Annotated in this window: 46 protein-coding genes (2 of these 46 cut by a window edge); 17 read left to right on the forward strand and 29 right to left on the reverse strand. The window is 71.3% G+C overall.

What is annotated here, in order from left to right; genetic code table 11:
• On the forward strand, positions 1-547 hold the 3' portion of the coding sequence (locus ACWD10_RS16010) for a sulfite exporter TauE/SafE family protein (protein WP_451091197.1). Its footprint begins 392 nt before the window's first position; 547 of the gene's 939 nt are visible here — the last part of the coding sequence; its start codon lies off the left edge, out of view; its stop codon occupies positions 545-547.
• A gap of 43 nt (positions 548-590) precedes the next feature.
• Here ACWD10_RS16010 and ACWD10_RS16015 read toward each other — a convergent pair whose 3' ends face one another.
• Positions 591-1898, reverse strand: coding sequence for an aspartate aminotransferase family protein (locus ACWD10_RS16015; RefSeq protein WP_451091199.1), 1308 nt, complete (start codon positions 1896-1898; stop codon positions 591-593).
• Positions 1899-2067: 169 nt separating this feature from the next.
• Here ACWD10_RS16015 and ACWD10_RS16020 point away from each other — a divergent pair, with 169 nt between their 5' ends.
• Entirely contained in the window at positions 2068-3018 is a 951-nt protein-coding gene (locus ACWD10_RS16020) for a GntR family transcriptional regulator (protein WP_451091201.1), read from the forward strand.
• Between the two features lie 105 nt (positions 3019-3123).
• Here the strand turns inward: ACWD10_RS16020 and ACWD10_RS16025 are convergent, their stop codons facing one another.
• Positions 3124-3579, reverse strand: a complete 456-nt coding sequence (locus tag ACWD10_RS16025; RefSeq protein WP_451091203.1) for a PPOX class F420-dependent oxidoreductase — start codon at positions 3577-3579, stop codon at positions 3124-3126.
• Positions 3580-3816: 237 nt separating this feature from the next.
• On the opposite strand from ACWD10_RS16025, the gene ACWD10_RS16030 reads away from it, so the two are divergent.
• Positions 3817-4224, forward strand: coding sequence for a MerR family transcriptional regulator (locus ACWD10_RS16030; protein ID WP_451091205.1), 408 nt, complete (start codon positions 3817-3819; stop codon positions 4222-4224).
• A 29-nt stretch (positions 4225-4253) separates the two neighbouring features.
• Here ACWD10_RS16030 and ACWD10_RS16035 read toward each other — a convergent pair whose 3' ends face one another.
• Positions 4254-5645 carry a sugar porter family MFS transporter gene (locus ACWD10_RS16035; protein WP_451091207.1) on the reverse strand — a complete coding sequence of 464 codons (1392 nt, stop codon included), beginning with the start codon at positions 5643-5645 and terminating at the stop codon, positions 4254-4256.
• 380 nt (positions 5646-6025) lie between these two features.
• On the opposite strand from ACWD10_RS16035, the gene ACWD10_RS16040 reads away from it, so the two are divergent.
• Positions 6026-7033, forward strand: coding sequence for a LacI family DNA-binding transcriptional regulator (locus ACWD10_RS16040; protein ID WP_451091209.1), 1008 nt, complete (start codon positions 6026-6028; stop codon positions 7031-7033).
• A gap of 222 nt (positions 7034-7255) precedes the next feature.
• Positions 7256-8827: a glycoside hydrolase family 32 protein gene (locus ACWD10_RS16045; protein WP_451091211.1), complete on the forward strand. Its 1572-nt coding sequence runs from the start codon at positions 7256-7258 to the stop codon at positions 8825-8827.
• Between the two features lie 50 nt (positions 8828-8877).
• On the opposite strand, the gene ACWD10_RS16050 is transcribed toward ACWD10_RS16045, so the two are convergent.
• The 10 genes from ACWD10_RS16050 to iolC form a co-directional block, all read right to left on the reverse strand.
• Positions 8878-9498: an L-threonylcarbamoyladenylate synthase gene (locus tag ACWD10_RS16050; RefSeq protein WP_451091213.1), complete on the reverse strand. Its 621-nt coding sequence runs from the start codon at positions 9496-9498 to the stop codon at positions 8878-8880.
• A gap of 122 nt (positions 9499-9620) precedes the next feature.
• A complete protein-coding gene (locus ACWD10_RS16055; RefSeq protein WP_451091419.1) occupies positions 9621-10466 on the reverse strand; it encodes a sugar phosphate isomerase/epimerase family protein in 846 nt (281 codons plus the stop codon).
• Between the two features lie 35 nt (positions 10467-10501).
• Positions 10502-11575, reverse strand: a complete 1074-nt coding sequence (locus ACWD10_RS16060) for a Gfo/Idh/MocA family protein (RefSeq protein ID WP_451091215.1) — start codon at positions 11573-11575, stop codon at positions 10502-10504.
• A gap of 63 nt (positions 11576-11638) precedes the next feature.
• Positions 11639-13105, reverse strand: a complete 1467-nt coding sequence (locus ACWD10_RS16065; RefSeq protein WP_451091217.1) for a sugar porter family MFS transporter — start codon at positions 13103-13105, stop codon at positions 11639-11641.
• On the reverse strand, positions 13102-14070 hold the full coding sequence (locus ACWD10_RS16070; RefSeq protein WP_451091219.1) for a TIM barrel protein: 969 nt from the start codon (positions 14068-14070) through the stop codon (positions 13102-13104). The genes ACWD10_RS16065 and ACWD10_RS16070 overlap by 4 nt, the downstream gene beginning before the upstream one ends.
• Positions 14071-14154: 84 nt before the next feature.
• Positions 14155-15669 carry a CoA-acylating methylmalonate-semialdehyde dehydrogenase gene (locus ACWD10_RS16075; protein WP_451091221.1) on the reverse strand — a complete coding sequence of 505 codons (1515 nt, stop codon included), beginning with the start codon at positions 15667-15669 and terminating at the stop codon, positions 14155-14157.
• A gap of 12 nt (positions 15670-15681) precedes the next feature.
• Positions 15682-17568: a 3D-(3,5/4)-trihydroxycyclohexane-1,2-dione acylhydrolase (decyclizing) gene (gene iolD / locus ACWD10_RS16080; RefSeq protein ID WP_451091223.1), complete on the reverse strand. Its 1887-nt coding sequence runs from the start codon at positions 17566-17568 to the stop codon at positions 15682-15684.
• Positions 17565-18404 (reverse strand): 5-deoxy-glucuronate isomerase, encoded by an 840-nt coding sequence (iolB, locus tag ACWD10_RS16085; RefSeq protein WP_451091225.1) that lies wholly within the window; start codon positions 18402-18404, stop codon positions 17565-17567. The genes iolD and iolB overlap by 4 nt, the downstream gene beginning before the upstream one ends.
• Positions 18401-19276, reverse strand: coding sequence for a Cgl0159 family (beta/alpha)8-fold protein (locus ACWD10_RS16090; RefSeq protein ID WP_451091227.1), 876 nt, complete (start codon positions 19274-19276; stop codon positions 18401-18403). Before ACWD10_RS16090 ends, iolB begins: the two co-directional genes overlap by 4 nt.
• Positions 19266-20252 (reverse strand): 5-dehydro-2-deoxygluconokinase, encoded by a 987-nt coding sequence (gene iolC / locus ACWD10_RS16095; RefSeq protein ID WP_451091229.1) that lies wholly within the window; start codon positions 20250-20252, stop codon positions 19266-19268. The genes ACWD10_RS16090 and iolC overlap by 11 nt, the downstream gene beginning before the upstream one ends.
• A gap of 267 nt (positions 20253-20519) precedes the next feature.
• On the opposite strand from iolC, the gene ACWD10_RS16100 reads away from it, so the two are divergent.
• Positions 20520-21506, forward strand: coding sequence for a LacI family DNA-binding transcriptional regulator (locus ACWD10_RS16100; RefSeq protein ID WP_451091421.1), 987 nt, complete (start codon positions 20520-20522; stop codon positions 21504-21506).
• On the opposite strand, the gene ACWD10_RS16105 is transcribed toward ACWD10_RS16100, so the two are convergent.
• Positions 21503-22141 (reverse strand): TetR/AcrR family transcriptional regulator, encoded by a 639-nt coding sequence (locus ACWD10_RS16105; protein WP_451091231.1) that lies wholly within the window; start codon positions 22139-22141, stop codon positions 21503-21505. The genes ACWD10_RS16100 and ACWD10_RS16105 overlap by 4 nt on opposite strands.
• A 102-nt stretch (positions 22142-22243) precedes the next feature.
• Between ACWD10_RS16105 and ACWD10_RS16110 the strand changes: the two genes are divergently transcribed.
• Both ACWD10_RS16110 and ACWD10_RS16115 read left to right on the forward strand, forming a co-directional pair.
• Entirely contained in the window at positions 22244-23086 is an 843-nt protein-coding gene (locus ACWD10_RS16110) for an NAD(P)H-binding protein (RefSeq protein ID WP_451091233.1), read from the forward strand.
• Positions 23087-23317: 231 nt separating this feature from the next.
• Positions 23318-24256, forward strand: a complete 939-nt coding sequence (locus tag ACWD10_RS16115; protein WP_451091235.1) for an NADP-dependent oxidoreductase — start codon at positions 23318-23320, stop codon at positions 24254-24256.
• Between the two features lie 171 nt (positions 24257-24427).
• Here the strand turns inward: ACWD10_RS16115 and ACWD10_RS16120 are convergent, their stop codons facing one another.
• Positions 24428-24781, reverse strand: coding sequence for a hypothetical protein (locus ACWD10_RS16120; protein ID WP_451091237.1), 354 nt, complete (start codon positions 24779-24781; stop codon positions 24428-24430).
• A 52-nt stretch (positions 24782-24833) separates the two neighbouring features.
• Positions 24834-26033, reverse strand: a complete 1200-nt coding sequence (gene argJ / locus ACWD10_RS16125) for a bifunctional glutamate N-acetyltransferase/amino-acid acetyltransferase ArgJ (protein ID WP_451091239.1) — start codon at positions 26031-26033, stop codon at positions 24834-24836.
• Between the two features lie 260 nt (positions 26034-26293).
• On the opposite strand from argJ, the gene ACWD10_RS16130 reads away from it, so the two are divergent.
• Positions 26294-27463, forward strand: a complete 1170-nt coding sequence (locus ACWD10_RS16130; RefSeq protein ID WP_451091241.1) for an acyltransferase family protein — start codon at positions 26294-26296, stop codon at positions 27461-27463.
• Between the two features lie 33 nt (positions 27464-27496).
• On the opposite strand, the gene ACWD10_RS16135 is transcribed toward ACWD10_RS16130, so the two are convergent.
• Together ACWD10_RS16135 and ACWD10_RS16140 are read right to left on the reverse strand one after the other, a co-directional pair.
• Positions 27497-30721: a glycoside hydrolase family 2 TIM barrel-domain containing protein gene (locus ACWD10_RS16135; RefSeq protein WP_451091243.1), complete on the reverse strand. Its 3225-nt coding sequence runs from the start codon at positions 30719-30721 to the stop codon at positions 27497-27499.
• Between the two features lie 76 nt (positions 30722-30797).
• Positions 30798-33329 (reverse strand): ATP-dependent Clp protease ATP-binding subunit, encoded by a 2532-nt coding sequence (locus tag ACWD10_RS16140; RefSeq protein WP_451091245.1) that lies wholly within the window; start codon positions 33327-33329, stop codon positions 30798-30800.
• Positions 33330-33639: 310 nt separating this feature from the next.
• Here ACWD10_RS16140 and ACWD10_RS16145 point away from each other — a divergent pair, with 310 nt between their 5' ends.
• Positions 33640-34683, forward strand: coding sequence for a DUF3533 domain-containing protein (locus tag ACWD10_RS16145; RefSeq protein WP_451091247.1), 1044 nt, complete (start codon positions 33640-33642; stop codon positions 34681-34683).
• A 22-nt stretch (positions 34684-34705) separates the two neighbouring features.
• Here ACWD10_RS16145 and ACWD10_RS16150 read toward each other — a convergent pair whose 3' ends face one another.
• Complete coding sequence (locus ACWD10_RS16150; protein ID WP_451091249.1) at positions 34706-35911, reverse strand: D-alanyl-D-alanine carboxypeptidase family protein; 1206 nt, start codon at positions 35909-35911, stop codon at positions 34706-34708.
• A gap of 299 nt (positions 35912-36210) precedes the next feature.
• On the opposite strand from ACWD10_RS16150, the gene ACWD10_RS16155 reads away from it, so the two are divergent.
• Positions 36211-37224, forward strand: a complete 1014-nt coding sequence (locus ACWD10_RS16155) for a slipin family protein (protein ID WP_451091251.1) — start codon at positions 36211-36213, stop codon at positions 37222-37224.
• A 681-nt stretch (positions 37225-37905) separates the two neighbouring features.
• Here ACWD10_RS16155 and ACWD10_RS16160 read toward each other — a convergent pair.
• Positions 37906-38571, reverse strand: coding sequence for a TetR/AcrR family transcriptional regulator (locus ACWD10_RS16160; protein WP_451091253.1), 666 nt, complete (start codon positions 38569-38571; stop codon positions 37906-37908).
• Between the two features lie 120 nt (positions 38572-38691).
• Between ACWD10_RS16160 and ACWD10_RS16165 the strand changes: the two genes are divergently transcribed.
• Entirely contained in the window at positions 38692-40149 is a 1458-nt protein-coding gene (locus ACWD10_RS16165; RefSeq protein ID WP_451091255.1) for a cytochrome P450, read from the forward strand.
• 123 nt (positions 40150-40272) lie between these two features.
• Positions 40273-42216: an NAD-binding protein gene (locus ACWD10_RS16170; RefSeq protein WP_451091422.1), complete on the forward strand. Its 1944-nt coding sequence runs from the start codon at positions 40273-40275 to the stop codon at positions 42214-42216.
• A gap of 66 nt (positions 42217-42282) precedes the next feature.
• Here the strand turns inward: ACWD10_RS16170 and ACWD10_RS16175 are convergent, their stop codons facing one another.
• From ACWD10_RS16175 to ACWD10_RS16185, 3 genes are all read right to left on the reverse strand, one after another.
• On the reverse strand, positions 42283-43668 hold the full coding sequence (locus ACWD10_RS16175; protein ID WP_451091257.1) for an outer membrane protein assembly factor BamB family protein: 1386 nt from the start codon (positions 43666-43668) through the stop codon (positions 42283-42285).
• 159 nt (positions 43669-43827) lie between these two features.
• A complete protein-coding gene (locus tag ACWD10_RS16180) occupies positions 43828-45996 on the reverse strand; it encodes a WD40/YVTN/BNR-like repeat-containing protein (RefSeq protein ID WP_451091259.1) in 2169 nt (722 codons plus the stop codon).
• Between the two features lie 204 nt (positions 45997-46200).
• Positions 46201-46752, reverse strand: coding sequence for a PadR family transcriptional regulator (locus ACWD10_RS16185; protein WP_451091261.1), 552 nt, complete (start codon positions 46750-46752; stop codon positions 46201-46203).
• Positions 46753-46853: 101 nt separating this feature from the next.
• Here ACWD10_RS16185 and ACWD10_RS16190 point away from each other — a divergent pair, with 101 nt between their 5' ends.
• Positions 46854-48482, forward strand: a complete 1629-nt coding sequence (locus ACWD10_RS16190; RefSeq protein WP_451091263.1) for a carboxylesterase/lipase family protein — start codon at positions 46854-46856, stop codon at positions 48480-48482.
• A gap of 103 nt (positions 48483-48585) precedes the next feature.
• On the opposite strand, the gene ACWD10_RS16195 is transcribed toward ACWD10_RS16190, so the two are convergent.
• The 3 genes from ACWD10_RS16195 to ACWD10_RS16205 form a co-directional block, all read right to left on the reverse strand.
• Complete coding sequence (locus tag ACWD10_RS16195) at positions 48586-49755, reverse strand: lactate 2-monooxygenase (RefSeq protein WP_451091265.1); 1170 nt, start codon at positions 49753-49755, stop codon at positions 48586-48588.
• Positions 49756-49905: 150 nt separating this feature from the next.
• Positions 49906-50622, reverse strand: a complete 717-nt coding sequence (locus ACWD10_RS16200) for an HAD family hydrolase (protein WP_451091267.1) — start codon at positions 50620-50622, stop codon at positions 49906-49908.
• Positions 50623-50731: 109 nt separating this feature from the next.
• Positions 50732-51214, reverse strand: coding sequence for an Lrp/AsnC family transcriptional regulator (locus ACWD10_RS16205; RefSeq protein WP_451091269.1), 483 nt, complete (start codon positions 51212-51214; stop codon positions 50732-50734).
• 229 nt (positions 51215-51443) lie between these two features.
• Here ACWD10_RS16205 and ACWD10_RS16210 point away from each other — a divergent pair, with 229 nt between their 5' ends.
• Both ACWD10_RS16210 and ACWD10_RS16215 read left to right on the forward strand, forming a co-directional pair.
• Complete coding sequence (locus ACWD10_RS16210; RefSeq protein WP_451091271.1) at positions 51444-52952, forward strand: FUSC family protein; 1509 nt, start codon at positions 51444-51446, stop codon at positions 52950-52952.
• Between the two features lie 200 nt (positions 52953-53152).
• Complete coding sequence (locus tag ACWD10_RS16215; RefSeq protein WP_451091273.1) at positions 53153-54229, forward strand: lactonase family protein; 1077 nt, start codon at positions 53153-53155, stop codon at positions 54227-54229.
• A gap of 124 nt (positions 54230-54353) precedes the next feature.
• Here the strand turns inward: ACWD10_RS16215 and ACWD10_RS16220 are convergent, their stop codons facing one another.
• Together ACWD10_RS16220 and ACWD10_RS16225 are read right to left on the reverse strand one after the other, a co-directional pair.
• On the reverse strand, positions 54354-55283 hold the full coding sequence (locus tag ACWD10_RS16220; protein WP_451091275.1) for a sirohydrochlorin chelatase: 930 nt from the start codon (positions 55281-55283) through the stop codon (positions 54354-54356).
• Positions 55284-55417: 134 nt separating this feature from the next.
• Positions 55418-56437: an N-acetylglucosamine kinase gene (locus ACWD10_RS16225; RefSeq protein ID WP_451091277.1), complete on the reverse strand. Its 1020-nt coding sequence runs from the start codon at positions 56435-56437 to the stop codon at positions 55418-55420.
• 188 nt (positions 56438-56625) lie between these two features.
• Between ACWD10_RS16225 and ACWD10_RS16230 the strand changes: the two genes are divergently transcribed.
• Entirely contained in the window at positions 56626-57303 is a 678-nt protein-coding gene (locus ACWD10_RS16230) for a uracil-DNA glycosylase (protein ID WP_451091279.1), read from the forward strand.
• A 68-nt stretch (positions 57304-57371) separates the two neighbouring features.
• Here ACWD10_RS16230 and ACWD10_RS16235 read toward each other — a convergent pair whose 3' ends face one another.
• Positions 57372-57671, reverse strand: partial view of a heavy metal translocating P-type ATPase gene (locus ACWD10_RS16235; RefSeq protein ID WP_451091281.1) — the 3' portion only. Its footprint extends 1890 nt past the window's final position; only the last 300 of its 2190 coding nucleotides appear in the window; the start codon falls outside the window, past its right edge; the stop codon is at positions 57372-57374.

Genomic DNA, 57671 nt, shown 5'->3' on the forward strand with positions numbered 1-57671 from the left:
GCTGCGCAAGCGGTTCCTGTCGCCGCTCGGCCTTGTCGCCGGGTTCCTCGACGCCACGGGTGGGGGTGGCTGGGGGCCGGTGGGCACCCCGGCGATCCTGGCCAGCGGGCGCCTGGAGCCGCGCAAGGTGATCGGCTCGATCGACACCAGCGAGTTCCTGGTCGCCGTCGCCGCGAGCCTCGGTTTCCTCTACGGGCTCGGCTCCGAGGGCGTCAACGCGGCCTGGGCGGTGGCCCTTCTGGTCGGCGGCCTGATCGCCGCGCCGATCGCGGCGTGGCTGGTGCGCCATGTGCCGCCGCGCATCCTCGGCTCGGCGGTCGGCGGTCTCATCGTCCTGACCAACGTACGGACACTGCTCCAGGGCGACTGGGTCGCCGCGGGCGACGGTGTCCAGTGGACGGTCTACGGCCTCATCTACGTGGTGTGGGCGGCCGCCATCGCGTACTCACTCCGCGAACACCGCCGTCAGGCGACCCTGGAAGCGGTGGAGTCGGTGGAGAACACCCCGGCACCGGCCCCGGCACCGGCCTCGGTGCCGGGCCCTTAGAACCTTGGAACCCCACAAGGTCGGGGTCGGGGTCGGCACAAGGTCAGGGGCGGCCCGCGAGGACCGCCTTGAGCGACGCCTCGAGCCTGTCCACACCGGCGTGCAGTTCGTCGTCACTCGTCGTGAGCGGCGGGGCGATCCGGAAGATGCCGCCCATGCCCGGCAGTTGGACGATGTTGAGGTGCAGGCCGCGTTCCAGACAGGCCGTCGTGACGGCTTGGCCGAGTGCGTCGGCGGGGGTCTTGCTCTCCTTGTCGGTCACGAGCTCGATGCCTTGGAGGAGGCCACGCCCGCGTACATCGCCGACGACTTCGTACGCATCGCGCAGGCCAAGCAGCCGCTCGGTGAGCTGTTCACCCAGCTTCGCGGCACGTGCGACGAGGTTGTCGCGCTCGACGACGTCGAGGACGGTCAGCGCGACCGTCGCCGCGAGAGGGTCCGAGACGTGGGTGGTGAAGAAGAGGAAGCCGCGGTCCCGGCAGACCTGCTCGATGGCGTCACTCGTCACCACGGCCGCGACCGGCAGACCGGCCCCGAGCGTCTTGGAGAGCGTGAGGATGTCGGGAGTGACCCCGTCGCGCTCGAAGGCGTACATGTGCCCCGTGCGCCCAAGGCCGGTCTGCGCCTCGTCGAGGATGAGGAGCATGCCGCGCTCGGCGCACAGCTCCTTCAGGCGGGCGAGGTAGCCGGGCGGCAGGTCGATGATGCCGCCGGACGACAGGATCGGCTCGACCAGGCATGCGGCGAGCGCCCCCGTCGACTGCTGATCGACCAGCGCGAACCCGTACGCGAGCTCAGCCTCCCAGTCGTACGAACCATCGGGCCGACGGAACGGCGAACGGTAGCCGTTGGGGGTCGGCAGGGTGAGGTTCCCCGGCAGGGTCGGGCCATACCCGCGGCGCCCGGCGGAGAAGGTGGCCGCCGCGGCCCCGGACGTCATGCCGTGCCAGGACCGGTCGAACGAGACGATCTCGTACTTGCCGGTGTACAGCTTCGCCATCTTGATGGCGGCTTCGTTCGACTCCGCTCCGGTCGTCAGGAGCAGCGTCTTGGTCAGGGTGTCGGGCAACGTCGCGGCGAGCCTCTTGGCCAGGTCGACGACCGGCCGGCTCAGCATCCCGCTGAACAGATGGTCCAGCGAGGCGACCGACCGGGAGACCGCGCGGACGACGTCCGGGTGCGAGTGCCCCAGGACCGCGCTCATCTGGCCCGACGTGAAGTCGAGGATGGCCGATCCGGCTGTGTCATAGACGTAGGCACCGGCAGCGCTCTCGATGACGCGCGGCGTGAAGGACGCTCCGTACCGGACCACATGACGGTCGACGTCATCCCAAAAGGTGTCCGCGCTCACGAGACCTCCTGAATCGTTGATCTATGGCAGCCAGGGTATCTATGGCATAAACGACTATGCCATTTAGGCGCGAGGAAGCGCCAGGACTCAGATCGAACCAGAGGCAGATGCGATTTATGACCTAGTGGACTAGGCTCAAGAGTGGGTCATAAAAGCGAAGCAGGGGGCCATGGTCGCCAACATCAGCGTCAGTCAGCACTCCGACGTCCCGATCTACCGGCAGATCGTCACGCAGCTGACGTTCATGATCGAAATGGGGCAGCTGTGCGATGGTGAGCGCCTGCCCGGCTCGCGCCTGCTCGCTGACAACTTGGGCATCAACCGCAACACCGTGGCGCACGCCTACAGCGAGTTGCGGGAGCAGGGCCTCGTCGAGGCGCGGGGACGCAACGGCATGGTCGTGGTCGGAGGCGAGCAGGCGCGTTCGGCCTCGGCGGCTCGGGACCGGGCCCGCGAGGTCCTCGAGTCGGCTGCGCGCGAGTGCATGGAGCTCGGGCTTACGGCGTCCGACATTCAGGAGCTCGTCATGAGCTTTGTGGCGGGCGCGGCGGACAACGTGCCCAAGGTGTCCTTCGTCGAGTGCAACGTGGACCGGGCCGAGCACTTCTCCGGTGAGCTGGAGAGGCACTTGGGCATCACCGTCAAGCCTCTGGTCCTCGGCGACTTCGACCCTGCCGACGAGCACCCCGATCTGGCCCTGACGACCTTCTTCCACCTCGCCGAAGTACGCGGCCTGCTGCGCCGCCCCACGACGGACGTCGTCGCGATCGTGGTCGCGCCGCACATCCAGACGCTGCTCCAGGTCGCCCAGGTGCCGAAGAACCGCACGGTGGGCCTGTGGTACTCGACCGACGACCAGGCCGCGAGCATCCGCGACTCCCTTACGCAGGCCGGAGTGACCAACATCGAGGTGCTCGCGGGCACGACCGACGACGATCTCCAGGGCGTCGACCTCGTGGTCGTTCCCAGCGAGATGCCCGACCTGAAGCAGCGACTCGAGGGCCGCATCCGCGTGATCGAGTTCGGGAACGTTCTGGACGCCGCCTCGATCCGTATGGTCAGCGACGTCGTACGGGATCTACGAGTGGCCAAGTCGCGTGGGGCGCTGGGCGCTGTCTAAATGCGTTCCCCCGGGTCAGGAGCAGTGTCCGAACCACTAACGACATGGCCCTTGGGGCCCCGGAGGCGATGCCTTCAGGACCCCAAGGGCCAGGGCGGCGCGGTCCTAGTTGATGTCAAGCGCCGTCCCGTACAGCCGATTTACCTTCAGCCGGATGACCACCCGGCGCTCGGCGACCAGCTGCTCCAGGAACGCGTCCTCGTCCTCCGGCTTCGCGGACTCCGGGATCATCGCGAGCAGTTCCCGCCCCACCGCGTCACCCGGAACAGCCGTGATCTCGGAGACCTCCGCCTCGCCCTCGGCAACGGCGAACGACCACACATCGCCGCCCGGCACATGCAGCGCCGCCCGCGGATCACGCCGCAGGTGCTTGAGCTTCACACGGTCGGCCGTGGTGGAGAACCGCACGATCCGGGCCTCGGGGTCCCAGCTGTAGAGCATGGTGGTCAGATGCGGATGGCCGCTGCGCTTATTGGTGGCGAGGGTGCCGAACTGCTGCTTCCCGAGCAGGTCGGAGAGCGCGTCGTCGGACAGCGGGCGGGGTGCGGGACCTTGAGTCATGACGGGGGCAACTTCCGTATGTGCTCCGGGTATTCCCACGTTCCCCACGTTCCCTTGCTCTCTCGTTGACGCAACCGGGTGGTGCGGGCCAGGTGAAACGGGGCCCAGTGGTCACGCGTGGAAGTGGGGTGCGGGGCGTGCAGACCGTACGCTGAGCTGCGGGCCGGGTGCGGTCCGGTGGACGGTGAAGCGGCAGCGTACGGATGTGGGCGGCCGGAGCGTACGGAAGTGAGTGGCATGAGTGAGCGGCAGATGCAGATCGGTGAAGTGGCCGAGCGGACCGGCCTTTCGCTGCGCACGATCCGCCACTACGAGGAAGTCGGCCTCGTCATCCCCTCGGCCCGCAGCAAGGGCGGCTTCCGGCTCTACACGGAGGGCGACGTCGAGCGGCTGATGGTCATTCGGCGGATGAAACCGCTCGACTTCTCCTTGGAGGAGATGCGGGATCTTCTGCAGATCACCGATCGCCTTGGTGACACCGATGATCCGCCCGCCGGTGAGGAGCTTCAGCAGCTGCGTCAGCGCCTCGACTCGTATCGCAAGGTCGCCGATGCCCGGTGCGAGACCCTCCGCAACCAGTTGATGGCCGCGGAGGACTTCGCTGCAACCTTGCGCCGTCGCCTGGACGCCGACATGCACCCGTGAGTGCCGAATGCACCCGTAGTGCCGAGGACTCACCCGCGTAGCGACGCCGAGATGTCCTCCAGGCTGCGGCCCTTGGTCTCCGGGAGCTTGCGGTGGAGGTACGCGACACCGAGGAGCCCGAAGACGCCGTAGATCCAGAACAGGCCCGTGGGCGTGAGGGCGTTGATGGTGGTGAGGACGGTGAGCGAGATGGCGAAGTCGAGGCCCCAGTGGGTGACGTTGCCGAACGAGCTCGCCTTGCCGCGGACCGCGGTGGGGAAGATCTCGCTGTTGATGAGCCAGATGGCCAGGCCGAGGCTGGGCGCGAAGGCCGCGATGTACAGACAGAGCCCGGCCACCAGGAGGCCGCCGGAGACCGGCCGTCCATCGTCCCCCATGAGGTAGAGGGCGCCCAGGAGGACCAGGGCCAGGACGACGACCGACGTGCCGCCGAGCAGCAGCGGGCGGCGGCCGACCCTGTCGACGAGCAGCAGCGCCACGAACGTCAGACACATGTTGACCAGGCCGATGCCGAGCGAGGACAGGATCGCGGCGGAGCTGCCGAATCCGGCCTGCTTCAGCATGGTGGGCGCGTAGTAGATCACCGCGTTCACGCCGACGAGCTGGTTCGTGGCCGCGACGACGACGCCGAGGAGGACGGCGGGGCGCATCGCGGGCCGGAGCAGGTCGCGGTAGCTGGTCCGGGTCTCGGCCGCGGACAGGGCCTCGATCTCGGCCAGCTCCGCGTCGGCGGCCTCGGGGGTACGGGTGCGCAGCAGGGCCGCCCGGGCCTCGTCCCGTCGGCCGCGGTCGAGCAGCCAGCGCGGGCTCTCCGCGAGCCGCCGGACACCGAAGAACATCGCGAGCGCCGGGACCAGGCCGAGGCCCAGCATCCAGCGCCAGCCTCCCGCGTCGTCGAAGAGATAGCCGACCAGGAACGAAACGAAGATCCCGACCGTGATCATGAGCTGGTTGAGGGAGACCAGACGGCCGCGGGAGTGCGCCGGGGCTATCTCGGCGATGTACGCGGGCACCGTGAGGGACGCCGTACCGATGGCCATCCCCAGCAGGATGCGGGCGACGATCAGGATCTCGACGCCCGGCGCCGCGGCGGACGCGACCGCACCCACGGCGAAGATGGCGGCCCCCACGAGCAGGGTGCGCCGCCGCCCCGCCGCGTCCGTGACGGCGCCCGCGCCCAGAACGCCGACGATGGCGCCGAGCAGCAGGGAGGCGACGGTGACCTGCTGCATCCCGTCGGAGAGACCGAACTCCGGGGTGATGAACAGCAGCGCCGAGGAAATGATCCCCGTGTCGTACCCGAACAGGAAGCCGCCAAGCGCGGCGACCGCGGAGGCACCGAGGAGCGAGCGGCGGGCGGCGGAACTCAGCGGCGGAGAACCTGGCGGCGTAGCGGCGCCGACGGCGGTGGCCTGAGGCATGGGACAACAACTCCTGGTCCTGAAGCGGGACGGGACGAGAGATACGGGACGTGTTTCGGCTCGACGGCTGTACGACAGTGGCCGGCCGCTGTGGTCCGTCGCCCCGCCCTGAGTCGGCTCGGCGGGGCGACGGACCCCAATTGCGGCTGCGGCCGCGATCGGTAAATGCGGCTTCAACGTGCGGCTCGAAGGCCGGTCACGAACGCCCATAGCGGCACACGTCATTGAGTGCCCCCGGGACGTCCGGTCGGGAAGCGACCGGCCCGGTGCAGCATGGTGGCCGGGGAAACCGTTCCGCGCAACCGTTTGCGCAATCGTTTTCCTGAGATGCCTCACGTACGATCCCCCGTAACGCATACGACCGAGCCGAGGAGCCGCCCATGGCGAAGATGGCCGATGTCGCCCGCCGGGCCGGCGTCTCCGTCTCGACCGTCTCGCACGTCATCAACGGCACCCGCTACGTCAAGGACGAGACCCGCGACCTGGTCCTGGAGGCCGTGCGTGCGACCGGCTACACGCACAACACCGTCGCCCGCTCCCTGAAGACCTCCAGCACCCTGACCCTGGGCCTGGCCGTCTCCGCCGTCGGGAACTTCCACTTCGCGGAGCTTGTGTCCGCCGTGGACGCCGCGACCCGGGCCTCCGGCTACACGCTGCTCATGGCCGACACCCACGACGACCCGGCCGAGGAGCTGCGCGTCGTCCGGATGCTGCACGAGCGGCGCGTGGACGGCCTGTTGCTCGCCACCGCCGCGGGGCCGCGCGGCGCCGCCCTGCGCTTCGTCAAGAACGCCGGGCTGCCGACCGTGCTGATCGACCGGTGTGCCTCGTCGGCCTTCGACCAGGTCGCGACCGCCAATGTCGAGGCCATGGCACGGCTCGTCGACCACCTCGCCGACCTCGGCCACCGCCGGATCGGCCTGGTCGCCGGGCGGCGCGGCCTGCGCACCAGCAGTGAGCGGCAGCGCGGCTGGCGGCGCGGCATGGAGCGTAAGGGCCTGGATCCGGCCGCGGATCTTGTCGTGGTCGGTGACTCGCAGGCGTATCCCGCCGAGCTCGCCACCGAGCGTCTGATGACCTCCCCGGACGCGCCCACCGCCCTGGTCTCCGGCAACAACCAGATGACCCTCGGCGTGCTGCGCGCCCTGGCCCGGCTCGGCCGCAAGGTGCCCTCGGACGTGGCGCTGTGCGCCTTCGACGACTTCGAGTGGGCCGACCTGATGCACCCCGCGCCGACCGCCATCGCCCAGCCCGTGGAGGAGACCGGGCGGCGCGCGGTGCAGCTGCTCATCGAGCGGATAGCGGACCCGGACGGGGAGCGCAGGACGGTGCTTCTGGAGCCGACCTTCGTGCACCGGGAGTCGTGCGGCTGCGCGCTCGGAACCTGACGCTTGGGCCTTGACTTCCGTACGGCGGATGGACTTTGGTTACCTCGCGGTGGATACGGCGCGCTCCTCGGCTGGCGTGCCGACGACCACCCCTTGCCTCAAGTCGTAGCCCCAAGTCCCCCTGCGCGTCCGGTCGATCGGGAACGGCCCGGTGCCGTGGGGGTCTCCTCAAGGATTCCTCGACAGGACTCCTCTACAGCACCCCTCGATGTGGAGAGAACTATGCCGTTCCCGAGCCGTCGCTCCGTCCTGACCTCCGCCCTCGGCCTCTCGGCCGCCGCCGCAGTCCCCGGGGCGACCCTCCTCGGCGGCACCGCGACCGCCGCCCCGGCCTCCGCCACCCAGGGCGCCCGCGCCGCCTCCGGCGCACGCCTCGAGACGTACCGCCCCCGGCTGCACTTCTCCCCGGCCAAGAACTGGACCAACGACCCCAACGGGCTCATCTTCCACGAGGGCCGCTGGCACCTGTTCTTCCAGTACAACCCCGAGGGCGACGTCTGGGGCAACATGTCCTGGGGCCACGCCGTCAGTTCCGACCTGCTGCACTGGGAGGAGCGCCCGGTCGCCATTCCGCACGACGCCCAGGAGATGATCTTCTCGGGGTCGACGGTGTACGACGAGCGCAACACCAGTGGCCTCGGCTCCGGCGGTACGGCCCCGCTCGTCGCCATCTACACGAGCACCCTCAAGGACGCATCGGGACTCCAGCGCCAGTCCCTCGCCTACAGCACCGACGCGGGGGAGACCTGGACCAAGTACGAGGGCAATCCCGTCCTCGACATCGGCGCGCGGGATTTCCGCGACCCGAGCGTCTTCTGGCACGCGGACAGCGGTCGTTGGGTGATGGCCCTCGCCCTGCCCACCGAGTACCGGATCCGCTTCTACGCCTCGGATGACCTCAAGTCCTGGGAGCACCTCAGCGACTTCGGCCCCCTCGGCGCGACCGGCGGCATCTGGGAATGCCCCAACCTGTTCCCGCTCGGCGACCGCTGGGTGCTGCTCGTCAGCCTCAACCCCGGGGGCCCGGCCCGGGGTTCGGCCACCCAGTACTTCACCGGCACCTTCGACGGCACCGCCTTCACGCCCGACCCCGACCAGGGCACCCGCTGGGTCGACTGGGGCGCCGACTGCTACGCGGGCATCACGTACAACGACGCCCCCGACGGCCGCCGTGTCTTCGTCCCCTGGATGAACAACTGGCTCTACGCCGACCGCATCCCCACCTCGCCCTGGCGCGGCGCCATGGGCTTCCCCCGCGAACTCACCCTGGAAGGCGGCCAGTTGGTGCAGCGGCCGGTGCACGAGCTGGAGTCCCTGCGCACCCGTACGCTCCTGTCCCTGACCGACACCACGGTCCCCGAGGGCACCCGCGAACTCCTCGCCGACACCGGCCAGTTCTACGAGCTCGACGCCGTTCTGGCGCCGGGCAGTGCAGGCACGGCCGACTTCGGGCTCGACGTGCGGACGGGCGGCGGCGCGTACACCCGGATCGGGTACGACACCGCGGCGGGCGAACTGTTCCTCGACCGCAGGGCCTCCGGGGACGTCGACTTCGCCGCCGAGTTCCCCGGTGTGCACCGCGCCCCCGTGGCGCTGCCGGACGGCGGCCTCGACCTGCGCATCCTGGTCGATGCCTCGTCCGTCGAGGTGTACGCGGCGGGCGGCACGGTCTGTCTGACGGACCAGATCTTCCCGGACCCGGAGGCCTGCGCCCTGCGCGCGTACGCACGCGGCGGCGCGCTGCGGGTCGCGAGCCTCACGGCGCGGGCCCTGCGCTCGGCCCGGCGGCGCTGACCTGCACGACGGTTGCCGAACGTGCTGAGGGGGCTGGGGGCCCGCGGGTGTTACTCGAACAGCGCGGTGTCTCCCGCCCCCCGGCGTACGATCTCGACCTCGTCGCCCGAGAAGTCGATGACGGTCGTCGGCTCCGTGCCGCAGTCGCCGGAGTCGAGGACCGCGTCCACCACGTGGTCCAGGCGCTCCTTGATCTCCCAGCCCTGCGTCATCGGCTCGTCCTCGCCGGGCAGCAGGAGCGTGCTGGAGAGCAGCGGCTCACCGAGCTCTTCGAGCAGCGCCTGGGCCACCACGTGGTCGGGGATGCGGACGCCCACGGTCTTCTTCCTCGGGTGCTGGAGCCGCCGGGGCACCTCGCGGGTCGCGGGCAGGATGAAGGTGTAACTGCCGGGTGTGGCCGCCTTGATGGCGCGGAACACGTCGTTGTCGAAGTACACCAGTTGGCCCAGCTGTGCGACGTCCTTGCACACGAGGGTGAAGTGGTGCCGCTCGTCGAGCTCGCGGATCGACCGGATGCGGTCGACGCCCTCGCGGTTGCCCGGCTGACAGCCGAGCGCGAAACAGGAGTCCGTGGGATACGCGACGAGGGCGCCGGAGCGGATGCTTTCGGCCGCGCTCACGATGCTGCGTCGCTGCGGGTTCTCGGGGTGTACGTCGAAGTACTTCGCCATGCGGCGAGCGTAAGTGATCGAGGGGCCGGTGGCGGTCAGCTCGTCCGCCCCGGCCCCCGCGTGTACGCCCCGAAGGGCGCCCGGTCGGGGTGACCGGGCGCCCTTCGGGGAGGCGCACCGACCTACGCGGCGAGTTCTTTCCGGACCCGCTCCAGCATGAACGCGCTCGACTCCCGGGCCCGTTCCTCCCAGGCGAAGACGCAGACCGTCGCCACGCCGTCGAAGCCGGTCTCGCGCAGCGTGCCGAAGAAGGCGTTCCAGTCGACCTCGCCCTGCCCGATGTCCAGGTGCTGGTGGATACGGGCCGGGGTACCGGGCGGATTCAGGATGTAGCGCAGACCGCTGGAGCCCTTGTGGTTGAAGGTGTCCGCGATGTGCACATGCTTCAGCTTGTCACCGGCGTACCGCATCATCCGCGCGATGTCCGCCCCGGGCTCGTCCGGGCCCGAGAGGTGGAAGGAGTGCGGGGCGCAGTAGAGGTAGTTGACCCAGGGCTTGTTGATGGCCCGGACGAGGTTCACCGCGGGGGTGTTCTCCTCGCAGAAGTCGTCCGGGTGGGCCTCCAGGTTCAGCGCGATACCCGCCCCCTCGAAGACGGGGAGCAGCTCCTCCATGGAGCGCCAGAACGCCGCCTCGGACTCGGCGGCGCGCTCGGGGCGGCCGTTGAACTCCGAGTTCATCAGGGGGCATTCGAGCTCCGTGGTGACCTCGATCATGCGCTTCCAGTAGCGCACCGCGGCCTGCCGCTCCGTCTCGTCGGGCGACGACCACTTGTAGAGCGGCAGTACGGAGGACAGCCGCACGCCGTGGCGGCGCAGCGCGGACTTCAGCTCGGCCACGCGGGCGTCGTCCGCGCGTGGGTGCAGGAAGAACGGCATGAAGTCGTCGCGGGGCGACAACTCGATGTACTGGTAGCCCAGTTCGGCGACCGTGGCCACCATCTCGTCGATGGACAGGGACCGGAACATGTACGGGTCCAAGGCGATCTTCGCCGGGGTGCCGCTCACTGGTTCTCCTCCTTTCCGTTGGTCGCGGCCTGCGCTGTGGCCTGCGCCGCGGCCTGCGCCGTGGCGTAGAACGCCGGGCGGTCCTTCATGCCCACGCCGACGACCCGGCCGCCGGACTCCAGGGACTCCACCGCCGCGTCCGTGATGACGGTCGCCGCGTAGCCGTCCCACGCGGACGGCCCGGTCGGCGCCGCCCCGGCGGCAACCCCGGCGATCCACTCCCGGAACTCGGTGTCGAAGGCGTCCGCGAACCGCAGCGTCCAGTCCTGAAGCACCGCGTTGCCGTGCTGCCCGGCGGTGCGCACCGCGGGCGCCGCCGGGTCCGGGAGCCGGACGAGGCCGTCCTCGCCGACCGCCTCGCACTGGATGTCGTATCCGTACTGGCAGTTGACGAAGACCTCGAGGTCGATGCGGACGCCGCTCGCGGTCTCGAAGAGCATGAACTGAGGGTCCTTCAGGTGCGGGTGCCGCTTGGCCGTGGCGCGCGGCGTGAGCACCTGAGCGGAGACGATCTCGTCGTTCAGGAGCCAGCGCAGGACGTCGATCTCGTGCACGGCCGTGTCCTGTGCGGCCATGTGCGAGGTGTACGACTCCGGGACGGTGGCGTTGCGGTGGGCGCAGTGCACCATCAGCGGGGTGCCGATGCCGCCCGCGTCGACGATCTTCTTCAGCTCGCGGTATCCGGCGTCGTAGCGGCGCATGAAGCCGACCTGGACCAGGCGGTGGCCGCCCGCCATCTCGGCCTCGACGATCTTCAGACACTCCTCGGCGGTGGTGGCGAGGGGCTTCTCGCAGAACACCGGCTTTCCGGCGGCGATGGCGCCCAGGACGTGCTCGGCGTGGGTCGGACCCCAGGACGTGACGAGGACCGCGTCCACGTCGTCCGCGGCGACCAGTTCGGCGCCGGTGGCCACGGTGCGCGCCCCGACGGGCTCGGCGGCCCGCGCCGCGCGCTCCGGGTCGATGTCGGTGACGACCGTGACCTTGGCGCCGGTGACCGTGTCGGTGAGGCGGCGGATGTGCTCCTGGCCGATCCAGCCGGTACCGATGACTCCTACGCGTACGGGCATGGGAGTTCCTTTCAAGAAACGTTCACAGAGAGAAACAGAGAGAAGGTGGGGAGACCGGGTGGGTCAGGAGTAGCGGGCCTTCAGTTCCTCTTCGAGGCGCTCGAGGGACCGGCCGCGCGTCTCGGGCACGTACCGCTTCACGAAGGCGATCGCGAGGACCCCGAGCGCGACGAAGACGAAGAACGTCCCCGAGACCCCCAGACCGGCGACCAGCGACGGGAAGGTCAGGCCCACCGCGAAGTTGGTCAGCCACAGCACGACCGCCGCCATGCCCATGCCGAAGCCGCGCATCCACATCGGGAAGATCTCCGACAGCATCAGCCAGGTCACCGGCGAGATCGCGCCCTGCTGGAAGGCGAGGAAGGTGACCGTCATGGTGAGCACCGCGAAGGCGCGGAGGTTGCCCTCCGGCATCGTCATGGAGATCACGCCGATCAGGAGCAGGGCGGCGACCGTGCCCGCTTGGCCGATCATGAGCATGGGGCGCCGGTTGACCCGGCCGAGCAGCCAGATGCCGACGAAGGTGGCGAGGACCGAGATCACGCCGTTGGCGATGTTCGCGGTGAGCGCCGAGTCCGCCGCGAAGCCCGCGTCGGTGAGTATCTGGGTGCCGTAATACATGATCGTGTTGACGCCGGTGATCTGCTGGACGATGGCGATACCGAAGCCCACGCCCATCAGGCGGCGCAGCCACGGCGTGCTCCTCAGGTCGGCCCAGCCGCCCGCCTTGGCCTGCTCGTCCTTGACGGCGAGCGCGGTGACCTCACTCAGCTCGTCCCGCGCCCGCTGCTCCGTGCGGATCTGGCGCAGCACCTCGAACGCGTCCGTGAACCGGCCCTGGGCCGCCAGCCAGCGCGGGCTCTCCGGCATCACCAGCATGCCGAACCACAGCACCACGGCCGGGAGAGTGGCCACCACGAGCATCCAGCGCCACACGCCGTCGGACTCGCCGCCGAGCCGGGCGATGATGGCGTTGAAGGTGAAGGCCATCAACTGGCCGCTCACGATCATGAGTTCGTTACGGGTGACGAGCCGCCCGCGCCGCTCGGCGGGCGACACCTCGGCGAGATACACCGGCACCGTCACGGACGCGCCGCCCACCGCGAGGCCGAGCACGAACCGCGCCACGACCATGACCTCGGTGGAGGGCGCCAGGGTGCAGCCCAGGGCGCCGATGAAGAAGAGCACCGCGAGCGTGAGGATGGTGCGACGCCGACCGCGCCCGTCGGAGAGCCGCCCGCCGAGGATGGCACCGGCCGCCGCGCCGAGCAGCAGTGAGCTGGTGACCAGGCCCTCGGTGAACGGGGTCAGGCCCAGGTCGGCCTGCATATACGGCAGGGCGCCGTTCACCACGCCGGTGTCGTAACCGAAGAGCAGACCGCCGAAGGTGGCGATGAGGGTGATGACGCGGAGCCGCCGGGCCACCGGCCGGGGCGCCGCGGCTGCCAGATCGCCGGCAGAGTCGGGGGTACCGGGGGAACCGGGGGAAGAGGCAGCCCGAGCGGTCGCGTCGTCTCTGATCTCGGTCATGGGCGGCTCTCCTGACGGGCGGGGGTGACCGGGCGGCGGGTGCCGGAGAGGCCGCATTCGGCCAGGTAACCACGGGTGCGCCGGGCGATGGGCAGCGGCGCCTCCGGGGCGCACGGGTACAGGTCCTGCTCGACGATCACGAACAGCTCGGCGTCCAGGGCGGCCAGTTCGGACACGATGTCGGCCGGGTTCGGCACCCCGGCGGGCGGCTCCACGCACACCCCGCGCTTGACGGCCGCACCGAACGACAGGTCCTCGGCCGCCACTTGGGCGAGTACGTCGGGATCCATCTGCTTGATATGGACGTAGCCGACGCGCTCGCCGAACCGGCGGATCAGGTCCAGGTTGTCACCGCCGCCGTAGGCCACGTGCCCGGTGTCCAGGCACAGGTTGGTGAAGCGGGAGTCGGACTCGTTGAGCAGCCGCTCGATCTCCCGCTGCGTCTGGATGTGGCTGTCCGCGTGCGGGTGCAGGACGAGCCGGATGTCGTACTCGTCGAGCAGGAGTCGCCCGAGCCGGTCCGCGGCCTGCCCGAACCCGGCCCACTGCGCCGCGGTGAGCTCCGGGGACTCGGTGAACGCGCCGGTCTTCTCGTCCCGGTACATGGGCGGGATGAGGACCAGGTGGTGGGCGTCCGCGGCGGCGGTCAGCTCGGCCACCTGGCGGACGTGCGCGAGCATGTCGTCCCAGGCCTCGGGGCGGTGCAGGGCGCCGAAGGCGGTGCCGCCGGAGACCTTGAGGTTCCGGGCCGTGAGCTCGTCCTTGAGCCGGGCGGGGTCGGTCGGCAGGTAGCCGTACGGGCCGAGCTCGAGCCACTCGTATCCCGCGGCGGCGAGCTCGTCGAGGAACCGGGTGTGCGGAACCTGCCGGTCGTCCTCGGGGAACCAGACGCCCCACGAGTCGGGTGCGGAACCGAGACAGAGGTTGCCCGCGACGGTACGCAGCGGGGACGGCGCCGTTGCCATATGTACTCCCTGAAAGGCGGTCGCTGGAAGCGACGTGAGTAGCGACGTGAGTCGTGAGTGAGGGGGACTTGCGGACAGGGGTGCTCAGTTGGAGGTGGGGAAGGTGAAACCGGCGGCCACCTGCTGTGCGGGGCGCGGCCAGCGGGTGGTGACGACCTTCGGGCGGGTGTAGAAGCGGACGCCCTCGGGGCCGTGGATGGGGGAGTCCCCGATCAGGGAGTCCTTCCAGCCGCCGAAGGAGTAGTACGACATCGGGACCGGCACCGGCACGTTGATGCCGATCATGCCCACCTTGACCTGCCGCTGGAAGCGGCGCGCGGCCTCACCGCTGTCGGTGAAGAGGGCGGTGCCGTTGCCGTAGGGGTTGGCGTTGATCAGGTCGATCGCCTCGTCAAGGGAGTCGACACGGGCCACGGCGAGGACCGGGCCGAAGAGTTCTTCCTTGTACGTGTCCATCTCGGCCGTGACGTGGTCGAGCAGGGACGGGCCGGTGAAGAAGCCGTCCGCGCACTCGGGGTGGTCCTCGATCTTGAGTCCGCGGCCGTCGACGACGACGGTGGCGCCCTGCGCGGGGGCCTGGGTGACGGCGTTCTCGACCCGCTCGCGGGCGGCCTCGGTGATCAGCGGCCCCATCTCGGTGCCGTTGGCGTCGCCGGGCCCGACCTTGACCTCGCGGGCCTTACGGGCCAGGACCTCGACCAGACCGTCGGCCGCGTCACCGACCGCCACGGCCACCGACACGGCCATGCAGCGCTCGCCCGCGGAGCCGTAGGCACCGGCGGTGATGTGGTTGGCGGCGAACTCCAGGTCCGCGTCCGGCAGGACGACCGCGTGGTTCTTCGCGCCGCCGAGCGCCTGGACCCGCTTGCCGTGGGCGGTGGCGGTCTCATGGACGTACTTGGCGATCGGCGTGGAACCGACGAAGGAGACGCCTGCGATCCCGGGGTGGGTGAGGATCGCGTCGACGGCGGCCTTGTCACCGTGGACGACATTGAAGACGCCGTCCGGCAGACCGGCCTTGCGGTACAGCTCGGCGACGAAGTTCGCGGCGGACGGGTCGCGCTCGCTGGGCTTGAGGAGGAAGGTGTTGCCGGTGGCGAGGGCGATCGGGTGCATCCACAGCGGCACCATCGCGGGGAAGTTGAAGGGCGTGATGCCCGCGACGACGCCGAGCGGCTGCCGGAAGTTGTGCACGTCCACGCCGCGCGAGACCTGGTCCGAGAAGCCGCCCTTGAGGACGTCCCCGAGGCCGCAGGCGAACTCGACGACCTCACGGCCACGGGTGATCTCACCGCGGGCGTCGTCGACGGTCTTGCCGTGCTCGGCCGAGATGATCCGGCCCAGCTCCTCCTCGTGCTCCACGAGCAACTGGCGGAAGGTGAACATCACCTTGGTGCGCTGCGCGAGCGACGACTCCGACCAGCTCTCGAAGGCCGCGCGCGCGGCGGCGACGGCCGTGTCCACATCGTCGGCCGAGGCCAGCGCGACCCGGGCCCGCTCCTGGCCGGTGGCCGGGTTGAACACGGGGGCGGTGCGGTCGCCGGGGCCCTCGACCGGGCTGCCGTTGATCCAGTGCTGAATGGTGTGCGGGTGCGTCACGGGGAGGTGTCCTTACAGGTAGTGGCGCTGGGTCTGCTTGTGGGCGGCGTACGTCTCGTACGCGGCCCGGGTGGAGTCGAGCGCGGAGGTCTGGCTGACGGGCACGTCCCACCACCCGTGCGCGGGCGGGTTCGGCCCGTACAGGTCGGTCTCGACGTGGACGACGGTCGTACGGTCGGCGGCCTTCGCCTTCTCCATCGCCGTACGGAACTCGTCGACGGAGGCCGCGTGCAGGACGTCGGCACCGAGGGAGGACGCGTTGGCGGCCAGGTCCACGGGCAGGACGTCGCCGTCGAGCTGGCCCGAGTCGCCGTCCCGGAACCGGTACTTGGTGCCGAACCGCTGCGAGCCCAGGGACTCGGACAAGGCCCCGATGGAGGCGAAGCCATGGTTCTGGACGAGGACGATGATGACCTTCAGGCCCTCGGACACCATGGTCACGATCTCCTGAGCCATCATCAGATAGGAGCCGTCGCCGACGAGGACGACGACCTCGCGCGACGGATCGGCCATCTTCGCGCCGACCCCGGCCGCGACCTCGTAACCCATGCAGGAGTACGCGTACTCGACGTGGTACGCCTTCGGGTCCCGGGCCCGCCACAGCTGTTGCAGGTCACCGGGCATGGATCCGGCGGCGTTGATGACCACGGCCCGGTCGTCGAGCACGTCGTTGAGGGCGCCGAGGACCTGCGTCTGGGCGGGCAGCTCCCCGGTGTTGCGGTCGGGCGCGAAGCACTCCTCCTCGATCTCCCGGGTACGGGCGATGAGTTGCCGGGTGCGTTCCCGGTACTCCGGCTCGACCTCCCAGCCCACCAGGGCGCCGGCCAGCGCTTCGATACCGAGGCGGGCGTCGGCGACCAGCGGCTCGGCGGAGTGCTTGACGGCGTCAAGGCGGGCCACGTTGAGATTGACGAACGTGACGTCCGGGTTGCCGAACGCCGTATGGCTGGCCGTCGTGAAGTCGCTGTAACGGGTGCCGATTCCGAGGGCGACGTCGGCCTGCTTCGCCAGCTCGTTCGCCGCATAGGCACCGGTGGAGCCGATACCGCCCACCGCGCACGGGTGGTCCCAGGCCACCGCGCCCTTGCCCGCGTGCGTGTCCGCGACCGGGATGCCGGTGGCCTCGGCGAAGGCCCGCAGCTGCGTCTCGGCCCCGGAGTACACGACCCCGCCACCGGCGACGATCAGCGGCTTCTTCGCGGTACGGAGCAGCGCCACCGCCCGCTCCACGGCGCTGGGTTCCGGCACCGGGCGGCCCACATGCCAGACCCGGCGCCGGAAGAACGCCACCGGCCAGTCGTACGCCTCGGCCTGCACGTCCTGCGGCAGCGCCAGCGTCACGGCGCCCGTCTCGACCGGATCGGTGAGCACCCGCATCGCGGCGAGGGCGGCCGGGATGAGCTGCTCGGGCCGCGCGATCCGGTCGAAGTACTTCGACACCGCCCGGAACGCGTCGTTCACCGAGGTGTCCCCGGCCCGCGGGTCCTCCAACTGCTGCAACACCGGATCCGGGGAACGGGTCGCGAACATGTCGCTCGGCAGCAGCAGCACCGGCAGCCGGTTGGTCGTCGCAAGCGCCGCACCCGTGATCATGTTCGTGGAGCCCGGCCCGGTCGAAGCCGTACAGGCGTACGCGGCAAGCCGGTCCCGCATCTTCGCGTAGGCGACCGCGGCATGCACCATGCCCTGCTCGTTCCGCGCCAGGTAATACGGCAGATCCGCCTCACCCGTGCTCGCGGCCTGCAGCAACGCCTGCCCGATCCCGGCCACGTTCCCGTGCCCGAAGATCCCCCACGCACCAGGAATCAGCCGCTGCTCCTGGCCGTCACGCTCGCTGTACTGCGCGGCCAGGAAGCGGACGAGGGCCTGGCCGGTGGTGAGCCGTACGGTACGGGTCATCGGGTCGTCTCCCAGGTGGTACGCACCCAGCTGTGCGCCGGGTCGTCGCAGATCAGCCAGGCCCGCTCGGGACCGGGACCGGCCATGACGTTGAGGTAGTAGAGGTCGTGCCCGGGGGCGGCGATGGACGGGCCGTGCCAGCCGTGCGGGATCAGCACCGCGTCGCCGGAGCGGACCTCGGCCAGGACGTCGATGGGCCGCTCCTGTGTGCCGTACACCCGCTGATAGGCGAAGCCCCGCTCCCCGGAGACCTCGAAGTAGTAGATCTCCTCCAGCTCGGACTCCTCGCCGGGCCGGTGCTCGTCGTGCTTGTGCGGCGGGTACGAGGACCAGTTGCCGCCCGGCGTGAGCACCTCGCAGACCAGGATCCGGTCCGCGTCGAAGGTGCCCGGCAGGCAGTAATTCACCACCTGGCGGGCGCAGTTGCCCGCGCCGCGCGCCTCCACGGGGACGTCCTCCTTGGGCCCGTACCGAGGCGGGAGGCCGCCGCTCCCGGTACGGGCGGAGGGCAGTGCGAACGTCCCACCGGCCGCACTGCTGATCAGCGCGTCCGCCGCGGGCGGCAGATACGCGAAGTCGGTGGGGCCGTCGAACACCCCGTCCCGCCCGGCGAGTTCGAGCACCTGGCCGTCGACGGTCACGGTGCAGCCGCCGCGCAGCGGCAGGACCAGGTACTCGTCGCCGTCGGTGGACAGGGCGTGTGCCTGCCCCGGGGCGAGGTTCAGGATCTTGAGACCGGAGTAGCCCCACCCCGCGGACTCGGGGGTGATGCGCAGGTCGAACGTCTCGTCGCCCGAAGTCCCCTTCGGGAGGTAGTACTTGTTCGTCGCGCTCACAGCAGCCCCACCGCCCGGTCCACGGCACCGGCCACATCGCCGTCCGCGGGGTAGAGGAGCGACCGCCCGACGACGAGGCCCTGCACGGTCGGCAGCGCGAGCGCGCGCCGCCAGGCGGCGAACGCGGCGTCCGCGTCCCGCACTTCGCCGCCGAGCAGCAGCACCGGCAGCGTGGAGGAGGCCAGGACCCGCTCCATGGCGTCGACCACGGGCAGCTTCAGCCAGGTGTAGGCGGAGCGTCGGCCGAGCCCGGAGGCGATGGTGATGGACTTGATGACGGCCTCGGGAGAGAGGTCGTTACGGACCCGGCCGTCCTGCCAGTGGGACAGGAACGGCTCGACCATGGCGATGAGTTCGCGGTCGTTCAGCTCGTTCACGGCCCGGGCCGCGGCCTCCAGGGCGCTCGGGGTGTCCCGGTCCTCCAGGGCGATCCGGGTGAGCATCTTGCCGCCGTCGAAGCCCATCGCGTCGATGGCCTCGGCGTCGTACCCGGTGTACCGGTCGTCGATCTCGAAGGACGACCCGGCGAGCCCGCCCCGGTTCATCGAGCCGAAGACGCTCTTGCCGTCGAGCACGCCGAGCAGCAGCAGGTCCTCCAGGATGTCCACGGTGCCGAGCACCCCGGTCACACCGGGCCGGGCCAGGGCGGCGCAGAGCCGGTCGAGGAGCTCGCGCCGGTCGGCCATCGCCTCCGGCGCCGAGCCCACGGCGTTGGCGCCGCGTGCCGGGTGGTCGGCGGCGATGATCATGGCCCGGCCGTTGTCGCCGAGCGGCGACTTGGCCTTGATACGGCGGGCGGCGGCCTCGGCGACGGAGCCCGGGTTGTGCACGCGGGTCTGCACGATGCGCGCGAGCTGTTCGTCAGAGAGCACCGGAAACCTCGTTCAGCTTGGCCGTGACGGCCTCTTCGGTGGGCATGGCATCGGCGCAGGCAAGCTCGGCCGCGACCAGGGCCCCGGCGGCATTGGCGAACGCCATGGTGGGGGAGAGGCCCCAGCCGCTGAGCAGCCCGTGGCACAGCGCGCCGCCGAAGGCGTCTCCGGCGCCGAGCCCGTTGACGACCTCGACGGGCACGGGCGGGACCTCGGCGCTCTCGCCGTCGCTGTTCATGGCGAGTACGCCCTTGGGTCCCTGCTTCACGACGGCGAGCCGGACGCCCGCGTCGAGCAGGGCGCGAGCGGCGGCGTACGGCTCGCGCTCGCCGGTGGCGACCTCGCACTCGTCGAGGTTGCCGACGGCAACGGTGGCGTGCGCGAGGGCCTGCCGGTAGTACGGCCTGGCCTGCTCGGGGCCGTCGGTCCAGAACATGGGCCGCCAGTCGAGGTCGAAGACCGTGGCGAGCCCCGGACCGCCCTCGGCGGACGCCTGCGCCTTGGCCCGCTGCTCCAGGGCGTGCAGCGTGGCCTCGCGGCTCGGGTCCTCGCTGAGCCCGGTCCCGGTCATCCAGAACACCCGCGCCGCGCGGACCGCGTCCAGGTCCAGCTGATCGGCGTAAAGGTCCAGGTCAGGGGCCTTGGGGCGGCGGTAGAAGTAGAGCGGGAAGTCGTCCGGCGGGAAGATCTCGCAGAACGTGACGGGGGTCGGCGCGCTGTCCGACGTACCGACGAAGCGGGCGTCCACGCCGAACCCGGCGAGTGCGCGGCGGACGAAGGTTCCGAACGGGTCGTCGCCGGTCTTCGTGATCACCGCGGAGCGGTGCCCGTACCGGGCCGCCGCCACCGCCACATTGGTGGGGCTGCCGCCCAGGTACTTGCCGAACGAGGTGACATCCGCCAGACCGACCCCGGTCTGCAGTGGATAGATGTCGACCCCGACCCGTCCCATGGTCAGGACGTCCAGGACTGCCATAAGGGGAGACCTCGGTTTTCTCGTCTCTCGACTCTCGATGGAGACGCACAAGGGAGCTGTCGCGCGCTACTAGCGCGCTCTAGTTGCCGAGAACGATGGCCGGTGTCCATATGTCATGTCAATAGCGTGTGACACAGAGACTTCCGGGCGGGGCCGCTACGTGTGCGTTCCCTGAGAAGATCGGAAGGCCGCAGGCGGCAGGCCTGAGCGGCCGAGGAGCGAGGAGGAGACGTGGCACGGGAGACGTCCGGCAATCACCGGCCGACCATGGCCGATGTGGCGGCGAAGGTCGGGGTGTCGCGGGCCCTGGTCTCGCTGGTCTTCCGCGAGCAGCCGGGCGCCAGTGAGGAGACCCGGCGGAAGGTCTTCGAGGCCGCCGCCGAGCTCGGCTACCAACCCGACAGCGCGGCCCGGCTCCTGGCCCGGGGCCGCAGCCGTACGCTCGGCGTCCTCGTCACCGTGCACCAGACCTTCCAGGCGGACCTGGTCGAGGCGATCTACCCGGTGGCCGAACGGCTCGGCTACGACGTCCTGTTGAGCGCGAACGCCCCGGGCCGGGACGAGGCGCGGGCCGTGGAATCGCTCCTCAGCCACCGCTGCGAGGCACTGATCCTGCTCGGCCCGAACTCCACCCCCGAGGTCCTCGACGACCTGGGCCATCGCACGGTCGCCGTGTCCGTCTCCCGCCATCTGCCCGGCGTACGGCTCGACAGTGTGCACACGGCCGAGGGCAAGGGCGTGTGGCAGGCCATGAACCACCTCGTGGAGCTCGGCCACCGCCGCATCGTGCACATCGACGGCGGGCGTGGGCCCGGCTCGGCCGAGCGGCGCCGCGCCTACCGGGCTGCGATGCGGCGGCACGGCCTCACCGATGAGATCCGCGTCGTGCCGGGCGCGCACGACGAGGCCGCGGGCGTCGAGGCCGGGCGCCGCTTCCTCACCGAGGACCGGCTGCCGTCAGCGGTGCTCGCGGGCAACGACCGGTGCGCGATGGGCGTCCTGATGGCCTTCGGGCGCGCGGGCGTGGACGTACCGGGCCAGGTCTCGGTGGTCGGCTACGACGACAGCCATCTGTCGCACCTGATGCCCATCGGCCTGACCACGGTCCGTCAGGACGCGGAGGAGATGGCGCGGCACGCGGTCCGATGCGTGGTCGAACGCCTCGATCACCCGGACCGCGAGCCCCAAGAGATCGTGGTGGAACCGCAGTTGGTCGTACGCGGCACGTCCGGACCGCCCCCGGAGGAGGGCTAGGCTCTGTCTTCGAACTCGCGGACGAAGGCACCTGCGCGGGCCGCCGCGAGGGTGATGGCGGCGGCGTGCTCGGCCGTGTCCGCGTCGAGGGGCTCCGCGGTGACGAGCAGTCGCAGATAGACCGGGGCGATCAGCGACTTCATCAGCAGTGGGTGATCGGTGCCCGTGGGCAACTCCCCGCGGGCGACGGCCCGTTCGGTGATCGGCTCGGCTCGCCGGAAACGGTCGACGAAGACGCGTCGGCGTACGTCCGCGACCTCCGGCAGACGGGCGGCGTCGGAGAACACGGCGGCGGTGACGGCCTGTTGGGCCGGGCTTGTGAGGTGGGCGACGAGGCGTGCGGCCAGGGTGCGCAGATCGCCCTCGACGGTGCCGGTGTCGGGGATCGGGATATCGGCCGCGGCGTGCTCCGCGAGCGCCTCGGTGACGAGGGTCGCGCGGTCCTTCCACCGCCGGTAGACCGTCGTCTTGTGCACCCCGGCGCGGCGTGCGACGCCCTCGATGGTGAGGGCGGTCCAACCGGTGGCCGCGAGTTCGTCGAGGGCGGACCTCAGGACGGCGTCGCGCACCTTGAGGCCGCGGCCGATGCCGGGGTTGCGAGGGGCCGGGGCGGACTCCGGAGACTCGGGGCTCATCGCAACTCCCAGTTGCATTGCGGTAATTGGGCTGTCCGTGCAAGGCTGAGGATATCGCAACTCGGAGTTGCGATGAAGGTTGAGTCGGGGAGGGATCTGCACATGTACTTGGTCACGGGTGCCACCGGGAACGTCGGGCGTCATCTCGTCGCGGAGCTGGTCGTGGCGGGCGTGAAGGTACGGGCCACCAGCCGCCGCCCGGAGTCGGCCGGACTGCCGCCCGAGGTGGAGGTGGTGGCGACGGAACCCGGCCGCTTCCCGCTGGACGGGGTCACCGCGGTCTTCGCCAACCCGGCGGCCGTGGAGGAGGAGTTGGGCGCCCTGCTGGCACAGGCGGCCCAGCACGACGTACGCAAAGTGGTGCTCCTTTCGACGGCGGCGGCGCTGGACGAAACGAACCCGATCGGCGCCCACCATCGCCAACTCGAGGACCAGGTAAGGGAATCGGGCCTGCCGTGGACGCTGCTGCGCCCCGGAGTCTTCAACTCCAACGCCCTCATGTGGGCGGAGGCCATCCGCGGCGAGGGCGTGGTGCGGGCCCCGTACGCGTCCGCGCGCATCGCGCCCATCGACGAACGGGACGTCGCGGCGGTAGCGGCGCGCGCCCTGCTGCCGCGGTCCGGGTCCGCCGGGCAGGACGCCGACCTGACCGGCGCGAGCCCGGTCCTCACCGGCCCCGAGCTGCTGACCCAGGCCGACCAGGTGGCCCGGATCGCGCGGGCGGCCGGGGTCCGGGCCACGTACGAGGAGATCACGCCCGAGGCGGCCCGCGAGGGTCTGGTTTCGGCCGGGCTCCCCGGCCGGGTCGCGGACGGCCTGCTCGGCTACTACGCACAGGCCGGGGACCGGCCCCTCCACCCCACACCCGCGGTGACGGAGGCGACGGGACGGGCGCCGCGCACGTTCGCGGCATGGGCCGAGGAGCACGCGGAGGCGTTCCGCTGACCCGGGGTGTCTTACGGATCGGCGGATCTGGCCCAGGGCCCGCGAACATCGGGGAGATGGGCCCTAGGTCACCTGGCCGCCTGGAACATGCCGGGGCACGCCGCTCGACGGATCATGGGGAAATGCGGGCGCGGTCCGGCGCCCGCGTTTCCCCGGCCCCATTGGCTCGAACCGGCTCCCCGGGGCCGCGAGGGGGGAATGATCACGTCCACCCCGGAGGTTGCGCCGATCATGAAGGCAATCGCACTGGACAAGTACGGCTCCGCCGATGACCTGTACGTCGCCGAGCTCCCCGATCCCAAGGTCGCGCCCGGTGAGGTCCTGATCCGCGTGAAGGCGGCGGGCGTGAACCCGGTCGACTGGAAGCTCGCCGCCGGGGGCCTCGACCCGATCATGGAGGTCGGGTTCCCGATGATCCCGGGGTGGGACGTCGCGGGCGTCGTGGAGCGGGTCGGCCTCGACGTCGGGGAGTTCGCCGTCGGCGACGAGGTGTACGGCTACATCCGCAAGGACACGGCGCAGCACGGCGCCTACGCGGAGCTGGTCGCGGCCAGTGTGCGGATGCTCGCGAAGAAGCCCGAGTCCCTGACCTGGGAGCAGGCGGCCGGGGTGCCGCTCGCCGGGCTCACCGCGCTGCACACGCTGCGCCGGGTCGGCGTCTCCGCCGGGGAGACGGTCCTCATCCACGCCGCGGCGGGCGGGGTCGGCTCGCTCGGCGTGCAGCTCGCGGTGGCGGCCGGGGCTCGTGTGATCGGCACGGCGAGCGAGCGCAACCACGCGTTCCTGCGGGAGCTTGGCGCGGAGCCGATGGTGTACGGCGAAGGACTCATCGAACGGGTACGGGAGTTGGCCCCGGACGGCATCGACGCGGCGCTCGACTTCGTCGGGGGCGGCGCCGTCGACGTGTCGCTGCCGCTGCTCAAAGAGGGGCCCGAGGAGGGGCGCCCGGCGCGGGTCGCGTCCATCACGGACGGCGAAGCGGTGGAGAAGGGCGGCTACCTGGTGTGGGTCCGGCCGGATGCGGCGGGGCTCGTGGAACTGGGACGGCTCGCGGACGCGGGCAAGCTGCGGGTGAACGTGGACAAGGCGCTGCCACTGGAGGAAGCGGCGGAGGCATGGCGCCTGAGCGCGGCCGGGCGGACCCGGGGGAAGCTGGTCCTTACGGTCTGACGGTCGGGCGTCTGACAGGCCGTGCGTCTGACAGGCCGTGCGTCTGAAACGGTCGTGCGTCTGACGGTCGTGCGTCTGACGGTCCGGCGGTCCGGTCCTGACGGGGCAACCGTCCGACCGTCCGGCCGTACGAACGGGGGCGGGTTCAGCCCCGGGACCCGACCCGGCCGGTCAGCCCCCGCGGCGCAGCCGACGCCGCCGCACGCGCCTGCGCAGGGAGCGGGGCGTACCCGGCCGCCGTGGGACTCCCGGGCGACGGGCGCCGAGGGACGAGCTCGGCGCCCACTTCTCGTCCGGTGAGAGCAGCGGGGTCTTGCGTTCCGCCTCCGCCTGGATCTCCACGTACGCCGCGTGCGCCGTCCCGCGCCACGCCTCGTCGTGCGCCGCGAGCGCCGCGGCCACGCCCGAGCCGGAGCCCCCGCTGCGCCGCACCCGTACGGCCAGGCGCCACAGCCCGGTCAGGACGGCGGCGAAGCCGATCGCGATGAGCAGCAGGGGCAGCACGGTGCCTATGGGGTCCTCCATGGAAGGCGAGGCTACTCACGGCCCCCGTCGGCCCCCGGTCGGCCTCCGTCGGCTACGTCGTGTAGTCCGCGTTGATCCGGATATATCCCGCTGACAGGTCGCACCCGTACACCGTGCACGCCGCGTCGCCCAGGCCGAGGCTCACCGTGAGGTCGACCTCGTCCCGGCGCATCGCGGCGGTGAGCCGGTCGAGGGTGTCGGGGGCGGGCTCCTCCGGATACACCTCGATGTCGCCGAAGCGGACCGTGACGAGGTCGGGGGAGATGGCGGCGTCGTCGGGGTGCTCGGTGTTCTTGCCGACGGCCATCACGACCCGGCCCCAGTTCGGGTCGGCGCCGTGCACCGCGGTCTTCACCAGCGGCGAGTTGAGCACGCTCTTGGCGATCCGCTTGGCCTGCGCCGGGTTCGCGGCCCCGGTGGCGGTGACGCGGAGCAGCTTGGTCGCCCCCTCGCCGTCGCGGGCGAGCTGTTCGGTCAGGTCGAGGCAGAGCTCCGCGAGGGCGGTGGCGAACGCGTCCCGGTCGACCGGACCCGCCGCGCCGTTGGCGATCAGGGACACGGTGTCGGAGGTGGAGGTGTCGGTGTCGATGCTCAGGCAGTTGAACGTGGCGTCCACGGCCTGCCGCAGCGCCGTGTCCAGCTCGTCGGCGTCGGCCTCGGCGTCCGTGAAGACGTACGCCAGCATCGTGGCCATATTCGGCTCCAGCATGCCGACGCCCTTGGCGACGCCGACGATGCGGGCCGCGCCGACGGTGCGGACGGCGACCTTGGGCCGGGTGTCCGTCGTCATCATGGCGCGCGCCACATCGACCGGCCCGGCCGTGAAGAGTCCGTCCGGGGTCTCGGCGGCCTCGTCGACGCGGTCGAAGTGGGCGCGGATGGACTCCATGGGCAGCGGGCGCCCGATCACCCCGGTGGAGCCGATCAGGACCTCGTCGGCCGGTACCCCGGTCAGCGTGGCGACCCGGTCGACCACTTCCGCGGCGTTCGCGGCGCCCTGCCGCCCGGTGGCGACATTGGCGTTCTGCGCGAGCGTCGTGACGGCCCGCAGCCGCCGCTTGGCCGCGTGCTCGCGGCTGAGCAGCACGGCGGGCCCGGCGAAGTGGCTCCGCGTGAACATGGCGGCGCTGACGGCCGGACGGTCCGAGACCACTACGGAGATGTCGTCGCCGTGGTCGCGGATTCCGCCGTGCCCGGCGTAGCCGCGAAAGCCTGTGGGCCACACCACCGTAGCTGAATGATTATTCTGCATACAGAATATGTTTGCGTACGGGGGCGGGCTTGTCCAGGGCGCGGCGCTTGGTCGTCGAGGGGATCGTCAGTTCGAGTGAACGGCTGGATCCGCACGCCGTGCGTCACTCCACACCGGGCCGGACTTGTAAGGAGGTTGGGGGGTGGGGCTAAGGTTCCTGGGATGTCCAGCGATGAAGCAGCGGCCGTAATCCTGCTAAGACGACGTTTCGGTAGGAAGGGTTCCCTCCGGGGTGCGACATGTTCCTTGCGAGGTGAACCGTGAGTGGAGCATTGCGCGTTCCGCTGCCGGGCGCCCGCGCGACGGAGCAGTCCGGGGCCGTTCCCGAAGCTCCCGACTCGAGGTCGAAGCCGGAGCCGAAGCCGGGCAAGCAGCGGGACGCCTTCTTCGACAACGCCAAGTACCTGGCGATCGTGTTCGTTGCGATGGGCCACGCCTGGGAGCCGCTGCGCGCTGACAGCCGGGCGGCCGCCGCGCTCTACATCGCCGTCTACACCTTCCACATGCCGGCGTTCATCATCATCTCCGGCTACTTCTCGCGGAGTTTCGACGCGAGCCCGGGGCGACTCAAGCGCCTGGTGACCGGCATCGCCGTGCCGTATGTGCTGTTCGAGGTGGCGTACTCGATCTTCAAGCAGTACGCGGACGACGACCCGACGCACCCCATCAGCCTGCTCGACCCCTGGTATCTCACCTGGTTCCTCGCCGCCTTGTTCATCTGGCGGCTGACGACCCCGCTGTGGAAGCTTGTCCGCTGGCCGATCCCGCTCGCGCTCGGCATCGCGGTGCTCGCCTCGATCTCCCCGGACATCGGCGACGACCTCGACCTGCAACGCGTTCTGCAGTTCCTGCCGTTCTTTGTGCTGGGCCTGTTCCTCAAGGAGGAGCACTTCCGGCGGGTACGGACCGCCAAGGCGCGGCTGCTCGCGCTGCCGGTGGGCGCGGCCGCGCTCGTCTTCGCGTACTGGGCGGCGCCGCGGATGAACGCGGCCTGGTTCTACCGGCGGGAGAGCGCGCAGGAGTTGGCGGCTCCGTGGTGGTCGGGCGCGGTGATGACGCTCGCGCTCTTCGGCTGCTCGCTGATTCTCGTGGCGTGCTTCTTCGCCTGGGTGCCCGGCCGGCACCTGTGGTTCACGGCGCTCGGCGCGGGCACCCTGTACGGCTATCTGCTGCACGGGTTCCTGGCGAAGGGCTCCCGGTTCTGGGACTGGTACGAGGTGGACTGGGTCCACACCCCGCTGGGCGCGATCGCGCTCACGGTCTTCGCCGGGGCGCTGATCACGGTGCTCTGCTCCCCACCGGTGCAGAGAGCCTTCCGCTTCGCGATGGAGCCGAAGATGGAGTGGGCGTTCCGGAACGACCGGGCCGACCGGGCCACAGCCACCACCAGAAGCGGTGGCAAGCACCGCTCCGGGGCCGGACGGGCCTGACCCCGCAGGGCGGACCGGCCGGCCCCGAAGGGGCTACTCGGCAGCAGACAGCCGATACCCGTACGTGTACGGCCGGTCCGCATGCAGCAGGTACTTCTCGAGCGGCGGCGCGCCCCACGAGTCGTTGCCGCCGACGCCCATCTGCCGGTGGTTGACGCCGAGGACCGTCTCCTTGCGCGGCTTCAGCTCGTACGGATGGCCGGGACCGTCCAGGTCCGACGGCGCGTAGTGCAGGGCGCTCAACTCCAGCTGGTCCGCGCCGTCCGAGTGGACCGCGAGGCCCATGCTGTGCCTTCCGGCGTCACCGGTCAGCGTGCCCCACCGGGTACCGGTGACATTGCCGCACTCCTGCGGCCGTACGTAATCCGTGTACTGCTCGGTCACGGTGGTGCGGTAACGGCCCACGAACGCCCCGGTGTTGCGGTCCCAGTAGTTCTCGTGCGGACCGCGCCCGTACCAGGTGAACGTCTCGTACCCCTCGGGCACCGTGATCAGCGCACCGACCAGCGGCAGGTCGGGCAGCCCCGTGCCGGGCGTGAGCGTGTGCTCGACGCGCACCTCGCCGTCGCCGCGCACCGTGAAGACCGTCTCGTACGCGGACGGGGCGGGCGAGGTCGGCAGCGTGGCCGACACCTCGATCGTCACGACCGTCTTGCCCTCGGCCGTCACCTTCACGCCGTCCACGGTCCGCTTCGCCCCGGCGTCGCGCCAGGTGCGCAGCGACTCGTGGGCCTTGCGGCCGATGTCGTTGTCCGTGGGGGCGCGCCAGAAGTTCGGCACCGGGCCCTCGGTGAGCAGCCGCTCGCCCTTGTGCCGGAAGTCGGAGAGCGTGCCCTTCGCCTTGTCCAGGACCACCTCGAAGTCCCGGCCCCGGACGGTGACGCGCGCGTCCGTCTCCTCGTACGTCAGCGGGGGCAGCGTGCCGGGATCCGGGTCCGGCGGCGCGGGGGCCTGCCACGCCGTGAGGGCGAGCTGCTCGGCGGCGATCACGTGCCCGGCCTCGGCCCAGCGGGTGTCCTCGCGCAGCACGAGCGCGAGATTCAGCCAGTACTCGGCGCCCGGCTTCGGGCTGCCCGGCCGGTCCAGGGGCAGGTCGACGGTCGCGGTGCCGCCGGCCGGGTCCGCGTCGGGTGCCTTGGCGCTGCCCTCCTGGACGGTCTCGCCGTCCCGGGTGACCTGCCACCGCAGCTCGTACGCCGAAAGGCCGGTGAACAGCTGCCGGTTGGTGACCGTCACCCGGCCGCGCCCCGCGTCCGCCTCCGAGGCGGCGAACCGCACCTGCTGGTAGACCTTCTTGACCTCGTACAGCTCGGGCTCGGGCTGCCGGTGGCCGTTGACGATGCCGTTGCAGCAGAAGTTGGAGTCGGTCGGATAGCCGTCCACCCAGTCGCCGCCGTACGACAGATAGCTGCGCGAGCTGTCCCCGGGCACCGGCAGCTTGATGGTCTGGTCGACGAAGTCCCAGATGAAACCGCCGTACAGGTTCGGGTACTTCTCGATGACGTCCCAGTACTCCTGGAAGTTGCCCGAGCTGTTGCCCATCGCGTGGGAGTACTCGCACAGGACGAACGGCTTGGGGTTGCCGGACTTGCCGTACGCCTCGACCCAGTCCGGCTTGGCGTACATCCGGCTCTCGACGTCGGCGACCTCGTTCATCTGCTCGTAGTGCACCGGCCGTGAGGGGTCGCGGCGGTGCGTCCAGTCGGACATGGCGCGGAAGTTGTCGCCCGCACCGGCCTCGTTGCCGAGCGACCAGACGAGCACCGACGGGTGGTTCTTGTCCCGCTCGACCATGGAGCGCATCCGGTCCACACAGGCGTCCGTCCACTCCGGGAGCGAGCCGGGGAGGCGGTCGCGGACCTCGTGGGTCTCCAGGTTGGCCTCGTCGACGACATACAGGCCGTACTCGTCGCACAGGTCGAGCCAGCGCGGGGAGTTGGGGTAGTGCGAGGTGCGGACCGCGTTGATGTTGTGCTGCTTCATCAGGTGGATATCGCGGAGCATCGTCTCCTCGGGCACGGCCTGGCCGTGCTCCGGGTCGGTCTCGTGCCGGTTGACGCCCGCGAACACGATCGGCTGCCCGTTGAGGGTCAACTTCCCCGGCCCGTACGCGAATTCGCGGAAGCCGAGCCGGACCCGCTGGGCCTCGAGCCGGTTGCCGTCCGGGGTGTGCAGGGTGAGGACGACCGTATAGAGGTAGGGGTGCTCGGCGGACCACTGCTCGGGCGCCTTCACCGGGCTCTTCAGGGTGAGGTCGGCGGTGCCCCCGGCGGCGGGCGCGGCCTCGCCGGACAGGCCCCGCGTGGCGACCGGTCGGCCGTCGGCGTCGTACAGGGTCGCCTCGATGCGGTGCGCGGCGGTGGCCTCGGCGGTGCGGTTGCGGAGCCGGACGGCGAGCGTCAGCGTCGCGTCCCGGTAGGCCGCGTCGAAGGCGGTACGGACCTCCACGTCGTCGATGTGGACGCGCGGCACGGCGTACAGATACACCTCACGGAAGATCCCGGACAGGTCGATCATGTCCTGGTCCTCCAGCCAACTGCCGTCCGACCAGCGGTGCACCTGCACGGCGAGGAGATTCTCACCCGCCTTGAGGTGCTCCGTGACGTCGAACTCGGCGGGCGTGTAGCTGTCCTCGCTGTAGCCGACCGGCTTGCCGTTGACCCACAGGAAGAAGGCCGACTTCACGCCCTGGAACGAGATCAGGGTGCGGCGGCCGTCACCGCGCCAGTCGTTCGGCACGGTGAAGGTGCGCCGGTAGCAGCCGACGGGGTTGAAGTCCTTCGGGACCTTCGGGAAGTCCGGCTTCTCGTAACCCACCCACGGATACTTGATGTTGAGGTATATCGGCTCCCGGTAGCCGTGCATCTCCCAGTTGGACGGCACCGGCAGGTCGTCCCAGGAGCCGTCGTCGTAGCCGGGCTGGTGGAAGCCGTCGGGCAGGTTCGTCGGGTTCTCGGCCCAGCGGAAGCGCCAAGCCCCGTTCAGGGAGCGGAAGTACGGGGACTTCGCGCGGTCGCCACGCAGCGCCGCCGCCTTGTCCGGGTACGGGATCAGCGCGGCCCGGGCCGGTTCCCGGTTGACCTGGAAGACCGTCGGCCGCGCGTCCCACTCGTCACCTCCCGGGGCCGCCGCGCCCGCCGTTCGGCCATGGGTGGCCGCGAAGGCCGTCTTCTGGCTTCTGAAGGCCGCGTATCCGGCGAGTGTGCCGCCGCCCGCCGCGAGAAAGGCCCGTCGTCCCCACGTGCTACTCGTCTCCATGCCCCACAAGACACCACAAGTCCCATAGGGATTCAACAGTTTCGCACAAGGTGACTCAACGGAAGCTTCGGCGAGATCAGTCGCCCGTGCCGCCGTCCGCGCCCCTGCCTGTGCCGCGCACCGCCACCGTCAGGGCGTCGTTCCGCACATCCGCGACGAGCGTGTCCCCGGCCTCGGCCTCGCCGCTCAACAGCAGCGACGCGAGCCGGTTGTCGAGCTCGGTCTGGATCGTGCGGCGCAGCGGGCGGGCCCCGAACTCCGGCCGGTAACCGTGCGCGACCAGCAACTTCTTGGCCGCCTCGGTCACTTCGAGGGTCATGCCCTGGGCGTGCACGCGCCGCTTGGAGCCGTCCAGAAGCAGATCCACGATCCGGCCCAGATCGTCCTCGGCCAGGCCGTGGAAGACGATGATGTCGTCAATACGGTTCAGGAACTCCGGCAGGAAGCGGCCGCGCAGGTCGTCCATCAGGGCGTCCTTGATCTCGGACGTGTCGCCCTTGTGCGCGAGGATGCGCTGCGCCCCGATGTTGGACGTCATGATGACGACGCAGTTGCGGAAGTCGACGGTGCGGCCCTGCGCGTCGGTGAGCCGCCCGTCGTCCAGGACCTGGAGGAGCGTATTGAAGACGTCCAGGTGCGCCTTCTCGACCTCGTCGAAGAGGAGCACGCTGTACGGCCTGCGGCGCACCTGCTCCGTGAGCTGACCGGCCTCCTCGTGCCCGACGTATCCGGGCGGAGCCCCGACCAGGCGCGAGACGGTGTGCTTCTCCTGGAACTCGCTCATGTCGAAGCGGATCAGACGGTGCTCGTCACCGAAGAGCAACTCGGCGAGCACCTTGGCGAGTTCGGTCTTGCCGACCCCGGTCGGACCGAGGAACAGGAAGGAGCCGACCGGGCGGCCCGGGTCGCCCATGCCCGCACGGCTGCGGCGTACGGCGGCCGATACCGCGGTGACCGCCTCCTCCTGCCCGACGACCCGCGAGTGCAGCGCCTCCTCGAGGTCTAGCAGCTTCTCCCGCTCGCTCGACGTCAGCTGCGCCACCGGAATGCCGGTACGGCGCGCCACGACATCCGCGATGTCCTCGGCGGTGACCGCGACGACGCCCTCGCGCCGCTCCGCGATCCCGGCGACCTCGCCCTCCAACTGGTCCATCCGCTGCTTGAGTTCGGCCGCTCGCTCGAAGTCCTCGGCGGCCACCGCCTCGTCCTTCTCGCGGCCCAGCTTCGCCAGCTCGTCCTCGCGCTCCACCGCTTCGGTGGACCGGCCGAGCGACTTCAGGCGGACCCGGGCACCGGCCTGGTCGAGCAGGTCGATGGCCTTGTCCGGCAGGAACCGGTCGCTGATGTACCGGTCCGACAGCTCGGCCGCGGCGGCCAACGCCTCGTCCGTGTACCGGATCTGGTGATGCGCCTCGTACGAGTCCCGCAGGCCCTCCAGGATCTGAATGGTCTCCGCGACGCTCGGCTCGGGCACCGTCACCGGCTGGAAGCGCCGCTCGAGGGCCGCGTCCTTCTCGATGTACCTGCGGTACTCGTCAAGCGTGGTGGCGCCCACCACGTGCAACTCGCCCCGGGCCAGGGCCGGTTTGAGGATGTTCCCGGCGTCCATGGCGCCCTCACCGGCGGCGCCCGCGCCGACCACGGTGTGCAGCTCGTCGATGAAGACGATCACCTCGCCCTCGGCGGCCGTGACGTCCTCGATGACCTTCTTCAGCCGCTCCTCGAACTGGCCCCGGTACTGCGCCCCGGCCACCAGGCCCGACAGGTCAAGGGCGACGACGCGCTTGTCCTTGAGCGTCTGCGGCACATCACCCGCCACGATCCGCTGGGCCAGGCCCTCGACGATCGCGGTCTTGCCGACACCCGGCTCACCGATCAGAACCGGGTTGTTCTTGGCCCGCCGGGACAGGATCTCGACGGTCTGCTCGATCTCCTCGGCCCGCCCCACCACCGGGTCCAGCTTGCCCATCCGGGCCTCTTCGGTGAGGTCCCGCCCGAACTCGTCAAGCGTCGTACCGGCCATCGCGGCGGCTCCGGCCCCGGCGGCGGAGGCGGGCGCTCCGGTGGCGTCCGCGCGGGCGGCCGATTCGGCGCGGCCGCGCAGCGCCTGCGGGTCCACGCCGTGCGTGCGCAGCAGCTGCCCCGCACCGGCGTCGGGGTCGCCGAGCAGCGCGCCCAGGATGTGCTCGGGGCCGATGTACGACACCCCGCTCGCCTGCGACAGCTCGTAGGCCCGCAGCAGGGTGCGCTTGGCGGCCGGGGTGAGCCCGGGCTGCGCGGACGGCTCGACGCTCTCGCCGGGCAGCGACTTGGCGACCACGTGCCCGAGCTCGTCCGGATCGGCCCCGGCATGCTCGAGCAGCGTGCGCGTCGGGTCGAGCTGCGTGCACGCCCACAGCAGATGCTGGGTGTCCAGGTCCCGGCTGCCGTCCCGCACCGCCCGCGTGGTGGCGTGCCCGATCAGCTCCCGCGCCGAGTCCGTGAGCAGCCGCCCGATGGGCACCCGCTGCACCGCGGGCGGCGACGACATCGGTGACGTACCGAAGAACCGGTTGAGCAGCTCGTGAAACGGATCGGGGGAGTCGAACGCGCCGAACGACATGGACATGGGGACCCTCCGGGGGTGGACGAGGCGGCGGCTCCCCCAGTGCAGCAGTGACCTGGCCCTAGCGGCCCGCGTTGTGGGGCAACCGAGTGACTTGCCGTCGGCTGGGTGGCCGCACCCTGGGGGCTGCGCCCCCAGACCCCCGCTTTCGCGCAGGGGGGTACCTCCCTGCTCGAGCGAAGCCGAGAGCTTGGGGAGCGCTCGTCCGCAAACGCCGGACGGGCTGATATTTGCCGGACGGGCTGATATTGCCCGTGCACCGAACGGCCCCGTACCGGCGGCACCCGTGCGCCGTTCGGCTGAGGCTTGCCTCATGACCCCTGAGCGCAGCTTCCTCGCGGAGATCAAGGACGCGGTGTCGGCCCGGTCGGCGCTGCTCGTCCTGGGCGTGATGGCCCTCGGCGTCCTCTTCATCGCCTCGTACGCGGGTGCCTTCCACCAGCCCAAGCCGAAGGACATCACCTTCGCCGTGGTCGCCCCCGAGCAGGTCAGCGGCCCGATGGTGGCCCAGCTGAACAAGCTCCCGGACGATCCGCTCGACACCCGGGCGCTGCCCTCGGAGGCCGAGGCCCGGCAACAGATCATGGACCGCAAGATCTATGGCGCGCTCGTCGTGGACCCGCGCGGCACCGAGGACAAGCTGCTCGTCGCGAGCGGCGGCGGCTCGGCCGTGTCCGATGTCCTCGTCGAGCTCATCGGCCAGGTGGAGGCGGCGCAAGAGCCCGCCCGGACCGCGCGGACCACGGACGTCGCGCCCATCGACAAGGGCGACTCGCGCGGCCTGTCCTCGTTCTATCTCGTGGTCGGCTGGTGCGTGGCGGGCTATCTGTGCGCGGCGATCCTCGCCATCAGCTACGGCGCCCGGCCGCAGAACCTGCGCCGCGCGATCATCCGCCTCGGCGCCCTCGCCCTGTACGCCATCGCCTCCGGACTGCTCGGCGCCGTGGTGATCGGGCCGCTGCTCGGCGCGCTGCCCGGATCCGTGGTGAACCTGTGGTGGCTGGGCGCGCTGATCGTGTTCGCCGCGGGCGCGACCACCTTCGCGTTCCAGGGCATGCTCGGCATCATCGGCATCGGTCTGACCATTCTCGTCATCGTCATCGCGGGCAACCCCAGCGCGGGCGGCGCCTATCCGTACCCGCTCCTTCCGACGTTCTGGCGGGCGATCGGGCCCGCCCTGATCCCGGGCGCCGGCACGTGGTCGGCGCGCTCCATCGCGTACTTCGACGATCACGCGATGCTCGGTCCGTTCCTGGTCCTGGCCGCGTGGGCGGTCGGCGGGACGCTGCTCACGCTGCTGTTCTCGACCCTCAAGAAGGGCCGCGAGGCGGTGGAGGCGAGCGAGGTCCGGCAATGACGCCCACGCACCACCGAGCTCGTCAGACCCCCCAGTAGCGTCGGGCCCGCGAGCGGCGGCGGAAGAGGGCGAACGCGCCCACGGCCAGGGCGAGCGCACCGGCGGCCGCGGCGCCGCCCGCCACGGCCCAGGGCGCGCGGTCCGAGTGGGCGGTGGCTGCCTGGGCCACGTCCGGTCCCGCGCCCGCGGTCGCCTGCGGCTGCGGTGGCACGAGCGAGCCGACCGGACGCACCCGGCCCGCCGCCTCGAAGCCCCAGTCGAGCAGTTTCCTGGCCTCCTCGTACACCGCCTGACCGCCGCCCTTCTGCGGGTTCATCACCGAGACGACCAGGGTGCGCCCGGCCCGCTCCGCCGCCGCGACGAGGGTGTGTCCGGCGCCGCTGGTGTAGCCGTTCTTGATGCCGATGATCCCCGGGTAGCGTTCTACGCCGTCCGCCCCGGTGAGCAGCCGGTTGGTGTTGTGGATGTCGTACGTCGCGCCATCGGACGGGAACCGGGCGGACGCGGTCGAGGAGTACCGCCGGAAGTCCGGGTGCTTGAGGCCCGCATGTCCGAAGACCGCCAGGTCGAACGCGGAGGAGACCTGACCCGGGGCGTCGTAGCCGTCCGGCGACACCACCTTCGTGTCCCGGGCGCCCAGCTCGCGCGCCTTCGCCTCCATCTGCCGGGCGGTGGCCTTCCAGCCGCCGTTCATCGCCGCGAGGACGCGCACCGCGTCGTTGCCCGAGCTGAGGAACACGCCGCGCCACAGGTCCGCTACGCGGTAGCTGTGCCCCGGCGATACGCCGACGAGGCTGCTGCCCTCGCCGATCCCCTTCAGTTCGGCCTCGGTGACCCGGTGCCGGTCCGCGGCGGCGTGCTTGGGCAGCGCGGTGAGCGCGAAGAGCGTCTTGATGGTGCTGGCCGGGGGCAGCTTGAGGTGGGCGTTGCGGGCGCCCAGGACGTCGCCGTTACCGGCGTCCGCGACCAGCCAGGACCGCGCCGACACCCCGCGCGGCGGCTTCGGCGCACCCGGCTTCGGTCGTACGTGGGTGCCGTCCTGGTGCAGGAGCGCGGCGGGCGCAACCGCCGGGCGGGGCGGCGTCGGCTCGGTCACGACCCGGGCCGCGCCCCGGGCCGACGGGGCCGCGACGGCGGGCGCGAGCAGCACCGGCAGCGTGGCGAGCGCGCAGGCGAGTGCGGAGGCGGAGGGCCCCATCAGGGACCGGGCAATTGATCTGATGGCCATTCAGAAAATCTAGAATCCACCGCCCCGGCCACGGTGACCCCGGGCCGGTCCCCGCCGGACAACACCCTCATGCTCCGCCCCGGTTGCGAAGCCGCCGGTTGTGTGTCCGTGGGATCGCCGTCGGCATCGCCCGTCGGTCACCGGCCGGGTGAGGCGCGGAGGTGCCCTTGTGGCATGCCTGTGGAGGCATTCTCAGTGTCAACCTCCGGTAACGGTTCGTGAAACGGAAGCCTCGACCTCGTACAGACCTGGGCATATGGTGGTAATAGGCGACGACGCAATCCCTAGGGGGTGTCGCCATGGCGGTCGAAGAGCTCGTCACCGCGGGGATAGGAGCCCTGTCCGCCGGGGTCGTCTACGTGGCGGCGGCGGCCAAGGTGGTCAAGCAGTACGAGCGCGGCGTCGTGTTCCGCCTCGGCAGGCTCCGTGACCAGCTGCGGATGCCCGGGTTCACCATGATCGTGCCGATCATCGACCGGCTCCATAAGGTCAATCTGCAGATCGTGACCATGCCGGTGCCCGCGCAGGAAGGCATCACCCGGGACAACGTGACCGTGCGGGTCGACGCGGTCGTCTACTTCAAGGTCGTGGACGCCGCCAGCGCGCTCGTACGCGTCGAGGACTACCGGTTCGCGGTGTCGCAGATGGCGCAGACCTCGCTGCGGTCGATCATCGGTAAGAGTGAGCTGGACGATCTGTTGTCGAACCGCGAAAAGCTCAATCAGGGCCTGGAGTTGATGATCGACAGCCCGGCGGTCGGGTGGGGTGTGCACGTCGACCGGGTGGAGATCAAGGACGTATCGCTGCCGGAGACCATGAAGCGCTCGATGGCGCGGCAGGCAGAGGCGGTTCGTGAGCGGCGGGCCCGCATGATCAACGCGGACGCGGAGCTCCAGGCGTCGAAGAAGCTGGCCGAGGCCGCGCACCGACTGGGGCACGAGCCGGCCGCGCTCCAGCTGCGTCTGCTGCAGACCGTCGTGGCGGTCGCGGCGGAGAAGAACTCCACGCTGGTCCTGCCCTTCCCGGTGGAGCTGCTCAGGTTCCTGGAGCGGGCGGCGGAGGTCCAGGAAGAGGCCCTGCACCCGCACGAGGCGGCCGGGAAGGAGCCCGCGGTCGAACCCTCGGAGGCGGACGAGGAGCCGGCGGTGGAAGCGTCCCCGAGGGACGAGCAGCTGGATCTGGAAGCCTCGCTCACGCCGGAGGAGCGGCGGCGGGTGGAAGCGGCATTGGAGTCCGAAGCGTCATCGGAGTCCACTGAGCAGTCCCTTGAGGAGTCGCTCGGGGAGCTCCCGCCCACCGATCGGCTTCCGTAGTGAACTGCCCGGCCACGCCCGGCCGTTCACGTCCCCCTCACGCTGTGCCTGCCCGGTGCACGACATGTGCGTCCTCCCCGCGCTGAGCTCGGCGTAGCGTGGGACCGTATCGCCCCGGGCGGATCGTCGTGCGCCGTCCGTACTTTGGGTACGCCGCCGCATCGTCCTGTTCGGCGGGGCCGTTCCGCCGGGCAGAAAGGCTCGCTCACGTAGCCGTCGCCGCCCAACCACGAGGTCAGCGCGGTGCGGACGAAGTGCCCGGGCCTGCCCGTTCCGCGGACCGTGGTGTCTTGAAACCGGATGCCGCGGTGCGTACGTCGAAGCCGAGGAGGGGCGGCGGCGGTGAGAAGGAGGTCTCAGATATTGAGTTCGTCGCCCACAACGCGCACTGTTGTGCGGGGGACATCGGTATCGGTCACGGTCACACCGTCATTCGTAGCGGAGAAGTCTCAAAGAGACCTGAGATTCGATCTTCACTTGATTCTCACGGAACTTTGACCTTTGTGGAGCAGATTGCGTCCATGACATCGATGACATGCAGCACAGCCGAAGAGGCAAGGGCATGGGCGCGCATACAAGTGCGCGCACAGGGGGAGGCGCTGGTTCCGGTCTGTCCGCACTGCGGACGGGTGCAGTGCATCTGCCCGACCCAGGTGAGGGGGACCGCGAAGGCGTGGATGCCTATGGCGTGATCGCCCCGAGGAGGGCCCGCGCACACAACTCCCGTACCTCTCGCCGGGACAGCGCGGGCTCCTCCAGCCACTCCAGACAGACGGCGACGAGAAAGGCCAGCCAACCGCGCACCGCGAGCCGCAGCGCCGACGGCTCGAGCAGGGTGCCCGCGACCTCAGGGTCCGCCGCGAGCGCCGCCAGGATCTGCCGTTCCTGCGCGGCCAGACCGTCCTGATACACGCGGCGGGCCGCGGGGTCGCCCGCGGCCTCGGCCCGGTGGAAGGCCCGGAAGCCGGCCGCGTGCGTCTCGACGTACTCGAGGAACGTGTCCAGGCCCGCGCCGAGCTGCTCGCGCAGCGGCACGCCCGGCACGGCGGCCGTGAGCCGCAGCATCCGCTCGCTCTCCCGCCGCACGACGGCGGCGAAGAACTCCCGCTTCGTCGGGTAGTAGTGGTACAGGAGTCCGCGGGACACTCCCGCGATCTCGGCGACCCGCTCCACCCATACGTCGTCGTAGGGATCCTCCGCGAACAGCCGCGCCCCGACGGTGAGGAGCTGCTCGCGGCGCTCCTCGGTGCTCATCCGGCGGCGCCGGCTCCGCGCTTCCGGTATCTCCTGTTTCACCCGCTCTCCCCGGTTCGCCGTGGGCTCCTCGCTGTGCTCCTTCGCGGCCATGCGCGCACCTTACTTGACGCGAGTTCAATAGCGGCAGCACACTGACGAGGCTATTGAATCGACGTATAACAACAGGCGTGAGTGAGCCCAACCTGCCTGCCGCACGAGGGAGATGGCGTCATGACGCAGACGCAGGCGGTGCCGCCGGTGCCGCAACGGGGCTTCCGCAGCGCGGAGCTCGGCTGGCCCGAGCTCCACCGCATCCCGCATCCACCGCACCGGATTCCGCTGCTCGGCGATGTGCTCGGCGCAAGCGTCCGTACGCCGATCCAGGATTCGATGCGGATCGCCCGCACCCTCGGCCCGGTGTTCCGGCGCAAGGGTTTCGGGCGGGAGGTCGTCTTCGTCTGGGGCGCGGCGCTCGCGGCCGAGATGGCGGACGAGGCACGGTTCGCCAAACACGTCGGGCTCGGCGTCGCGAATCTCCGGCCGATCGCGGGCGACGGACTGTTCACGGCGTACAACCACGAGCCCAACTGGCAGCTGGCGCACGACATTCTGGCCCCCGGATTCAGCCGCGAGGCGATGGCCGGATACCACCCGCTGATGCTCGACGTGGCCCGCCAACTGACCGACCGGTGGGACGCGCAGGCGGCGGCCGGGCGGCCGGTGGACGTGCCCGGGGACATGACGAAGCTGACCCTGGAGACCATCGCACGCACCGGATTCGGCCATGACTTCGGCTCGTTCGAGCGCACGCGGCTCCACCCCTTCGTCACCGCCATGGTGGGAACGCTGACCTACGCCCAGCGCCTGAACGCCACACCGCCGGGGCTCGCGACGCTGGTGCTGCGCGAGGCGAAGCGGCGCAACGCCGCGGACATGGCGTATCTGAACCGGACCGTGGACGACCTCGTACGCGACCGCCGGGCGACCACCACGGCCGAAGACGCGGGCCACCGCGACCTGCTCGACCGGATGCTGCGGGTGGCGCACCCCGAGACGGGGGAGCGGCTTTCGGCCGAGAACATCCGGAGGCAGGTCCTCACTTTCCTCGTCGCCGGGCACGAAACCACCTCCGGCGCCCTGTCGTTCGCGCTGCACCATCTCGCCCGCGAACCCGAGGTCCTGGCCCGCGCGCAGGCCGAGGTGGACGAGGTGTGGGGCGCGGTGGACGAGCCCGGCTACGAGCAGGTCGCCAAGCTCCGCTACGTACGGCGGGTGCTCGACGAGACGCTGCGCCTGTGGCCCACGGCGCCCGCGTTCGCGCGCGAGGCCCGCGAGGACACCGTGCTCGGCGGCGTCCACCCGATGCGCCGTGGGGCGTGGGCGCTCGTCCTGACGATGATGCTGCACCGCGACCCGGCGGCGTGGGGCGAGCGCCCCGAGGACTTCGACCCGGACCGGTTCACGCCCGCGGCGGTACGGGCCCGGCCCGCCCATGTCTTCAAGCCCTTCGGCACCGGGGCGCGGGCCTGCATCGGGCGGCAATTCGCGCTGCACGAGGCCACGTTGGTGCTCGGCCTGCTCCTTCGCCGCTACGACCTGCGGCCCGAGCCCGGCTACCGGCTGCGCGTCGTGGAACGCCTGACGCTGATGCCGGAGGGCCTGCGGCTGACGCTGCGCCGCAGGGGCTGAACGAGCGTGGCCGACATGTGTCGAGCGGTCCGTTCGTTTGGAACCGTGCGGTGACGTAGGGCACTCTTCCCCTTCGTGTCGAACGTGCCGCAGCAGATCCAGCCAACCGGCCCCGCCCACCGCATGGTTGTGTGCGGGGACGACGCCCTCGCCCACCGCCTGGCCACCGAGCTGCGTGAGGTGTACGGCGCCCGGGTGACCCTCGTCGTACCGCCCGCCGGAAGACACGGCAGCCCGCGGATGCCGCTGTCCGGCAGGGCCCGGGCCACCTCGCTGCTCGGCCGGGTGACCGCGGCGATGGGCCGCGGTCAGAGCAACGGGAGCGGCGAGGAGGCGACTCCGTCCCTGGAGCGGGTGATCGAGGCGGCGGAGCCGGGCGACGAGGCGCTCACCGAGGCCGGGGTGGAGCAGGCCACGGCCCTTGCCCTGGTCCATGACGACGACGAGACGAACATCCGGGCCGCGCTCGTCGCCCGCCGCCTCAACCCGCGCCTGCGCCTGGTCATCCGGCTCTACAACCGCAAGCTCGGCCAGCACCTGGAGGAACTCCTCGACCAGGCCGCCGAGTTGGCCCTGCCGGGCATCGACGCGGCCGCGCTCGACGCCTCCACGACCGTGCTCTCCGACGCCGACACCGCCGCCCCGGCCCTGGCCGCCACCGCCGTCGCGGGCACCAGCAAGGTCATCCAGGCCGACGGCCTCCTCCTGCGCGCCGTGGAACGCACCCCGCCACGGAGCGGCCGACTCCCGCACGACTACCTGTGCGCCCTCGCGCTGCTCTCCTCCACGAGCAGCGACCCCGGCGGCGCCGAGGGCTCGGAGGACAGCGGCGACGGGCCCCAACTGCTCCCGGACGACGCCGACGTGGCCGCGGCCGCCGGGCGCGGCACCGTCACCCTGGAGGCCATCTCCTACTCGGGGCCCGCACTGTCCCCGAGGCGGCGCCTCTCCATCGGTGGCGCCCCGCTGGGCGAGCTGTTCTCGCGCCGCCTGCGCTGGTCCCTCGCCGGGCTCGCGGCCGCGGTGATCGCCCTCGCCGTGGCGTCCTGGGTGATCAGCGACGAACCCCCGCTGCACGCGGTGTATCTGTCGCTGCTCGACCTGTTCGCCATCAACGATCCCGCGATCGACGAGCGGCCCGGACGGCAGATCCTGCAACTCCTCTCCGGATTCGCCGGGTTGCTCCTGATGCCGGTGCTGCTCGCCGCCGTCCTGGAGGCGCTCGGCACCTTTCGTACGGCCTCGTCGCTGCGCCGTCCGCCGCGCGGTCTGTCGGGGCATGTGGTGCTGCTCGGGCTCGGCAAGATCGGCACCCGGGTCCTGGGCCGCCTGCGGGAGCTGGACATTCCGGTGGTGTGTGTGGAGGAGGACCCCGAGGCGCGGGGTGTGCCGCTCGCGCGGCGCTTCGGGGTGCCGGTGGTGCTCGGCGACGCCACCCAGGAGGGCGTCCTGGAGGCCGCGAAGATCCATCGCGCGCACTCGCTGCTCGCCCTCACCAGCGCGGACAGCACCAATCTGGAGGCCGCGCTCTACGCCCGCTCGGTCAAGTCCGATCTACGCGTGGCCCTTCGCCTGTACGACGACGAGTTCGCCACCGCCGTCTACCGCACCCTGCGCGCCGCGCACCCGCACGCGCTGACCCGCAGCCGCAGCGTGAGCACCCTGGCCGCACCGGCCTTCGCGGGGGCGATGATGGGGCGGCAGATCCTGGGGGCGATCCCGGTCGAGCGCCGGGTCCTGGTGTTCGCCGTGATCGAGGTCGCGGGCCACCCGGAGCTGGAGGGCCGGACCATCGCGGAGACCTTCCGGCCCGGGGCGTGGCGGGTGGTCGCGCTCGACGTCCAGGCCCCGGACGACCGGGTGCCCGACCTGGCCGCGAACCCGTCGTCGTACGAGGGGCATGAAGAGAACACGGAGAACAAGGAGCCGGGCCTGGTCTGGGATCTGCCCCCCGACTACGAACTGCGGGCGCAGGACCGGGTGGTGATCGCGGCCACCCGCCGTGGCGTGGCCGAACTCCTCGGCCGTGCTCCGCGCCGGGATGTCGGAGCACCCGGCCGGGGCTGACCGCCGTCGCCCCGGCCGGGTGCGCTCAGTCGGCGCCGCTCACCGGGCGCCTGTTACTCGTACGGCTCACTTGGTGCCGAAGACGACCGCCAGCGGCTGCGGCGTCTTGTAGATGGTCGACGGCTCGGAGACGTGGTCGGCGCCGAGGTACAGCCGGTCGTTCGCGAAGAGCATCCGGCGGTCGGTCTCGAAGCGGGACTCCATCTCGTACGACGAGGACGGGTTCTGCAGCACCTTGGTCTTCTTCTTGACCGAGGGGTCGATCTGCCACACCGCGCCGCCGGACTCCGACATGATGTCGCTCTCCTGGTACGCCATCACATTGCCGTCGTCGTCGAGCCCGATCGGCAGGAGCTGGCCCTCGTCGGCACCCGCGATGCGGCCCGTCTGCTGACCGGTCTTGAGGTCGAAGGCGACGATGTCGTTCTCGCCCTCCGAACCGCTCGGCTTGATCGTCGGCAGGTACAGGGTGCCCGCCTTCTTGCTGACCGCGAGCTGCTTGCAGCCGTTCACGGTGGTGGGCGCGCACTCCGACTCGTACTTGCCGTACTTGCCGCCCTTGTTGCTGATCCGGCCGAGCACCTTGCCCTGCGCGGCGGAGTCGTCGATGGACAGGAACTCGGAGGTGCCGGAGCCGCCCCCGGAATTACCGTCGTCGACCGCGACCACCAGCGGGTCGACCGAGACGACATGGGCGTACTCGGTGCCCTGCGGCAGCGCGAGGCTGGACTTGGCGGTGCGGTTGCGCGGGTCGACCGTCTGCACCTGGAGCTTCGGGGCGTCGGTCTCGCCGCAGTTGCGGATGGCGACCATCTTCTCGGCGTTGCCCGCGTAGCCGATGTCGGGGCACTTGTCGCCGTACCCCTGGCTCCACAGCGGCTTGCCGTCGAGGCTCCAGGCCGCGGTGCCGCTGCCGCCCCCCGCGGCGACCGTGCCACCGCTGATGGTCACCTCGCTGAAGTCGGCCGTGAAGCCGTCCTCGTCCTTGGACTGCTTCGTCCAGACGAGCTTGCCCTTGTTCAGGTCGACGAGGCCGACCTCGGTGCAGGTGGGGGTGTCCTCCTTGTCGTTCTGGAACACCACGGCTATCAGGCCGTCCTCGGTGGGCTGCTGCGAGGACCAGCAGACCTCACCGGTGAGCGGTATCTCCCACTGTGCTTTTCCTCCGGCGAGCGGATAGCCGGTGAGTTTTTTCAGATCCGTCTTCACGAAACTCTTGTCGGTCGTCCACATGCCCATGGCGCCGGTCAATTCGCTCACTTTGGCCATGGGGACCTTGGCGAGGACCTTCGCCTGGGCGGCGGTGTCCTCGGCGCCGCCACCCTGCCCGCTGTCGGTGCCCTTTTCGGTGCCGCCGCAGGCGCTGAGCGCCAGGGTGGCCGCGCCGATCAGGGCCACACCGGTCAGCCGGCGCCGTTGCCGGCGGGCGGGCAGGGCGGAGCGCAGAGTCATCGAATTCTCCTCAGGGTTCAGTTCCCGGACCGTAAGCGGCCGGGTTTGACTACCTCGCTTTCGAATCTTTGCGGGGAATCGATTGAACGCCAAATTCCGCATCCCTGTCCGGTGGTTCATTTGAACTGAACCGGAGGACATTTAAATGGGTACGGGAATTCAGCTCAGTTCGTAGAAGCCGCGCCCGAAGGTCGCCGCGAGCAGCCGGGCGCGCGACGGGTCGTATTCGATGTCGTCGACCGGCACGGCGGGCAGGCCGCGCCCGAACCGCTGCCAGCTGTCGCCACCCGAGGGGGAGCGGAACACGCCCTGGTCGGTGCCCACGATCAGCTCCGAACCCGCCCCGACCACCAGGTCGTTGACCGGCGCGTCCGGCAGGTTCCCGGACAGGTCCTGCCAGGTGCGCCCGCCGTCGGTGGAGCCGTACACATGGGCGAGCGGGGAGCCGGAGCGGTAGCCGGAGTGGGTGGAGTACACCCGCTGCGGGTCGGACGGGTCCACCACGACGCGGGTCACCCAGGGCCGCCCCTCGGCGAGCTTGGTCCAGTTCTTGCCGCCGTCCTCGGTGACCCAGACCCGGCCGTCGTCCGTCCCTGCGTAGATCGTGGAGCCGTCGGCCGCGGGCGCGATCGACGAAACCGTCCCGTAATTAGGGTAGTTCGGGTCATCGCCGGGCCCGCCGGAGAGATCCGGGCTGATCGCCTTCCACGTCTTGCCGCCGTCCGTGGAGCGGTTGACCACCTCGGCGCCGTAGTAGAGCACCTTCGGGTCGTTGGGGTCGTGCACCACGGGCGTGAACCAGTTGCGGCGCTTGTACGTCGTCCTGTCCGCGAAGTACGTCAGGGTGTCGCCGCCGTCCGAGGAGCGGTAGCAATTGCCGTACTGGTAGCAGGCGATCACCTTGTCCGAGTCGGTCGGGTCGATCAGGTTCTCCTCCCCGTCGCCGCCCAGATACTCGTTGAACCGCTCGCCGCCCCAGGAGCGGATCGAGCCGTTGTCCTGCGCGCCGCCGGAGATCCGGGACGGATCCTGCGGGGTGATGGCCGCGCTGTAGAGCTGGGTGTACGGCTGGTGTTCGGCCTTGACCCAGCCGCCGTCGCCGTTCGTGTCCGAGCGGTACACGCCGCCGTCGTTGCCCAGGTACACCCGGCCCGGCTTGCGCGGATCCCAGACCATCGCGTGCTGGTCGACATGGATCGAGGTGTCGTCGTACGTCCAGGTGGCCCCGGCGTCCTTCGACGTCATCAACGGCACACCGGCCGCGTGCAGATGGGTGGAGTCGGCCGGGTCGGCCCAGATCTTCCCGAACCACCAGCCGAACGAGGACTGGGAGCCCTTGAGTTGATCGTCCGCCGGAGTCTTCCGGAAGGTGTCGCCGCTGTCGTCCGAGGCGTAGAACCCCTCGAAGGGCCCGTCGGTGGTGTTCACCAGGGCGTAGACCCGCTCGCCCGCGACCGTGAGCCCGATCCGCCCCACGTCCGGGCCCGCCTCGGGCAGCCCGCCGCCGAGCCGCTGCCAGCTCTTGCCGTCGTCGTCGCTGCGGAACACGCCGGAGCCGACGCCGCCGTAGGTGCGCCGCTCGGGGGTGCGGCGGTGGTCCCACAGGACCGCGTAGAGCCGCTCGTCCTGCACGAAGATCTCGGTGGCGCCGGTGAATTCATTGGCGCCTTCCAGGATCCGCTCCCAGGACTTGCCGCCGTCCTCGGAGCGGTACACGCCCCGGTCGCCGCCGCCGTTGTAGAGCGAACCGGCCGCGGCCACGTACACCCGCTTCGGGTTGTCGGGGTCGACGGTGATGGCGCTGATCGCCCCCGAGTCCCGAAGGCCGCTCGGCTTCCAGCTCTTGCCGCCGTCCGTCGACCGGTACAGGCCGGTGCCCTCGTACGTGATGCTGCCGCCACCGGGGTTGGGCTCGCCGGTGCCCGCGAACAGGGTGCCGTCGGGGCTCGCCGCGACCGCGCCCATCGCCTGGGTCGCGTCGTCCGGCCAGGCCGCCTGGAAGGTCTTCCCGGCGTCGGTGCTGCGCCAGATGCCGCCGCTGGCCGCGGCCGCGTACAGGGTGTCGGCGCGCTTCGGGTCGAGGGCGAGCGAGACGATCCGGCCGCCGATGTTGGTGGGCCCGACCGCCTTCCACTCGCCGCCCGCGACGGGCAGTTGGCGCGCCTGCTCGGCGGCATCGGCGTGCGCGTGCCGGGGCAGCGAGTCGCCCGGCAGCGCCTTCTGCTTGTAGCGGTACTCGGCCGGGGCGGCGGGCCCGCGCACCGGCCGGTACTCGTCCGGAGGCGACGGCGCGGCGTCGGCCGGGCCGGTGAGCAGGGTGAGGCCCACGAGGGGCGCGAGGACAAGGTGGAGCAGTCTGCGTCTGGGTGCGGAAGGTCTGGCCGCAGAAGGTCTGAGCACAGGGACCCCTCTTCTTGGTCATGGCCATATCAATGGACGGGCCTGACGGTACGAGAGAGGAGCGCGGCAGCAGAAGAGGGCGAAGCGGCCTTTGTGGAGGGCGAGTTGAGAGGGTGTGGGCTTGCAGTAGCCCTACGCTGTGAGCTCGCTCAGGACCTCCTCCAGCCACGCCACATGCGTCTGGAGCGCCCGTCCCTTGTAGTCGTGCACGTGGTCCAGGATCCGCACCATCCGCTGCGGGTCCACGCCCGGCAGCCACGGCTCCGCGCGGACCTCCCGGGCCCGGAACCGCTCCACCTGAGCCCGCCGCGCCGCCAGTTCGGTCCGTACGAGGTCCACGCGCTCGTCGTCGGTCAGGAAGATGGAGAAGGTGTACCGGATCAGGAACTCGGGGTCGCCGAAGTCCGCGGACGGCTCGTACGGTTCGGTCAGCCGCTCGCGCAGGGCCCGCTCGCCCGCGGGCGTCACGCGGTGGACCTTGGCGTCCGGGCGCCCCACATTGCGCTGCACCGTGCAGGTCACCCAGCCGTCGGCGGTCATGCGGGCCAACGTCCGGTAGATCTGGCTCTGTTGACTGCGCAGCCGGATCATGCGCCCCATCTCGCTGTCCAGCCAGCGCTTGAGGTCGTATCCCGTACAAGGCCGCATCGCCACGAATCCGAGCAGCACGTGCTCGAACTTCATCTCCCCACCGCCTCCGTCGGCATATGGCACTAGTCACCTATGGCACGCGGCACCTATGATCGCGCCGCCCCCCAGCCATACCCCCGGTCCGAGGAGACCCTATGTCCCGCTCCGCGCCACCTAGGCGCCGACTCGGCCGGGCCCTGGTGGCCTGGCTGTCCTGCGCGCTCGCCGCGGTGGCCGTCGCCCCCACGCCCGCCGCGGCCGACGACGGGGCACCGTCCGGGCACACACTCGTCCGTACCCACAACGGCTGGGTGCGCGGCGAGACCACCGCCGACGGCGGCCGGTTCCTCGGCATCCCGTACGCCGCGCCGCCCACCGGCGACCGCCGATGGCAGCCGCCGAGCCCCGCCGCCCCCTGGGACGGCGTCAAGGACGCCACCGCATACGGCAACGGCTGTGCGCAGAACACCTACTGGGCCCCGGGCCACGAGGAGCAGCGCACGACCGAGGACTGCCTCGACGTCAACGTCTATACGCCGGACCCCGACCCCCGCCGGAGCACCGCCAAGCAGCCGGTCATGGTGTGGATCCACGGCGGCGCCAACATCGGCGGCATGGCCCGCGACATCGACCCGGGCGCCTTCGCCCGCCGCACCGGCACCGTCGTCGTGAGCCTCAACTACCGCCTGGGCGCCTTCGGTTTCCTCACCCTGCCCGGCACCACGGGCAACTTCGCGCTCCTCGACCAGCAGCAGGCACTGCGCTGGGTACGGGCCAACATCGGCCGCTTCGGCGGCGACCGGGACCGCGTCACTCTCGCCGGGGAGTCCGCGGGCGGCGGCGCCGTCTGCGCCCAGCTGGCGTCCCCCGGCAGCCGCGGCCTCTACCGGGCGGCCATCATGCAGAGCGGCACCTACCGGGACTGCGCCGGGACGCCCCGTGACCGGGCCGTCGACACCGGCCTCCGCTTCGCCGCCGAACTCGGCTGCACCGAACCGGCGCGAGCGGCGGACTGCCTGCGCGGCAAGTCCGCCAAGGAGCTCCTCGACGCGCAGCAGCGCTTCGGCGGCACCACCGCGACCTGGGGCTACACCGTCGGCGGCGACGCGCTCCCGGAGCAGCCCGCCGCGGCGTTCGCCTCCGGGCGCGCCTCCCGGGTGCCCGTGATGAACGGCGCCAACAGCAACGAGGGCCTGGTCTTCGCGTACGACACCTTCGACCGCTGGGGCAAGCCGCTGACCGCCGAGGCGTACCCGCGAGCACTCGCCGACGCCTTCGGTGAGGAGACGGGCGAGGCGGCCGAGGACCGCTACCCGCTCGCCGCCTACGACCGGCCGGGCTACGCCTACGCCGCCGCGTTCGGCGACCAGCTCTTCGCCTGCCCGGCGCTGCGGGTCAACCCGCTCCTGGCCGGGCGCGGCCGGGTGTACGCCTACGAGTTCGCGGACCGCACCTCGCCGCTGTTCGCCTCGCTGCCGCAGGACGCCGACTTCGACTTCGGCGCCACGCACGCGGCCGAGCTGAACTACCTGTTCAAGCCGTACGGCCGGGCGGCGGACCTCAACCCCGAACAGCGGGCGCTCTCCGCCCGGATGACGGCCTACTGGGGCTCCTTCCTCCACGGCACCGTCCCCCGCGCCACCGGCCAGGAGCCGATGCCCGAGCAGGGGGCACGGCCGGGTGCGGTGCTGCAACTGCGCACCGCGTCGGCGGGCGGCAACACATCGACGGACGGGCTCGACGAGGCCCACCACTGCGACCTGTGGAACGCGGCGGCGAACTGACCGGCTACGACGGTTCGCTTCGCCCCTGAACCCCTGCCGGGGCCCAGCCCAATGGGCCCCAAGGGGCCGGGGCGGAGCCCCAGTTACGGGAAGGGGGCGGGGCTTACGCGGTCTCCTCCGTAAGGTCGTCGGGGCCGACCGTGCCCGGTCCCGTGTGGCCCGTCAGGGCGAGCGTGAGATCCAACTCGGCGAGCAGGCACCGTAGGACGTGGTCGACGCCCGCCTGTCCGTCGAGCGCGAGCCCGTACGCGTACGGCCGTCCGAGCAGCACCGCGTCCGCGCCGAGTGCGAGCGCCTTGAAGACGTCGTCGCCGGTGCGGATGCCGCTGTCGAACAGCACGGTGAGCCGGTCCCCGACGGCCGCCGCGACCCGCGGCAGCGCGTCCGCCGCGGCGACGGAGCCCGCCACCTGCCGCCCGCCGTGGTTGGAGACCACCACGCCGTCCATCCCGGACTCGGCCGCCTGCCGGGCGTCGTCCGGGTGCACGATGCCCTTCAGGACGATCGGCCCGTCCCAGTGCTCCCGCAGAAACGCCAGGTCCGGCCAGGTGTTCCCCGGGTTCGAGAACATCCCGAGGAAGTGCGCGACGGCCGCGTTCGGATCCTCCTGCACCGGCTTGCCGAGCCCGGCCTGAAACGCCGGGTCGGAGAAGTAGTTGGCGGTCCCGACGCCGTGCAGGAACGGCAGAAACGCCTGGTCGAGATCGCGCGGCCGCCAGCCGAGCATCGGGGTGTCGAGCGTCACGACGAGCACGCTGAACCCGGACTCCTTCGCACGCCGCAGAAAGGACTTGGTGACCTCACGGTCCTTGGCCCAGTACAGCTGGAACCAGCGCTCCGCGTCCCCCAACGCCTCCGCGACCTGCTCCATCGGCGTGCTGGAGGCCGACGACAGGACGTACGGCACGCCCCGCGCCGCGGCCGCGCGGGCCGCCGCGGGCTCGGCGTCCGGATGCAGGATCGACAGCACACCCACGGGCGCGAGCGCGACCGGCGCGGGCAGCGGGCGCCCCAACACCTCGACGGACAGGTCCCGTTCACCGACGTTCCGCAGCATCCGCGGCACGATCCGCCGCCGTGCGAGCGCCGCCCGGTTGGCCTCGGCGGTCGAGCCGGTGCCCGCCGCGCCCGCCACATACCCGACCGGGCCGGGCCCGAGCCGCCGCGTGACGAGCTCCTCGAGGCGGGTGAGATCGGTCGGCAGCCGGGGCACCGCCCCCGCCATCCCGTTGAGGTAGATCTCGTACTGGAAGTCCGCCCAGTGCTGCGCCATCCGCGGCCCGCCTCCTGACGTCTGCGCCTGAATTCGCCTGTGCTCCCCGCGTGTTGCACGCCTATGGGATACGGCGCATGAGCCGCTGGTCAAGGGTTGGTTACCGGCCAGTCGGTACGGGCGGGCGGTCCGCCCTGGCGCGGGGCGAGCTCAGGCCGTGGCGGCCGTACGTATCAGCCAGTCGTACGCGGCCCGCGCGGTGAACTCCGCCTGCCCGCCCGGGAACAGGAGATCCGCCGTGCCGAACCCCGGGTCGTCCGCGCTCGCCGCGACATACGGCAGCGCGACGCACCGCATCCCGGCCTTGTGCGCCGCGACCACACCGGGCGCCGCGTCCTCCATCACCACGCACGCGCCGGGCTCCGCTCCAAGACGGCGGGCCGTCTCCAGGAACACGTCCGGCTCCGGCTTGCCCCGCTCCACCTCGTCCGCCGAGACCACCGTGGTCAGAAGCGCGTCGAGCCCGGTGCCGCGCAGGATCGCCTCGATCGCCGCCCGGGACGAGCCCGAGGCCACGGCCATCGGCACCCCGTCGGCGTGCAGCAGCTCCACGAACCGGCGCATCTCCGGGTAGACGTGGGTGTCGGCGCTCGCCAGCTCCAGATAGAGCCGGTTCTTCTCCGCGAGCAGCTCGGCGAGCGGTGCCGTGAGCCCGTACTCCGTACGCCACAGCTCAAGCGTCTCAGCGGTGGAGATGCCGACGTAACGCTCGTGATCGGCCCAGGTGAAGCCGGTGACACCGCGCCGGGCGAGCACCTGCCGCCCCGCCTCGAAGTAGTTGGGCTCACTGTCCACCAGGGTGCCGTCGAGGTCGAAGATGACGGTGGTGTGCGTGAGGCCGGGGGGCGCGCCGTTGGGGGTGCTCATGCGTCAAGGATGCCAAGGGCGGACAGCGGGCGGATCAGCCAACAGGCGGATAAGAGGCCGATCAAGAGGACGACTCACAGGCAGATCAAGAGGGCGACTCACAGGCCGATCAGGAGGACGACGCCGCGGCCCGGCCCACCGACTCCACCAGCGGCAGCATCCGGCGTGGCACCCGCTCCCGCAGCGCCATCTCCGTGCGGGTGCGGACCACGCCCGGGAGCTGGATCAGCTGTTGGACCACGTCCTCCAGGTGACCGGCGTCCCGGGCCACGACCCGGGTGAGCAGATCCCCGCCACCGGTGATGGAGAACGCCTCGATGATCTCCGGCACTTCGGCGAGCGCGTCACCCACCGCGTCCAGATGCCCCTGCGTGACCTCGATGTGGACGAAGGCGAGCACCGGGTGGCCGAGAGCGGCGGGGGAGAGGGACGGCCCCATGCCGGTGATCACGCCGTCCCGCTCCAGGCGGTCGAGCCGGGCCTGGAGGGTGCCGCGGGCGATGCCCAGGATCCGCGCGTACTCGCGCACGCTGGTGCGCGGCTGCTCCAGAAGCAGCCGGAGGATCCGCGTATCGAGCTCGTCCACCGCCATGGTCCGTTGGCCTCCCGCTTGTCCGTGACGCCCTGCTGGGACTGTGCCAATGGTACAGCGATCGAGGAACCACTTGAGCCAGCGGGCCTAGGGGTGGTCTCATGGCACCAGTCGATGGCGCTGCGGAATCCGCGGCGCCTTTTTCATGCCGCCACCTGTCGGCATGGGGTGATGTCGTCGGATTGGCGCAGCGGAGACCCCGCGGGCGCCGGCTGGGGGACGGAAAGCGTTGCTGAAGAAGGTGTTCGTGGCTCCGGACCCGGGGCGTCTGCGGTTGCGCAGCGCGCTTCGGGCGGTCCTGGGTGTCGGCGCGGCCGCGGCCGTCGCCGGACTCGCGGATCAGTCGCTCGCCGCCTGTGTGAGCGGCGGCCTCGCCGGGCTGCTCGCGCTGTTCACGGTCACCGACGCCACGGTCCGCGGCCAGGCCGTCACCACCGCGCTCCTTCCGGCCGTCGGCCTGCCGGTCCTCGCCCTCGCGAGCGTCCTGCACGGCCAGCCGCTCCTGCGCGACCTCACCTTCGTCGCCGTCGTGGGCGCCGGTGTGTACGCCAGGCGCTGGGGCCCGCGCGGCCACGCGCTCGGTGTCTTCGCGTTCATGACCTTCTTCGTGGCGCAGTTCCTGCACCTGGTGCCCGAGCAGCTGCCCACGCTCTTCCTCGCCGTCGTGCTCGCCCTGTGCGCCTCCTCGACCGTTCGCTTCGGCCTCTGGTGCTTCGAGCGCCACATGCCCCCGGCCGCCGCGCCCGCCCCACCCGGCGGCACCGGCCTGGCCCGCATCACCACCCGGCAGGCGATCCAGGCCACGGCCGCGGCCGCCTTCGCCCTCGCGGTGGGCCAGGTGCTCTCCATGGACCGCTGGTACTGGGCCGTCGGCGCCGCCTGGTGGATCTTCGTCAATACGACGTCACGGGGCGAGACCCTCGTCCGCGGCTTCCGCCGGGTCCTGGGCACGGCCATCGGCATCGCGACCGGACTGCTCATCGCGGTCCCGCTGCAGGGCGCGGTCGTACCGTCGACGGCCATCGTCGCCGTCTGCGTTTTCGCGATCTTCTACACGGCCGCGGTGTCGTACACCTGGATGATGCTCGCGGTGACGCTGATGGCCGGGCTGCTCTACGGACTGCTCGGGGTGCTCGACCCGGCGCTGCTCGCGCTGCGCCTCGCGGAGACCGGGATCGGCGCCCTGGGCGCGGCGCTGGCCGTACTCCTGGTCCTGCCGGTGACCACGCACGCCACCACGGACGCCTGGATCCAGCGCGCCCTGCGCTGCGTCCACGGCTGCACCGCGCATGCCGCGGCCCGGCTCGCGGGCTCGGCGGCGGCCGACCCGGCCGTGCACGTGGCCGAACTGGAGGTGCTGCTCGGCCGCGTACGCCTCTCGCTCGCCCCGCTGGTGCACCCGCTCAACCCGCTCCTCGCCCGCAAGGCCAGGGCTCGCCGAGTGCTCGTCCTGCTCGACGACTGCGCCCGCGAGGCCCGCGGCCTCGCCGAGGTCGCGGGCGACCCGGACGCCTCCCACGACGCCCGCCTCACGGCGGCCTGCGACCGGGTGGCGGCGGCCGTCCAGACCCTCGTCGGCACGGAGGCGGCGGAGTCCTTCCGTGCGCCGGTGCCCGCGCCTCGGCACGACCCGGCGGCGGAGCGGGCGCTGGCCCACCTGCACGCGCTGGAACACGCGCTGACCTCTTTGGCGAAGCCGCTGCGGAGCACTCGGCCGTCGCCGCTGGCAAGGGCCTGATTTTTCAGCCCGTCCGGCGTTTGAGGACGAGCGCGTTCAGCGCGATACGGGGGTCTGGGGGCAGAGCCCCCAGTTTCGGGAAGGGGCGGGGCTGGGGAAGAAAGCCCGCCGCAGGCGTACTTTGCCCGCCCGCCCCCCTTGGTCTAGACCGCCTGCTACCGTCACCGCCGGACACATACCTCCGCCGGAAGGGCGCACCCGTGGGCAACGCGCGAGCGTACATAGGTTCCTTCACCGAGGCAGGCGGCCAAGGCATCCTCGCCGCCCACGCCGACCCGGACACCGGCACCCTCACCCCGCTCGGCTCCACGGCCGCCCTGCCGAACCCCTCCTACCTCGCCCTCGCACCCACCGGCGACCGGCTGTACGCGGTGGGCGAGAACACCCCCGGCACCGTCGCCGCCTTCTCACTGCGCGGCGGTACGCCCACACTCCTCGCCCCACCCACCCCCGTGGGCGGCGACGCACCGACGCACCTCGCGCTCGCCGCCGACCGGCTCCTCACCGCCAACTACGGCTCCGGCAACGTCTCCTGGCTGCCGCTCCGTGCCGACGGCGCCCCCGCCACCGGAGGCGTCCTGCCGCACCGGGGCTCGGGCCCCGACCCGGACCGTCAGGAGGCGCCGCACGCCCACCAGGTGCGGCCCGACCCGAGCGGCCGGTGGGTACTCACCGTCGACCTCGGCACGGACTCCGTACGGGTCTGCACCCTGGATGGCACGGGCCTCCGCCTGCACCGCGAGGTGCCGCTGCGGCCCGGCAGCGGACCCCGGCACCTGGCGTTCCACCCGCGCGGCGACCGGGCGTACGTCCTCAACGAACTCGCCCCCACCCTGACCACCTGCCACTGGAACCCCACCGACGGACACCTGGAACCCGTCGACGAGACCCCGGTCCTGCCGGACCCGGACGCGCCCGGTGACCGCTACCCGTCGGCGCTCGTGACCGCCCCGGACGGACGCTTCGTATGGACCGCGACCCGCGGCCGCGACGTCATCTCGGTCCTCGCCGCCGCACCCGGCGACGCGGCGCCCCGGCTCGTCACCACCGTGGACTGCGGCGGCCACTGGCCCCGCGACCTTGCCCTGCATCCCTCGGGCCGGTTCCTGTACGCGGCCAACGAGCGCTCCGGCGACGTGACCTGGTTCGCCCTCGACCCGGAAACGGGCATCCCGCACCGGGCGGGAGCCATCGAGGCCCCGGCCGCGTCGTGCGTCGTCTTCGGACCGTCACCGGAGCCCGAGCGCGAGTCTGAGCCGGAGCCCGACACCGCCTGAGCCGCGAACCGTGCGGAACGGCCTGAGGCCGAGCACGACAAGGGCCCGCCCCTTGAACACGACAAGGGCCCGCCCCCCCCCGAGAGGGGGTGCGGGCCCTGAGGTGTGGCCGAAGAGGCGCGGCTCAGTGAGCCTGCGCACCCTGCGGCTGCTGCGGCGCGATGCCCAGCGTCACCATGTACGCGGAAAGCGCCAGCTTGCCGATCGCCGGGTACGAGCCCAGCGCCTCCGAGGCGGAACATCCGGCCTCCTGCGCGGCGCCGTCGAGCAGCCCCTCGGGCACCTCGGGGCCGATCAGATGCGGCGCGAGCGCGAGCTGTGCGGAGCCGGAGGAGCGCAGCTGCTCGGCGGTGGCCGCGATGGCGCCGTCCTGGTCGAGGGCCGCGGCCATCACCGGCACGGCGAGGCGCGCGGCCAGCAGCATGCCGGTGATCCCGGCGGCCTGCACGGCCTCCTCGCCGCCGACGGTGGCGAGAATGATGCCGTCCGCGGCGGTCGCCACGGTGAACAGGCGGGCCCGGTCCGCGCGGGCCAGGCCCGCCTCGGAGAGCCGGACGTGCAGCGCCTCGGCGAGCAGCGGGTGCGGCCCGAGCACATCGGTCAGCTCCACGGCCGCGCCGCTCTCCATCACGGCCTGCCGGACGCGGCGCATCACGGCGCTGTCGGGGCCGGCGAGCAGCGGCACCACGACCGCGGCCGGGCCCTCGGGGGCCGGTACGTCACGGCCCGCCGCGCGCGCCTGCTCGTACCGGGCGACGCGCTGCTCGGCGGTGTGCGCGAGCACGGCCTGGAGGCTCGGGAACATCGGGTCGGAGCCGTCGCTGTCGAGGTAGCCGATACCGGCATCGAGGCCGGGGAGCTCGGAGCGGGCGATGCTCACGACCTCCTCGGCGAGTCCGCGCGTGGCGGACGACGGCACGCCGGGAACGGCGAGAACGAACGCGGGTGCTCCCTCGGGAGCCACCGCGGGTTCCGGGCGGCGGTGCCGGCCGGGCTGACGGGGTCGCGGCATTCGTACGGGCAGGCCGTTGTCGGGCCCAGTGGGGGAGCTCATGGCCCGGCATGCTACTGGCTTCCCCGGTTGCGCTGTTCGGGCAGGTGCCACGTGAGAGGTATCCGTCCGGTTTTATCCGTTCGATTACGAAACGCGCATCTGTCGAGATCGCACGGCCGGTCCGGTCTGCGCCGTCAGCCCTGCGCGAGGTGCAGCAGCCGACCGTCGCACGGCAACCGGAGTTCCCCGGTGGCGAGCGCCGCGGCGATGGCCACCGCGCCGTCGAGCGGGTCACCGGCCGCCGATACGGCTCGCGCGTACGGGAGCTGATCCGCGAGCGCTTCCTTCAGGGGTACGAGGAGCGGGTCCCCGATACGGAACAGGCCTCCGGTGAAAGCCACTTCAGGGCCGGTGCCGGAGCGCGGCGGCGGGCACACCGCGGCCGCCGACTCCGCGATGTGCACCGCCGCGGCGCGCAGGATGTCCGCCGCGACCGGGTCGTACGGGGCGCAGTGGCCCACCTCCGGGGCGAAGGAGGCGAGTACCGCGGGGCGGTCGGTGCGCGGATAGAGCTTGCCGGGCAGTTCGGTGACCGGCCCGTCGAAGAACGTCTCCGCGCGCGCGAGCAGCGCCGCCGACCCGCCGCGTCTCCCGTCGTGCGCCCGCATCGCCGCGTCGAGCCCGGCCCGCCCCACCCAGGCCCCGCCGCCGCAGTCGCCGAGCAGATGCCCCCACCCGTCGGCCCGCCGCCATTCCTCCAGATCCGTGCCGAGCGCGATCAGACCGGTACCCGCTGCGACCACGGCACCCGGGCGCGGGCCCAGGGCTCCGGCGTACGCGGTCACGGCGTCGGCGGCGAGCGCCAGGCGCCGCACCCCGAAGGCACGGCCGAGGGCGCCGGGCAGCTCGGCACGGAGTTGGTCTCCCAGCGTGGCCATCCCGGCGGCGCCGACGGCCACGGCGTGCAGCTCGCCGCCGCCCCCCGCGTCCAGCAGCTCCCGCGTCATCGGCACGAGCTGCTCAAGGAGATGCGCGGCGTCGATGCCGTCGGGCCCGGTCCGTACGGGCTCCCGAGACGCTGTCCGAGCCGTGGGCGTCTCCCCGCCCGGCACCGTCGCGAGGGCGACCCGTAGTCCGGACCCGCCGGAGTCGACCCCGAGCACCCACCGGGCGCCCCCGTCCGCCCCGCCCGACGCACTCGTACGCGACCTCATGGACCGGCTCCAAGGAGAAGAAGGGGGGAAGGGGAGGGGGAGAAGGGAAGAAGGAGGGACGAAGGAGGGGAGAAGGAGTGACGACGACGGCGGCAGCTTATCCCCGGCGCCGGGTTGTCCGGGGCCGATAGGGGAGAGTGGGGGAGATGGGGTCGGGCGCGCTCCGTAGGCCGGTAGGGTGACCGCTTGTGGGAGCACGACCGTTGAGTGAACTGGTGGAGCCGGGCTGGGCCGAGGCGCTCCGTCCCGTGGAAGGCCGCATCGCCGCGATGGGCGACTTTCTCCGTGCGGAGATCGCGGCAGGACGTACGTATCTACCCGCGGGGCCGCACGTACTGCGCGCTTTTCAGCAGCCCTTCGACGAGGTGCGGGTGCTGATCGTGGGTCAGGATCCCTATCCGACCCCAGGCATGGCCATCGGGCACAGCTTCGCGGTGGCGCCCGAAGTGCGTTCGCTGCCGGGCAGCTTGGAGAACATCTTCCGGGAGCTGCACACGGATCTCGGGCTGCCCCGGCCCTCCAACGGCGATCTGACGCCGTGGACCCGGCAGGGCGTACTGCTCCTGAACAGGGCGCTGACCACGGCGCCCCGTAAGCCCGCGGCCCATCGCGGCAAGGGCTGGGAGGAAGTGACCGAGCAGGCGATCCGTGCACTGGTGGCCCGCGGCAAGCCGCTGGTATCTGTCCTTTGGGGACGTGACGCCCGTAACCTGCGTCCTCTTCTGGGTGATCTGCCTGCGGTCGAGTCCGCGCACCCGTCGCCGATGTCGGCCGATCGCGGCTTCTTCGGCTCGCGGCCGTTCAGCCGGGCCAATGACCTTCTGGTACGTCTGGGCGCACAGCCGGTGGACTGGCGGCTGCCCTAGGGGGTGTCTCCCCCTAGGCCAGGACCTGGCCCACCAGGCCCGACCAGGCGTACCCCTGCCGCACTTGCTCAGTGCACGCGGAACTCTTCGAAGGGCGCCACGTGCACCTCTTCGCCGCCCGCGCCGGGCAGATGCGGCTTGTGGCTGACGAGTCGGGCCGAGTTGCCCACGACGGCGATGCTGCTGGTGTTGTGCAGCAGGGCCGCCACGACCGGGTTGATGGATCCGCCCGCGCCCGCGAGCAGGCCGACGAGGTTGACCCCGATGGCCAGGCCGTAGTTCTGCCGGACGACCCGCAGGGTGTGGCGGCTGAGCTCGACGACCCCGGCGACCTGTTGCAGGTCGTTACCCGCCAGGGCGATGTCCGC

This window comes from Streptomyces sp. NPDC002851 (genome assembly GCF_053591935.1).

Coding starts and splice junctions, on each gene's coding strand:
- ACWD10_RS16020 (WP_451091201.1), top strand. CDS start 2,068: ATGGTCGCCAACATCAGCGTCAGTCAGCACTCCGACGTCCCGATCTAC.
- ACWD10_RS16025 (WP_451091203.1), bottom strand. CDS start 3,579: ATGACTCAAGGTCCCGCACCCCGCCCGCTGTCCGACGACGCGCTCTCC.
- ACWD10_RS16030 (WP_451091205.1), top strand. CDS start 3,817: ATGAGTGAGCGGCAGATGCAGATCGGTGAAGTGGCCGAGCGGACCGGC.
- ACWD10_RS16035 (WP_451091207.1), bottom strand. CDS start 5,645: ATGCCTCAGGCCACCGCCGTCGGCGCCGCTACGCCGCCAGGTTCTCCG.
- ACWD10_RS16040 (WP_451091209.1), top strand. CDS start 6,026: ATGGCGAAGATGGCCGATGTCGCCCGCCGGGCCGGCGTCTCCGTCTCG.
- ACWD10_RS16045 (WP_451091211.1), top strand. CDS start 7,256: ATGCCGTTCCCGAGCCGTCGCTCCGTCCTGACCTCCGCCCTCGGCCTC.
- ACWD10_RS16050 (WP_451091213.1), bottom strand. CDS start 9,498: ATGGCGAAGTACTTCGACGTACACCCCGAGAACCCGCAGCGACGCAGC.
- ACWD10_RS16055 (WP_451091419.1), bottom strand. CDS start 10,466: ATGTTCCGGTCCCTGTCCATCGACGAGATGGTGGCCACGGTCGCCGAA.
- ACWD10_RS16060 (WP_451091215.1), bottom strand. CDS start 11,575: ATGCCCGTACGCGTAGGAGTCATCGGTACCGGCTGGATCGGCCAGGAG.
- ACWD10_RS16065 (WP_451091217.1), bottom strand. CDS start 13,105: ATGACCGAGATCAGAGACGACGCGACCGCTCGGGCTGCCTCTTCCCCC.
- ACWD10_RS16070 (WP_451091219.1), bottom strand. CDS start 14,070: ATGGCAACGGCGCCGTCCCCGCTGCGTACCGTCGCGGGCAACCTCTGT.
- iolD (WP_451091223.1), bottom strand. CDS start 17,568: ATGACCCGTACCGTACGGCTCACCACCGGCCAGGCCCTCGTCCGCTTC.
- iolC (WP_451091229.1), bottom strand. CDS start 20,252: ATGGCAGTCCTGGACGTCCTGACCATGGGACGGGTCGGGGTCGACATC.
- ACWD10_RS16100 (WP_451091421.1), top strand. CDS start 20,520: ATGGCCGATGTGGCGGCGAAGGTCGGGGTGTCGCGGGCCCTGGTCTCG.
- ACWD10_RS16105 (WP_451091231.1), bottom strand. CDS start 22,141: ATGAGCCCCGAGTCTCCGGAGTCCGCCCCGGCCCCTCGCAACCCCGGC.
- ACWD10_RS16110 (WP_451091233.1), top strand. CDS start 22,244: ATGTACTTGGTCACGGGTGCCACCGGGAACGTCGGGCGTCATCTCGTC.
- ACWD10_RS16115 (WP_451091235.1), top strand. CDS start 23,318: ATGAAGGCAATCGCACTGGACAAGTACGGCTCCGCCGATGACCTGTAC.
- ACWD10_RS16120 (WP_451091237.1), bottom strand. CDS start 24,781: ATGGAGGACCCCATAGGCACCGTGCTGCCCCTGCTGCTCATCGCGATC.
- argJ (WP_451091239.1), bottom strand. CDS start 26,033: ATGCAGAATAATCATTCAGCTACGGTGGTGTGGCCCACAGGCTTTCGC.
- ACWD10_RS16135 (WP_451091243.1), bottom strand. CDS start 30,721: ATGGAGACGAGTAGCACGTGGGGACGACGGGCCTTTCTCGCGGCGGGC.
- ACWD10_RS16140 (WP_451091245.1), bottom strand. CDS start 33,329: ATGTCCATGTCGTTCGGCGCGTTCGACTCCCCCGATCCGTTTCACGAG.
- ACWD10_RS16145 (WP_451091247.1), top strand. CDS start 33,640: ATGACCCCTGAGCGCAGCTTCCTCGCGGAGATCAAGGACGCGGTGTCG.
- ACWD10_RS16150 (WP_451091249.1), bottom strand. CDS start 35,911: ATGGCCATCAGATCAATTGCCCGGTCCCTGATGGGGCCCTCCGCCTCC.
- ACWD10_RS16155 (WP_451091251.1), top strand. CDS start 36,211: ATGGCGGTCGAAGAGCTCGTCACCGCGGGGATAGGAGCCCTGTCCGCC.
- ACWD10_RS16160 (WP_451091253.1), bottom strand. CDS start 38,571: ATGGCCGCGAAGGAGCACAGCGAGGAGCCCACGGCGAACCGGGGAGAG.
- ACWD10_RS16165 (WP_451091255.1), top strand. CDS start 38,692: ATGACGCAGACGCAGGCGGTGCCGCCGGTGCCGCAACGGGGCTTCCGC.
- ACWD10_RS16170 (WP_451091422.1), top strand. CDS start 40,273: ATGGTTGTGTGCGGGGACGACGCCCTCGCCCACCGCCTGGCCACCGAG.
- ACWD10_RS16175 (WP_451091257.1), bottom strand. CDS start 43,668: ATGACTCTGCGCTCCGCCCTGCCCGCCCGCCGGCAACGGCGCCGGCTG.
- ACWD10_RS16185 (WP_451091261.1), bottom strand. CDS start 46,752: ATGAAGTTCGAGCACGTGCTGCTCGGATTCGTGGCGATGCGGCCTTGT.
- ACWD10_RS16190 (WP_451091263.1), top strand. CDS start 46,854: ATGTCCCGCTCCGCGCCACCTAGGCGCCGACTCGGCCGGGCCCTGGTG.
- ACWD10_RS16195 (WP_451091265.1), bottom strand. CDS start 49,755: ATGGCGCAGCACTGGGCGGACTTCCAGTACGAGATCTACCTCAACGGG.
- ACWD10_RS16200 (WP_451091267.1), bottom strand. CDS start 50,622: ATGAGCACCCCCAACGGCGCGCCCCCCGGCCTCACGCACACCACCGTC.
- ACWD10_RS16205 (WP_451091269.1), bottom strand. CDS start 51,214: ATGGCGGTGGACGAGCTCGATACGCGGATCCTCCGGCTGCTTCTGGAG.
- ACWD10_RS16220 (WP_451091275.1), bottom strand. CDS start 55,283: ATGAGCTCCCCCACTGGGCCCGACAACGGCCTGCCCGTACGAATGCCG.
- ACWD10_RS16225 (WP_451091277.1), bottom strand. CDS start 56,437: ATGAGGTCGCGTACGAGTGCGTCGGGCGGGGCGGACGGGGGCGCCCGG.